Raw genomic sequence first — 53,424 nt, 5'->3', positions numbered from 1 at the left:
GCTGGTCACCGGGGCCAACGCGCATGACAGCACGATGCTCGCGCCGCTGCTGGACACCAACCCCGGAGTCCGTGAGCGCCGCGGACGGCCGGGACGTCCCCGACGCCGGCCGGGCAAGCTGCACGCCACAAGGGCTACGACTATCCGCGGTGCCGCCGCTACCTGACCCGGCGCGGGATCGGGGTGCGGATCGCTCGCCGCGGCATCGAGGACTCCACTCGGCTCGGGCGAGTGCGGTGGGTCATCGAGCGCACGATGTCGTGGCTGCTCGACTTCCGCCGCCTGGCCCTGCCGCTACGACCGCTCCGAAACCACCATCACGGCCCTGTTGTCGCTGGCCTGCGCCCTGATCTGCCATCGCCGCCTCGCCCAGCACCAGCCACCGCCGTCGTGACGGCGCTCTCGGCGGCGCTCTACGAGACGGGTGTGAGCGGCCGCCAGGCCAGCCACTGCAGGGCTCGGTCGGCTTCGGCGAGGTCGAAGCGATGCGGGTCGAACGGCCCGCCCACCCACTCCAGGCGCTCGTCATGTTCGGGATGCGACGGGTCGGCCAGCACCGCCTGGAACTCCTCGTAACCCCACGGACCGCCCACGTCCTCCGGCGGACACGCCCCTTGCCCGGACACACACCGCGGGTAACGCACACCCGGTTTTGGAGCGACGATCTTCTCCACGGTGAGCCGGTGGGCCCAGTTGTCGCCGAAGTCGTACAGGTAGCCGAACCAGTCACCCTCGCTGACCAGGCGGAACAGCTTGACCTTGGCTTCGTCGGTGACCTGCTGGCCGTCCCAGTCCGGGTCCACAATCCCGTAGCGGCGCCCGTCGATGGCGAACTCGTGCAGGTGCGAGCTGGTCCAGCCTGTCGCCGACTGCACCACCTCATGCAGCACCGCCAGGCTGACCTCGCCCGGAACCTGCACACGGCGCTGGACCGGGGGCTCAACATCTTCCAACACGATCTCGAGCTCGAAGATCTTCGTCTTCGCAGTCACGCGAGGGACGGGCATGCCCCGATGCTGTCAGCCCCGCCAGAAGCAGCAGGAGCGGGCCCACCACTTCTGAAACGACGTCTTATGTCACCATCACGCAACGGAAGGTCTCATGTGGGCCGCTACGGTGGCAACGCCTCGGGGCTCGAAAGGCTGGGCCGACGTAACAAGATGTTACAAGACGTTACAAGACGGAAAGGGGCCGGGTGAAACTGCAGCGGCCGCAATCGGGCGACGACTGGCCCCCTCGCCAGAATCGAACGACGTCAGCGCGGACGGCCCCGATCACCTCCCAACGCTGCGGACCACGCGGCCCAACCACGCCGGAGGCTCGTCGATGACATCCCTCCCCGTCGCCCGCCCGCGAGATTGCCCGTGACGGCCCCGGTGACGGTGCTGTCCGGCGGCACGGTGGTGACGATGGACCCACGCCGCCGGGTGATCGAGGACGGCGCGGTGGCGTTCTCGCCGGCCTCCGGGTACCTGCTCGCCGTCGGGCCCGCGATGCAGCTGCGAGCGGACTACCCGACGGCGGAGCTCGTGGACTGCACCGGCCGGATCGTCCTGCCCGGCTTCGTGAACACCCACACCCACCTGTTCCAGACCTTGCTGAAGGGACTCGGCGACGACCGGGTGCTCGCGGACTGGTTCACGGCCATGACCGGACCCTCCGCGGTAGAGCTCACCGAGGAGGACTGCTACGCCGCGGCGCTGCACGGCTGCGCCGAAGCGTTGACCACCGGGACCACGACGCTGGTCGATTTCATGTACGTGCACCCGCGCCCCGGTCTGGGCGACGCGGTGGCGGCGGCGATGGACGAGGTGGGCATCCGGGCCGTCATGGCGCGCGGCTACGTCACGGCCGGAGCCGACGTGGGCGTGCCGGTCGCGCTGGTGCAGACGCTGGACGCCGCGCTCGCCGACGCGCAGCGGCTGATCGACCGCTGGAACCGACCCGGCTCACGCGTGCAGGTCGGCCTCGCGCCGTGCATGAGCTGGACAGTCGACGCGGCGACGCTCCGCGAGACCCGAGCGCTCGCCGACGCGACCGGAGCGCTGGTCACGATGCATCTCGCCGAGTCGCCGTTCGACGTCACCGAGTCGCAGCGCCGATTCGGGATGCGTGACGTCCCCTTCGCCGCCGCCACCGGACTGCTGGGCCCCGACTTGCTCGCGGTGCACTGCGTGCAGTGCGACGAGCATGACATCGACCTGCTCGCCGCACACGACGCCAAGGTCTCGCACAATCCGTGCAGCAATCTCTACCTGGGCTCGGGAATCGCCCCGATCCCGCGGATGCAGCGCCGCGGTATCACCGTCGGCCTGGCCACCGACGGGCCGGCGTCGAGCTCGAACCACTCGATGCTGCAGGCGATGAAGTTCGCCGCGCTGATCCACAAGGGCGCGTTGCGCGACGCCGAGATCATGACGGCAGAGAAGGCGCTGGAAATGGCGACCATCGACGGGGCCGCGGCGCTGGGCATGCAGGACGTGATCGGCTCGCTCGAACCGGGAAAACGGGCCGATGTCGTCGTGGCCGAGCTGTCGAGCCTGTGCCTCACGCCACTGCACCAGCCGGTGTCGGCGCTGGTCTACAGCGCACGCGGAGACGAGGTGGACCGCGTGTACGTCGACGGGCGGCTGGTGGTGCGCGGCGGCGCGCCGGTCCTGGTGAACCCCTCGGAGGTCAGGCGGCGCTCCGCGGCCGCGGCGAGCGCGCTGACCGACCGGGCGGGAACCGCCGCGCTGGCCAGACGGGCCTGGCGCTCGATGATCGTCTCTTGACCGGGAACTATCCGCAGACCAGCACAGCGAAGGCCTTCGGGCGAGACGCACATGGAGGTTCTGAGTGTGAAGCCGGCACCGTACGACTACTACGACCCGACGACCGTTCAGGAAGCGATCGGGCTGCTCAACGAGTTCGGCGACGAAGCAAAGCTGCTGGCCGGCGGCCAGAGTCTCGTGCCCATGCTGAACTTCCGGCTGGCCAGACCGAGCCAGCTGGTCGACATCAACAACGTGACCGAGCTGGACTACGTCCGTCGCGACGACGGCGTACTCGTCATCGGTGCGCTGACCCGCCATCGCAGCCTCGAGCTGTCCGAACTCGCCGACGGCGCGTGGGCGCTGCTGCCCGAGGCGCTGCACAACGTCGGGCACGTGCACATCCGCAACCGCGGCACCGTCGGCGGGAGCCTCGCCCACGCCGATCCCGCCGCCGAGCTCCCCGCGGCGGTCAGCGCGCTCGGCGGGCGCATGGTGCTGCGCGGCAAGGACGGCGAGCGCGAGGTCACCGCGGACACGTTCTTCGAGGGCTTCTTCACCACGGCGCTCGCGCCCAACGAGATCCTGACCGAGATCCGGATCCCCGCGTGGCCGGCCAGGAGCGGATCAGCGTTCCTCGAGGTCAGCCGGCGGCACGGTGACTTCGCCCAGGTTGGCGTCGCCGCGGCGATCGCTCTCGGTGACGACGGGCGAGTGATCCAGGGCGGGCTCGTCCTCGCCGGCGTCGGCAGCGAGCCGGTTTGCGCGTCCGCCGTGATTGACGGGCTCGTCGGCGAGCAGCCGACCTCGCAGCTGATCGGGGAACTCACCGAGGAGTTCGTCGCCGCGCTCACACCCCCGTCCGACCTCCACGGTTCGGCGGGCTACCGCCGGCAGCTCGCCCGGCACCTCGTTCCCCGTGCCCTCGACGAGTCCGTACGCCGAGCCCTGGCCTGACCTGAGTCCCGACGGCGTGACCACATCCATCCGGTCACACCTTGATCCAGACGTGGAGACAACATGAGCAGGAAAGCAGACGAAACAGCGGTCGTCGCTGGCGCGGACTCGACGACTGAAAGATCGATCACCGTGACGGTGAACGGTGAGCGTTTCGAGCGCACCGTTTCCGTCCGCAAGTCGCTGGTCGACTTCGTGCGGGAGGACCTCCGCCTCACCGGTTCGCACGTCGGTTGCGAGCACGGCGTGTGTGGGGCGTGCACCGTCCTGGTGGACGACGAGCCGGTTCGGGCATGCCTGATGCTCGCGGTCCAGGCCAACGGCAAGGTCCTGATGACCGTCGAGGGCATCGCCGGCGAGGACGACGAGCTGCACCCCGTCCAGCAGGCGTTCTGGGAGAACCACGGCCTGCAGTGCGGGTTCTGTACCCCGGGCATCCTGCTGACGACATACGACTTCCTGCAGGAGAAGAAGAACCCCACGAGCGGCGAGATCCGCGAAGCGCTATCAGGCAACGTCTGCCGGTGCACCGGCTACCAGAACATCGTGCGATCGGTCCAGGCAGCCGACAAGCAGTGGGAGCGCTGACATGGGTGTGAAGATGGTGGGCGCTCGCGTCAAGAGGGTCGAGGACCCCCGTCTGCTGCGAGGTGAGGGAGCGTTCGTCGACGACATCGACCTCCCCGGAGTCCTGCACATGGCGGTCCTGCGCAGCCCGCACGCGCACGCCCGCGTGCTGTCTGTCGACGTCGGCCCTGCGCGCGAGCTCCGCGGTGTCGTCGACGCGTTCTCGGCAGCCGACCTGGGTCCGGACCCTGCCGCGATCCCCGTGCTGTTCCCGGTGGAAACGTCCCGCGACATGCCGCAGTACGCGCTCGCCCGCGACGCCGTCCGGTACGTCGGTGAGGGCGTCGCGGTCGTCGTCGCGGAGAGCAGGCACGTCGCCGAAGACGCGCTGGAGCTGATCGAGGTCGAGTACGAGGTGCTCGACGCCGTGGTCGACTCCGCCGCGGCGATCAAGCCCGGTGCGCCCGTGCTGCACGCAGCCGCGCCGGACAACATGGGCGCCCGCCTCGTCTACTCGGTCGGCGACGTCCACTCGGCGTTCGAGAAGGCGGATCGGGTGGTCAAGGACCGCCTCGACATGCAGCGCTACACCGGGATCCCGCTCGAGACCCGCGGCGTGGCGGCGACCCGCGACGCCGTCACGGGTGAGATGACGATCTGGGCGTCCAACCAGTGGCCGCACATCCTGCGCGGGATCGTGGCCGGCATCCTGGGCATGCCCGAACGCTCGGTGCGGGTGATCACTCCGGACGTGGGCGGCGGCTTCGGGACGAAGGCCGAGGTCTATCCCGAGGACGTCCTGGTCCCGTTCGCCGCGAGCAGGCTCGACCGGCCGGTGAAGTGGATTGAGGACCGGAACGAGCACTTCCTGACGCTCGTGCACTCCCGCGAGCAGACCCATGAACTGGAGTTCGCGTTCGACGCCGACCGGCGCATCACCGGCCTGCGCGCCACGCTGATCACCGACATCGGCGCCTACCAACGCACCCTCGCCGTGATCAACTCATCGTTGGCCGGCACCAGCATCGCCGGCGTCTACGACATCCCGAACGTGCACGTCGAGGTCATCTGCGCGGCGACCAACAAGAGCCCGGCATCGCCTTATCGCGGCGCCGGTGCTCCCGAGTCGGCGTTCGCCCGGGAACGCCTGATGGACATCGCCGCGCGGGAGCTGGACATCGACCGCGCCGAACTGCGCCGTCGCAACCTGATCAAGCCCGAGCAGATGCCCTACGACACGGGCATGGCCTCGGTCGAGGCCGCGGTGATCCTCGACAGCGGTGACTTCCCGGCCGCGCTCGACGCGGCGCTGAAGATGGTCGATTACGACGGTTTCGCCGAGAAGCAGCGCACAGCGCGCGCGGACGGCCGGCTGATCGGGCTCGGGATCTGCGTCTACCACCAGCTGTCGGGCACGGGGCCGTTCGAGGGCGCCAGCGTCAGGGTCGATCCCTCGGGCCAGGTGACCGTGAATTCCGGTGCGGCGCCGCAGGGCCAGGGCACGGGCACCATGCTCGCCCAGATCGTCGCGGACGAACTCCAGGTCGACTACGAGTCGATCAAGGTCGTCTTCGGGGACACCGGCCGGATCGGCTTCGGCATCGGCACGTTCGCCAGCCGCAACGCCGTGATGTCCGGGACTTCCGTGCTGATGGCGTCGAAGAAGGTGCGCGAGAAGGCGATGGAACTCGCGGCGCACATGCTGGAGGCCAACGTCAACGACCTCGTGCTCGAGGAGGGCTACGTCCAGGTCAAGGGCAGCCCGCAGTCCAGGCTGAGCCTCACCGAGATCGCCGCGGGGGCCGCGCCGGGCGGCAGCCGGCCGCCGGGCATGGAGCCGGACCTGGAGTCTGTGCAGTACTTCGAGAACCACGCGGCGCCTTACTCCTTCGGCATTCATATCGCTGAGGCCGAGGTCGACCGCAACACGGGGCTGGTCGAGATCTCTCGATACGTCGTCGTCAATGACGCCGGCGTGATCATCAACCCGATGGTTGCCGAGGGGCAGATCGCCGGCGGTGTCGCGCAGGGTCTTGGTGGCGCGCTGATGGAGGAGCTCGTCTACGACGCGGAAGGGCAGCCGCAGTCGGCGTCCTTCATGGACTACATCCTTCCAGGAAGCCTCGACGTCCCGGAGATCGAGGTCGGGCACTTGCACAGCCCGTCGCCGCTGAACCCGCTGGGAGTCAAAGGAATGGGCGAGGGCGGTGCAATCGGCGGTCACAGCGCCGTCGCCAATGCCGTGGCGGACGCGATCGAGCACCTCGGCGTACGGGTCACGAAGACCCCGCTCAAGCCGTCCGTCGTCTGGGAGCTAATGGAATCGGCTGGCCAGCAGGGACAGTGAGCGTGGCGCTCCGGACACGCCGGTTCAATGCTCACCGTCGGGCCGCCTGAGTCGACCAGGTGCCAGCCACGCCACAATCACCTCGTTGCTTCATCGACGAGAACAGGTTGGTGCGGCCAAGGCACTGCAGTACGGTCAAAGCGATATCACCTGGCCAGACGCCCAAGGCTGATCCAGCCCCGGCTGGAGCGGCGGACACGGCCTGGCTGCCGATCGTTGACGGCCGCCGTACTCGAGTGGCGTCGCCAAGCTGGTGTGCGACCGGTCCGGTGACGGGCGTGGCGTCGACGTAAAGGGCGGCCACCGCGTGATCTTCTTGAAGACCTCTCACCGTACTTCAGGAGCCCACGCGATGACCGCACCGTCCAGTATCGACAGTGAGGATGGTCCCGGCATCACCGGTCGGGCCTGACTCAAGTATCGACAGACGCCGTTGGGCTGTCTTGGCATGGGATCCGTCGGTCCGGGCCCCAGGCCCGCCCCGACCGGCCCGCGGACCGAACGGCGTCTTCGGCAATCCCACGGCCGGTGGGAGCACAGCCATCGTTCGACACGGAACCGGACGGTCATCGCGTCAAAGCGCAGGCCGGTCAAATCGAAGCCGTAGACCGGCTGCGGAGCGTTACGCTCCCCGCCCTATGCGCGACGACTACCACCGACAGCTCGACGGCCTCGCTGGCCCACATGTGCGGCGAGGTGGCGGTTGCCGTGCAGAAGGCCACCCGCGCGCTGCTCGACTGCGATCTCCGGGCCTGTCCGCGGCCGGCGAGGAGCGCCACGAGGTAGGCGGTGTCGAGGATCGGGAACCGGGGTGGAGAGTCGCTCCCGTTCCGCCCGGCCGACGACGAGTGGCGGGAGCATCTCGACTGGTCCCCGCCGGAGTTCCAGCCGCACCGCCACCAAGCAGAGGCGTGGATCCGACGGGACCCTTATCCCACCGCAGGAGTACGTGGAGGCCGTACTAAAGGCAAAGGTCGATCGGTCGCGTTGAGTTCAGCGGGCGGGCACTACTTGTCGAGGATCTTCTGTAGGCGTGCCTCAACGAAATGTTCGGCCTCGGCCCAGATGCTCTTGCGGTTCCAGCCCAGGCCCGGCATCACCACGAGCGATCCACTGTCGGGGTCGGTAGGCCGCCGGTGAAGTTCGAGCACCTGGTAAGCCCACGTGTGCGACCCGGTGTAGGAGCGGTACCGAGCCTTGCGGTCGGCGAGTTCTGGATCAGGTTCGGCACCCTCCACGGCCACTTCAGGTAGCAGCAGCCAGGGCTCCGCATGGGGCTTCAGTTCCACCTCCAGCGTCGCGAGCACCTCGATCAGGATGTTGTCGAGGTCCTTGGCGCCGGCGCGCTTGGGCGGGGTGACGAGCACCGTCACCCGCAGCGGGACGAGTAGCGGTTGCAAGTCTGGCCGGTCCTGGACGAACTTCTGCAGGGCGGTGCGAACTCTCTGGTCGAACGCGACACCTTCACCGGCTTGTGTAGGCAGCGGGGGAAGATCGATGTGGATGGCCAAGGAGAGCAAGTCTCGATCCGCAGTGCTTGCTTCGCGAATCATCCTCATGATCTCTTCCACCGCCGAGGGTTCTGTCCGCCCGAGCCGGGCCAGCCGGTTGGCATCGGCGTGGACCCCCGTGAGGAGCCATCGAGCATTGCGGAAGAAGACTGACCGCAGCAGCCGGTCGTTGGCACCGAACTGCATCGCCTGGTATCTGGATTTGCCCTCTGCGTGCAACCATGCTTCGAGATCCGCTGGCAGGAGACGGGCCGGCTCATCGACGTCCTGGTTGGGATCGGCCTCAGCCCAAGTGGTGTTGTCCTCAAGGTCCGAGCCGTCATCAAGCAGCTCACCGGCGAGCTCCATGTCGTTGATGGCGGACGTTCGGGTTCGTGCTTCCAGATAGATGCTTCCTGCGCTGGCCGGCGTACGAGACGTTGCGAGCGAGGCGTACAGCAGCTTCACCTGCGCGTCGTCTCGGTAGAGAACTGCACCGGGATCGTTCGCCGGAGCGGAAGTAGCGCCGAGGAGATCGAGGTAGTTCTTGGGCAGCCGCCACAGCGACGGTGGCTGCGGCTCGGTCGCATGGAAATGGAAGTCGACGGCGAGCGCAGCATGGGGTCGAGGCCACTGCGGACGATGCACAAGGGCTTCACGCACCGCCCCTCGGAACGCTGGCGCCTGGCGCCTACCCGCACGACCCTTCTGGCGCGGCTCGTCCTCCAACGATGCCCTGACCGTCTCCAGCCAGCGGTAGATCCGCTTGCGCTCCGTGGCCTCGTACGAGCCCCAGTAGTCGTTCACGAGGCAAGTCTGGACCAGGTGACCACGGACTTACCGATCAACACGACGTCAGTAGCGCCTAGGTATCCAGGAAATCCCACTCCGACCCGAGCACCCACCGCAGGACGGACAGTTTGCCGTTCCACATGCCCCACTCGAAGTCGCTCTCGACCACTCGTACGTCACGACCGTGGGTTCGGCTCGTGGCAAGGGCCGAAGCAATAAGTTCGTCGCGTTCCTCTTCCGTCAATCCTCGGTCCATCTTCTTCTCCTGCTCCTTGATGGAATGCACGAGGTGACGGTCGAACGAGATCAGATCGAAGTGTTCCTGTTCCGCCTGGAGAATCTCGTCGAGACGACGGGGTTCCTCGGTGAAGTCTGACTCCTCCACCAGCTCGTCGAACTCTTCGGCGAAGTGGCTCTGGAGGACGGCGACGAGGCCCTCGACGCCAAGGTGGTAGCTCGATCCGTCACTGTCGAACAGGTCGGCAATGTCCGCGTGGGGTTGTCGGTGGTCACCCGTAGACACGGAGAAGTCCAGATAGTTGGACGTGACGAAGGCATACGAGTCGACACCCAGGTCACCGGCGGCAACAGCCGTCCCGTACAGCTCAATCAGTAGAGCATCGGCGACGCTGTTCTTGTTCTTGTGAAGGGGCGCCAGCTTCTCCAAGCCCCGGCGTACCACGCCGGCGTGCTCTGTAGTTCCGGCTTCAAGCCGGTGGCCGTTGCCGAACAACTCGAGGATCTCTTCGAAGTTGCGGGTCGTCAACGCTCCGATGAGCGGCACTTGGTGAGCAAGGGCATCGATCCACCCGAGAGCCTCACCCCGGTCCACGCCGCCGTAGTCGACGATGTCCCGACGAAGTGCCTTGAAACGCTCCGCAACGCCACTGCTCATCGCTGATTCGATGCGGGTCCGGTTTCGCTGTACTCCGCGACTAGGACGTCAGGCACCAGGAGCTCGACGTCCCCGCTGAGTACCAAGAGTCTCAACGCCACGATCCACTTCTGGGCATCCCGCCTCCGGGCCAGATCGAGCCATGTGGAGGTATCGACGAGCAGCCGCAGCACGCGCGCACCGTACCAACCTGATTTCATGATCATCGCGGTCTAGGCTCGTGACTAATGGGTGCTACTCCCAACATCGTGACCCGTCAGCAGTGGGGTGCTCGACCTGCGACGTCGACGAGCCCCCTGGTAGCCAAGAGCGGGTTCGCGTGCCACTGGGAGGGCCCGCATCTCGGTCTCACGTCGCCGGCCCAAGCACAGGCCACGGTGAGGCAGATCCAGGCCGACCACATGGACGGCCGCAACTCGGACCACAAGCCGTGGGCGGACATCGCCTACAGCTGGCTTATCGACCCGTGGGGCAACGTCTACGAGGGCCGAGGGTGGGACAGCCGCAGCGCGGCCAACGGGAGCACGGAGGCCAACGCGAGCTGGGGAGCCATCTGCTACCTCGGCGGTGAACGTGATCCCTTCACCGACACAGCCAAGCAAGCGTTCGTCGAGCTGATCGGCCTCGGACGCTCGCAGCACGGTTACGGATCCGATGTCTTCCCGCACTCGCACTTCTGCGCCACGCAGTGCCCTGGCGACGACATCCGCAACTGGGTCACCGCCGGGCTACCGCTCCCGTCGCAATCCCCAACACCGTCAGGAGATGACGACGTGGCTGACGCCCTCACCATCACGTACCCCACCGGTAACAAGACGATCTTCGCGCCCGACGGCGCAGTGCTCAACGCCGGCACCACGTCGTACGGGTCGTTCAAGTCGCTTCGAGATGACGAGAAGCTGGATCTGGTGCTGCCCCCGTACGCGGCATCCCCGGTCGACATCAACAACGAGGCAGCCGGAGCGATCGGCTGGACCCTCGGCAAGGACGGTAAGACCGTGCACCAGTGGAAGTTCGACGCCGCCTTCCTGGCGTCCCACAAGTAGCGAGCTGATTGATGGCAAGTGGGGATCCCACCTACACGGTGAAGCGCTCGAAGCATGCAACAGCGTTCTGGGCAAGGTCGCCGCGATCCTCGACGCGTTCGGCCCGGACGAGGACTCCGTCCCGCTCGCGACGATCGCCCGGCGGGCCCGGGTCACCAAGCCGAGCACGCATCGGCTGCTCGCCGACCTCGTCGCCACCCGGCTGGTGGAGAGAACCGACGACGGTTACCGGCTCGGCCGCAAGCTGTTCACCCTCGGGATGGCCGCGCCCGAGCCGCGGTTGCTGCGCCGGGCTGCGCGGCCGGCGATGCGGGACCTCGTCCGGCAGACAGGGGGCTGGGCCCAGGTCGCGGTCCTCGACCAGGACGCGGTGTTGTGCGTCGACGTCGTCGGTGATCCCGCGACCGGTTCCTCCGTGCCCTCCGCGGGACGCCGACGCAGGATCCGCGCGCGGCGCAGCGGCTGGCCCGCGAGCTGGACCGGGTCGCGATCGAGGGCGTGGCCGGCGACGCACACGACCCCCGTTCCGGGGTGACGACCACTGCCGCCCCGGTCCGCGACCTGCGGGGCGCCGTGGTCGCGGCCGTGGCACTGTCGACGCCGGCGGGCCGGACCCCGGCGACGAACACCGCAGGCCTCGTCGCCATCACCGCCGAGGTCATCTCGCGCACCCTCGCCGGGGCGGACGGCAGCGCCCCGGGGCGACCGGGCCGGCGTCTGCAGTCACGCTCGGCCCGGCCGCTGCGCCGGATCCGGGTGGCCGCCATGCCCTACGTCGACATCGCGCCGCTGTGGGTGGCCGCGCAGGAGGGGATCTTCGCCCGCAACGGCCTGCAGATCACCGTGGTGCCGGTCAGCGGTCCCGGTCAGACCCCTCGGCTGCTCGCCGGTCGGCAGGCCGAGCTCGGCGTCACCACCACCCCGGACCTCGTCACCGCCGTCGACCACGGGTTCGCCCTCCGGGTCGTCGCCGGCCTGTCACTGAACACCTTCGACAACCGCGTCTGTTCCTGGTCGCCGGCGGTGGCACCGGGATCACCGGCCCGGCCGGACTGGCCGGCCGCAGGATCGGCGTGTCCACCCGTCGCGGCTACCTCCAGGTCGGCTCGGACGCGCTGCTGCGCCGCCTCGGGGTGGACACCGACGGGATCGAGTGGGTGCCCATGGAGCCCGGACGGATGCGCGGCAACCTGTCGGCCGGTGTCGTCGATGCGGTCGCAGCCCCGCTGCCGCTCCCGCTGCTGCTCGAGCGCGACGGTGCCCGCGTCGTGCTCAACCTCGCCGAGCTGAGGGCGTCCACACTGGACGTCTTCGTGGCCGGTCGGGCCGACTGGATCGCCGACAACCGTGGCCTCACCGAGTCGTTCAGGGCGGCACTGCACGACGGCATCCGGCTGCTGGGCAGGGAACCGGAGCTCGCCGTGCGTGCTCAGGAACGCTTCGCCCGGCTCTCGCCGGAGCTGAGCGCCGCCGTCACCGTCGGCACCTATATCGAAACCCCCGCACCGGACCAACTCGACTTCTGGATCGAGCTGATGGGCAGCGCCCACCTCATCGACCACCCCATCGCCGCGGAGAGCCTGCTCGTCGCGCGATGACCTGTGCCGTCCACCGGCGGACACCGCTGGGCGAGCGTGATCAGGGCATCCGAGAAGTCGGCCCGGGTCTTGCGCGACGGCCGCGCCACCGGCCCCGACGGTCTCGTGGGGTTGCGCCGCGCAGAGCTGGAACTGGGAGCCTGACCCGGTTGCCGATCGTGGTGATCGGCTCGCGATGAGGACCGCTCAAGACCCGCGGAGAATCTCGACGGCGCCATCGAGGCGATCGCGCGCCTGCGCCACGAACCACTCCTCGTCGGCGGTCGGGCCGCCGTGCAGGCGGTGGACGAGTCCGGACAGCAGCGTCCTCTCATACCCGTAGCCGCGAAGGCCGCCGCGTCCACCGTCGCCATCGGGTCCAGCCGGCTCCCACCCGCGGCCACATCGGCGGCGAGCACCATCGCGTGCGCCTCCACCAGCCCATGACCGTCGCGGCGAGGTGAAGCCAGTGGACCGGATCATCATGGCGTCGGGCGTGCTCCGCGAGACCTGCCATGCCGAATGCGTCGGCCGCGGCCGCGAGACTGCTGTGGTGTGCACGGTTCACGTCGTCATGCCCGTCCGGTCGGATCCGTCGGCGACAGCCGCGCCAGCTCGTGACGCCACGCGGTGGCGCTGTTGAAGGAGGCACCCAGGTCGGGCAGCTCGGCCATGTCCTGCTCCGGCAGATCGACCAGCGTCCCGCCGGCCGCGACGATCCGCAGCGAGAGGCCGGCGAGGGTGTCGATGCTGATCGCCCGCAGCACGGCGTCGGGCACCGACGGGCCCGTGCTGGTGAGTCCGTGGGCTCGCAGGACCACGACCGGCCGGTCGCCGAGAGCCGCTGCCATCTCGCGCCCGAGGATGGCGTCGCGGATCAACACTCCGCGGGGATAGACAGGTATGCCGCCGGCGGCCAGGCGGGCGCCCGGGATGTCGAAGGCGCCGATGATCGAGCGCAGGGCGATACCGGCCAGATCGGCGGCGACGACGGCCGGGGGATGGGCGTGCACGACGACGTCGACGTCGCGGCGCGCCCGCAGGACCTCGACATGCAGCGGCAGCTCGTTGGGCGGCCGGTATCCGCCGTCGAGCTCGCCGGGCGCCGCAGCCGCCCCGTCCGTGTCGACGAGCCGGACGTCCCCGGCTTCGGTGAAGGCCAACCCGCGCTCCCGCGGGCCACGGCAGCGGATGAGGAGGGTGTTCGCGCTGATCCGACGACTGATGTGGCCGAGGAAGCCGTCGGCGAGGCCGGGAGCGGCCAGCACCCGGCAGGCCTCGGCGATCTCGTGCCGTTCCTGCATCCATCCGGTGGTCATGCCGGCGTCCTCTCGACGAGCCTGCGGTGCATCTCCGCCAGTTCCGTGGCCACGTGCGCGACCGGGGTCCCTGTGCGCAGCCCGCGGCGGCACGCGACCTGTGCCCGCGGCCAGTTGACCGTCACCGCAGCGGCGAGCGTCTCGTCGCGGCTCGCGTAGAGCGCGGCGAACGGGCGTGCCCGACCGGGTTCTCCGACCACCACGGCGGGCTCGGCCCCGGCGGGGTGTCCACAGATCTGGATCTTCCAGTCGTACTGGTCGCTCCAGACGTACTCGACCGGTGCGTAGGGCCGGGGCGCGTCCCCGTGGGTGATGTTGTGCGCCACCACCGCGGCCTGCTCGACCGCATTGGTCCAGTGCTCCACGCGGCGGTGCTCGCCGTGGCGGGGGTGGTACCAGCGGGCGATGTCGCCGACGCCGTAGACGTCGTCGCGGTGCACCGCGCGACAGAACTCGTCGCACACGAGCCCGTCCCGCACCAGCAGGCCCGAGGAGCCCAGCCAGCCGTCGTTGGGCACGGCGCCGATCCCGACGACCACGCATCCTGCGTCGAGCACCGACCCGTCGGTGAGCCGTACCCGCAACCTGTTCCCGGCCGGTTCGACGGCCTCGACGCCGGTGCCGAAGCGGGTGGTGACACCGTGCTCGGCGTGCACGGCCGTGAGGTGCGTCCCGACCTCGTCGCCCACGATCCTCCCGATGGGCACCGGGAGCGGGTCCACGACGGTCACGTCCAGGCCGAGTCCGCGCGCCGTCGCCGCGACCTCCGCGCCGATGAAGCCCCCACCGACCACGACCAGGTGCGTGCCCGGCACGAGAGCGGCACGCAGCCGCAGACAGTCCTCCATGCCGCGGAGCAGGTGCAGGCCGGGCGGGTCACCCCACGGGGACGGGCGGGCAGCCACGCCGGTGGCGACGACCAGCTGGTCGTAGCCGATGCGGGCGCCGTCGGCGAGCGTGACGACGCGGGCGGCGGGGTCGAGCGCCACAGCGGCCGACCCGAGCCGCAGCTCGATGCCTGCTGCCACCGCGTCCGGCGCAGTGAGCAGCCGGACGCGATCGACGTCGGTGCTGCCGGCCAGCAGCGTCTTCGACAGCGGCGGCTTGTCGTAGGGCAGCTCGGGCTCGGCGCCGACGAGCACCACTCCGTCGTCGTAGCCGGCCGCGCACAGTGCCTGCGCGGTGCGGACCCCGGCGACCGACGCCCCGACGACGACGGCGGTCACGATGTCGCCTCCGCGGGACGACGTGCGTCGGCGGTCACGACGGATCCTCGTCCACGACGACCAGCGCGTTCACCGGGCAGCTGCGCGCGGCCTCCTCGACGCGGCCGTGGTGTTCGTCCGGGACGGTCGACCTCAGCACGACGACGACGCCGTCGTCGTCGATGTCGAAGTAGTCCGCGGCGTCGGTCATGCAGTTCGCGTAGCCCTGGCAGGCGCCGAGATCGGCCCTGACGACGGCCATGTTCTCTCCTTCGGGATGTCGGGTCCTCACGCCTTCACACCCATGCCCCCGTCGGGATGCACGACCCCGCCGGTGATACCGCGGGCACGGTCGGACGCCAGGTACACGTAGCTCCAGGCGTGGTCGGTGCCGTCCAGCGCGACCTGCAGCGGCACCCGGGCGGCGAGGGCGGCTGCGCGGTCGGGGGTGTCGTCGAGCCGCTGCGCGTCCATCCCGAGGCTGGACAGGCCGCGCAGGTCGGTGTGCAGCGTGCCGCCGGGGGCGACCCCGTTGACGCGGATGTGCGGCGCCAGCTCGTGCGCCAGCGCGGTGACGAGCCCGCGCACCGCGAACTTGGAGCCGACGTAGAGCACCCCGCCGCGGCCCGGGTAGTAGGCCGACGTCGACTCGGTGAGCACGACGTTGCCCCCGGACTCCCGCAGCGCGGGCAGCGCCGCCTTCACCGCGTGCAGGTGCGACTTGACGTTGACCGCGAACATCTCGTCGAACGCGTCGTCGATGCGGTCGGCGTCGAGGTCGGCGATGCCCCGGTAGAAGTCGAAGACGCCCACGCAGTTGACCAGTACGTCCAGCCCGCCGAACGCGTCGACGGCGGCGGCCACGGCCTCGTCGTTGGCGCCGCGGGTGGTGGCGTCGCCGGTCACCACGGGCACCTCGGGCCGCGCCGCGGCCAGCGCGGCGCACTTGGCGGCGTCGCGCTCCAGGACGGCCACCTGCGCGCCCTCGGACCGGAACGCGTCCACCACCGCCCGCCCGATGCCCGAGCCCGCCCCGACGACCAGCGCCCGCTTCCCCTCGAGCCAGCCCGTCACGGTTCCTCGTCCGTCACCAGCGGGCCGAACGGGTTGCCGATCATCGCCGAGAACGTGGCCGTGTTCTGCCAGGTCAGGGCCTCCAGCTCCAGCGGGCACAGCGAGACCCACTGCCCGGACCTCGGCGACTCGATGAGGAGCCGCGAGCCGTTGCGCGTCTCCACCCGCGACACCCGGATCTCGGCGAACTCGTTGCCGAGCTGGATCGCCTCGCCGGTGCGGTGCTCCACCAGCGCGCGGTACTGCTCGGCGGCGTCCCCGCTCACAGGAAGATCGCCAGGTTCTGGCTGCGGACCACCGAGTCGTCGAGCAGGATCGTGCGCCGCGCGAGCCGCCAACCGTCGCCGGTGCGCCGCAGCAGATCCTCCCGGCCCGCCGAGAGCACCGCGGCCTCGCGGACGTCGCCGCGGCTGCGGTAGAGCATCACCCCGGAGTCGACGACGACGTGGTCCGGGTCGTCGGTGGCGAAGGTGCGGACGTTGGCCACGTAGTGCCGCAGCCGCGAGGGCGGGTCCTCGGTCCATGCGTGCTCGGTGAGGAAGCGTGCCACCCGCCGGCCCAGTGAGTAGCGGTTCTCGTCGAAGTGGGCCATGCCCGGCGAGGTGTCGTAGCCGGCGCCGAGCGCCGTGGTCACCCGCACCGGCATGAGGTAGTGGATGTCGTCGGTGAGCAGGTCGAGCCACTCGTCGTAGGCCTGGGAGTCCAGGATGTAGGCCTCGTCGACCAGCCACTGGTGGGCCTGCAGGTGGCGCTCGTCGGAGAAGGGCAGCGTGCGCCCGGTCCGCTGGGTCGTCGGCGCGTGCGCGCCCAGCACCGAGCGAGACGAGTGCGTGCTCACCCGGTCACCTGCCCGCCGACCTCGACCTGCGCGACGTCGGCCGGCGGTTTCTCCAGGTGGTCGGCCCAGCGGTTGAGCAGGTGGCGCTGGTTGTACTCGCCGTAGCCGACGTAGGCCTCGCCCGGCCCGGCGAACTGAGTGCCGTCCAGCCGGGGCACGACGTGCGAGCCGTCCTCGAGCAGCCCCATGCGGCTGTTGAGCAGCAGCCGCCGCGCCATCGACCCGGCCGCGGTGTTGGTGAGCGACACCCAGTTCTCGACGTCGTCCTGCTCGAACATGCCGGTGCTGCCGAAGCACATCAGGTAGGCCTTGTAGGACAGCGCCTTGAACTCCTCGGGCGCCTGAGCGTCCACGGCGAACCAGCTCAGCACCTCGGTCTCGTCTGCGCTGACGGGCTGCCAGGTGCGGATGGAGATGAACGGCAGCACGGCGTCCCCGTGCTCCTCCACCTTGGGCCAATTGTGCACGAAGCTCATGTTCGGGAACACCGACGCCGCGGAGATCATGAAGGCGTTGTCCTCGACCACCGCCTGCTGCTCGACCGACCAGTTCTCCCGCATGTTCGCGATCATGGAGTCCGGGTAGCCGACGTAGCGCAGCTTCTCCTCGAACGTGCCCACCGGCAGCTTGTAGGTGGTGCCGCCGCCGTTGCCGGCCCAGTAGGTGCAGCCGTCCTTGCGCTTCTCGGCCTTGGGCTCGCGGAACAGCCCGATCTCCACGACGGAGGTGTGGGTCTGCGGCGTGTGGTACATGTCGCCCGCGAAGTTCTCCGCGCCGATCTTCCAGTTCGCCTTGATCCGCCACCGCTGCGGTCCGCGCAGCTCGATGCCGGCCGCCGACTGCTTGGTGTAGAAGTCCAGGTAGAACGCGAAGTCGCCGAGGTACTCCCGCAGCGGGGGAGCGGCGGGATCCAGGCTGATGAAGATCAGCCCGTTGTAGGTGTCCAGCGACGGGGCGGGCAGGAGCGTCTGGCCCTTGCGCCGGAAACCGGCCTCGCCGCCGTACGCCTCCTGGTGGAAGGGCAGGCCGACGATGCGGCCGTCGTTGCGGTAGGACCAGCCGTGGTACGGGCACCGGAAGTGCGAGGCGTTGCCGGCCTCGGCACGGCACACCTGCATCCCGCGGTGCAGACACATGTTGAACAGCGCGCGAACCGCGCCGTCCTCGCCGCGCGAGACGATGAACGAGTCCTCCAGCACCCGGCGTACCACGTAGTCGCCGGGCTGCGGCACCTCCGACTCGTGGCCGACGAAGATCCAGGCCCGGCTGAACAGCCGCTCCCTCTCCAGCCGGAAGATCTCCTCGTCGTTGTAGATGTGTGCCGGGATCATCCCGCGCCGCACCTCGTCGAGGACGGACGATCGATCGGTCATTGCGGCTCCCGGCAGGTCTGGACGTGGTCATGTCGTCTCTGCTCAACAGAGAAGCAATCCGTTCTGAAGAGGCTCTCAAAGCGGCCGCGTCTAGTCAAGCGAACCGGTCGGCACGGCTGGTCGATCCGGCGGTGGGGCCGGGGTCATTTGACAGACCGAGCTGCCGGCCTTACACATGCGCCAGAGAACACCTCTGTCATGCGGAGAGTGATGAGCGGTCGACAGGGCACACGCCACCGGTACCGTGATGCGGAGCCGTTGTCCGCCCACGCCATCGTGCACAGCTCGGCGCTCGACGAGGTGCGCGAGGTCGTACCACGGGTCTACGCGCCGCACCAGACGATCGTCCTCGAGCGAGGCCAACCGCTGCGGGCCGTGCTGAACGCGGCTGCGGTCGGTGACACGACCGTGGGTTACCTGCGCTACGGCACGGAGATCCGGATGATCCCGGCGCCGCTCGTGTCCTGCTACCACATCAACCTGCCGCGGCAGGGCTTCACCGAGTCGACCAGCGGCAAGGACTCGATCATCAGTTCTCCCGCCCGTGCCGCGGTGTTCAGCCCCGGACGGCCGATGACCATCCGCTGGTCGGCCGACTGCGCCCAACTGGCGGTCAAGCTCGATCGGGCCGCGTTGCAGACCGAGCTCGAAGCCATCCTGGGGCGGCCGGCGGCGCCGGTCCAGTTCGACCTGGGAATGGACGTGGCCGGCGGAGCGGGCGGTAGCTGGCTGGCCACACTGCACCTCGTGCTCGCCGAGATGGAGCGGCCCGAGAGCGTGATCCACCAGCCGCTGGCCGGTGCGTACTTCTCCCGGCTGCTCGTGACCACGCTGCTGTTCGCCCACTCCCACACCCACTCCGAGGCTCTCCACCGGCCCGCGGAGGTCGTCCGCTCGCGCGCGGTACGGCAGGTCGTGGACCTCGTGCAGGCGAGCCCGGAGGAGCCGTACTCGGCGGGCGACCTGGCGGCCCACGCGGGTGTGAGCCTCCGTGCCCTGCAGGCGGGCTTCGGCCGGGAGCTGGGCATGTCGCCGATGACCTACCTGCAGGACGTGCGGATGGCGCGGGCGCACGGGGATCTCGTCGATGCGGATCCGGACCGGACGACGACCACCGCGATCGCCCATCGCTGGGGGTTCGGTCACCTGGGCCGGTTCGCCGCAGCCTACCGGCGCCGGTACGGCATCGCCCCGTCGGAAACCCTGCGCCGCACGCGCTGACCGGCGGTGTGGCGCATTCCGGTGCGCGCGCGACGCGAACCGCATAGCTGCCCCCGGCTCGCGTTTATAGCGTCGCGTCATCGGCCCGGTGGCCGGACTCACAAGAGGAGCGATCATGCGGATCGGCATGTTCATGCCCACCATGAACAAGAACTGGGTGTTCTCCAACACCTCGCCCGCCTCCGTGCCCGAGTGGTTCCTGGCCTCACAGGCCGCGACCAAGGCGGAGCACTACGGGTTCGACTTCCTCCTGTCGGCGGTGAAGTTCCGCGGGTTCGACGGCGACACCAGCCCGTGGAACCACGCCCTCGACTCGCTCTCGGTGATGGCGGGCCTCGCCGTCACGACCCGGCGCATCAAGCTCTTCGGATCGATCGCCACGCTGCTCACGCCGCCGGTTCTCGCGGCCAAGCAGGCAGCCACCATCTCCGACATGTCGGGTGGGCGCTTCGGGCTCAACATCGTCACCGGATGGGAGAAGCCCGAGTACACGCAGATGGGTCTGTGGCCCGGAGACCAGCACTTCCGGACCCGCTACGACCACGCGGACGAGTACGTCCGGGTCATGCGCGAGCTCTGGTCGAAGGGACAGAGTGATTTCGAGGGCCAGTACTTCCGGATGGACGACTGCCGCCTCGGCCCCCTTCCGGAGGCTCCGATCGAGCTGGTGTGCGCCGGGCAGTCCGACCGCGGCATGCAGTTCTGCGCCGAGGTGGGCGACTACCAGTTCGTGGTGGGCAAGCCCGACGTCGAGAGCCTGGCGGCGCAGAACGCCCGGCTCCAGGCCCAGGCCGACCGGGCCGGCCGCGAGGTGGGCACCTTCCCGCTGTTCCAGGTCGTGCTGCGCGACAGCGTCGCCGAGGCCGAGGACGTCGTGGCGAACTGGCGAGCGAACATGGACTTCCCCGCGGTCACGAACCTCATGGGGATCGCACAGGAGGACCTCACGGAGAACGAGGAGTCCACCAAGAACCTGATGCTGGGGTCCGACGCGTTCATGATCTCGTTCCCGCTCGTACTCGGCGACGCGGCGACGGTCGCCGAGAAGCTGCGTTCCTTCGGTGCGGTGGCGGGAACGGCGGGTGTCATGCTGTCGTTCCAGGACTACCTGACCGACGTCGACCGCTTCGGCCGCGAGGTCATGCCGCTCCTGGCCGGCAGCTGACCGGGATGGAGCCGTTCCGTGTGCTGACCGTCGTCGGCAACCCCAGAGCCGGGTCCCGGACCAGTGCGGCGGCCGACGAGGTCGCGCGCCAGGTCGTCGCGCTTCTCGGCTGGCCGGAGGGCGCAGAACCGGACTCGGTCGAGCTGGGGACGCTCGGCGGCGAGCTGTTCGACCGTTCCTCGGCCCGGGTGGCCGAGCTGGTGGGCCGGGTCTCGAGCGCGTCGGTCGTGGTGGTCGCCTCCCCGGTCTTCAAGGCCACCTACACAGCGCTGCTCAAGGCGTTCCTCGAGTGGTTCGACCGCACGAGCCTGCGGGGTGTGGTGGTCGCGCCGGTGATGGTGGGCGCGGCCGCGCACCACGCGCTCGCGGTCGAGACGTACCTGAGGCCATTGCTCGTCGAGCTCGGTGGTGTCCTTCCGACCCGGGGCCTGTACGTCCTGGAAGACGAGCTCGACGACCTCGGCCCGACCGTCGCCCGGTGGGTGGCCGAGTCGGGCGATGCCATCCGCCGCACCGTATTGAGAGGCAGCTCGTCGTGAGCGAACCGCTGAACCCCGATCACGTCCGACACATCACGGTCTCCGGGGTGAGGACCCGCTATCTGGACACCGGTGTACCGGATGCCGGGCCCGGGCATCCCATCGTGCTCGTGCACGGCGGCCATTTCGGGATCTTCGTGCCGATGGGCATCGAGGTCTGGAGCGAGACCGTCGACGCCCTGTCCGCGCACGGGCGGGTGGTGGCCTTCGACAAGCTCGGGCAGGGCTTCACCGACATCCCGGCCTCGGACGAGCAGTGGACGTTCGAGAGCGTCCTGGACCACGCCGTCGGGTTCCTCGAGCAGCTGGACCTGACCGACATGACCCTGGTCGGTCACTCCCGCGGCGGCCTGCTCGCCACCCGGCTGGCGATGGAGCTGCCGGGCCGGGTCAGCCGGCTCGTCGTCGTGTCGAGTGCCTCGACCGCTCCCGCTCCGCCGGGTCGGTCCGACATGGGCTTCTACGACGAGGTCGAGCGCACGGCGCCGAAGAACGCCGGAGCGGAGGGTGTGATCAGCCATTACCACGCCGCCCAGGCGGTGACCGAGGGGCCGCTGAGCCCCGAGTACCTCCGCATCGCCGCGGAGATGATGAACGGTGCGCACCACAAGGAGTCGGTCGAGGTCTACGCCCGTAGCAGCGCCCGGCACTGGATCCCCAGCCTGGGACGCGCCCGGAAACGGGTTCTCGACCACCTGCAGGGTCCGGGTCTCGACGTCCCGGTGCTCGTCGTGTGGGGCAAGGACGACCGCTCCGCGCCCGTCGAGCTCGGCCACCAGTTCTTCGACGTCCTGGCGGGTCGGACGGCGAACTGCACGATGTGCGTGATCAATCGCGCGGGCCACCAGGTCTTCCGCGATCGTCCGGAGGTGTTCAACAACCTGGTGATCGGGTTCCTGGGCGCCTGAGCCCCGCCTGGCGGTGGCCTCGCCGGACCCGGGAGCGTCGTCGGCGCCCGGGTCCGGCGTCACCTCCTGGCTGGTCGTGAGGTGACTGCGTCGTCAGGGATCGCGGCGTCGGGACCGCATTCGCCGCACGCCGGGGCGGCCCGGGTCCGCACAGGGCCCGGGCCGCCTGCGGCTCACACCCGCGGCACGACCTCGGTGCGGAAGGCCGTGTAGCAGCCGGGGCAGTAGTACTGGCGGAAGACGATCTCGACGTCGATGAACTCGGCAGTGTCCGCGCAGACCTGCGGTCCGGCGTCGGTGACGGGCCCCTCGTAGTGGGGCAGGAGCGTCAGGTAGTTCTCCGCGGTGCCCTCGAGCTCCTGACGGCAGTGCGCGCAGGACAGGACCCCGGCCGCGCTGCGGGCGACGTTCGCGTTGACCCGTCTCGTGTCCAGTGTCATCGTCCTGCTCCCTTCACGGCCAGCTCGCGTCGGCGGTCCCGCAGCGTCGCGCGCAGCTCCTCGGTCGCGAGGGTGTCCACCTCGGACCCGTCGAGCACCACTCCGTAGATCGAGCGGGCACTCTGATCGGTGACCCGGAACTCGGCGACGTCGTAGGCGACCCGACCCGGCTCGCGCAGCAGCGGATCGCCGTAGCCTCCGCCCGACTGCCAGCACATGTAGTGCACGTCGCCCGGGGAGAGCAGCACCTCGTCCTCGCAGGCCAGCACCACGTGCTCGCCATCGATCTCGGCCAGCGTGGAGGGGATGGCCCCGCGGGCGAAGAGGTCCGCGATGTTCGAGCCGCGGACGGCCAGGTCGGCCTGGCTGTTGCCCGGGTAGCCGCCGGCCAGGCCCACGTTCTGCGGCACGGCCTTGCCCGCGCCGGACACGATCTGCGCCAGCGGTGTCGAGGTGTCGTGGGGCACGAAGCACAGCGACCCGGTGACGCCCCCGCGGAACTGGCCCGGGCCACCGCTGTCGGTCTCCTCGCGGCGCCAGAGGTAGAGCATCGGCAGCATGAACTCGTTCATCTCGACGTCGGGCATCTTGCCCATCGGGATGAGCAGCAGCCCCCCGGTGTCGACACCGTCGTGGTCGTTGCCCGCGCCGAACCCGCCGCCCATGGAGTCGGTGATCATGGTGGCGAACGGCTGACCGCGCTGGTCCAGCCCGGCCATGACGCACAGGTCCCAGGTTCCGCAGCACACGGACTGGACCTGGCCGTGCAGCTCGACGGAGGTGTCGAGCATCGTGGACAGGCACTCGGTGGCGGCGTTCATCGTGGCCCACGACGAGGCCACCGAGCCCTTGCCCACGCCGGCCGGGAAGGTGGCGTTGTTGAGCGTGCCCTCCTCGGTGACGAAGCTGATGCACCGGCGCAGGCCGCCCGCGGCCCACGGGATGTCGCCGCAGAGCACCGGCAGCACCGCCGACATCACGCCGCCGTACATGCCGGAGAACGGACAGTTGATCATGCCGGACTGCGGCGAGGTGCCGGTGAAGTCGAAGACCAGCTCGCTGCCGGTCTTGCGCAGCGTGCAGACGACCTTGTGCAGGCCGCGGTCGTCCTTCATGGACTGTTCCTGGTAGCTCGTCGCGGTCCAGGCCCCGTCGCCGATCTGCTCCAGCTTGGCGCGCAGGCGCTGCTCGGCGTCGTCGAGCTGGCGGGCCATCGCGGCCTTCACCGTCTCGGCGCTGTACTTGTCGATGAGCTGGGTGATGCGCTCGTGACCCACCCGGTTGGCGCCGATCTTGGCGCGCAGGTCCAGGCCGACCATCTTCGGCACGCGTGAGCGCCGCAGGTAGACGTCCTCCACGTCACGTTGGATCTCGAAGTTCCGCACGATCTTGACCGGCGGGGTGGGCAGGGACTCCCAGAACACGTCCTCCGCGCGCGGAGTCCAGCTGCCCGGCGAGACGCCCCCGAGGTCGGCCTGGTGGGCGATCGCGGCGGTCCAGGCGAACAGCCTGCCCTCGTGGAACAGCGGGGCGAACACCGCGACGTCGTTCTGGTGCAGCCCGCCACCGACCCAGGGGTCGTTGCAGAGGAACATGTCGCCCTCGCAGATCCCGGGGTTCACCGAGCGGTTCGCGAGGATCCACTTGATCGCCAGGTCGACGGCGGCGGCCAGCTCGGTGTTGTACGGGCCGATCTGGACGATGTCGCCGATCTCGTCGGTGACCGCGACGTCGAAGTCGTTGCAGTCGGTCACCACCAGCGAGCCCGACATCTGCTTGAGGGCCTGTCCCATGAGGTCGGTGATCGCCCACAGGCGGTGGCGGATCACCTCGTAGGTCAGCGCGTCGATCTTCTCGACGGTGTCGGGAGTGGCGCGGTGCAGGGGCAGCTCCGCGGGGATCGAGGCCAGCACCTCCTCCGACGAGCGGACCCTGCTGGAGAAGAACTCGGAGCCGGGAACGGGCATGAACGGCATGGTCAGCTCCTACTGGTAGCGGATGCGGAGGTTGCCCAGCCCGTCGACGACGGCCGAGGTACCGGGGGGGACGACGACGGTGGTGGTCGGGGCCTCCACGATCGCCGGGCCGGTCAGCGCGCTGCCGAGGCCGAGGCGGGAGTAGTCGTAGACGTCCACCTCCTGCCAGCCGGCGCGGATGTCGAGCAGCGCCCGGCGCCGCTCCTTGACCGGGGGAGTGCTGCCGCCGTCGGCCGTCACCGCCTTCGGGAGCTCGGGCTTGAACGGCATGCGTCCGGTGCCGAAGACGCGGTAGGTGATGAACTGGATGCCGGCCTCGCGGAAGCCGGTGCCCTTGCCGTAGAGCGAGGCGTAGCGCTCCTCGAAGTCGTCGGCGATCTGCTTGACGGCCGTGTCGTCGACCGTGCCCTGCGCCACCGGTGTGGGCACCTCGAAGATCTGCATCGTGTAGCGGGCGTCGACCTCGCGGGTGACCGTGATGTCGGCGTACTCCACGCCCTGGGCGGCGAGCCGGCGGCGGACCTCCTCCTCCAGTTCGGTGAAGTTGCGGTCCACCACGGCGGGGTCCACGGGGAAGTTCGACGGGTCCGAGAGCTCCACCGACAGCACGACGTCGGACGACGCCAGGCCGTAGGCGGAGAACGTGGCCGCGGTCTGGCCCAGCGGCACGAGGATCTCCTGTACGCCCAGCTCCGCGCCGTAGGCCGCGCAGTGCACCGGGCCGGCGCCGCCGAAGGCGTACATGACGAAGTCGCGGGGGTCGTGCCCGGCGCCGACGACGACCGTGCGCACGAGGTCGGCGGTCTGGGAGTTCTGGATCTCGTAGACCGCGGCGGCGGCCTCCTCGGCGGTGAGGCCGAGCGGGTCGCCGATGTTCTTGCGCAGCGCCTCGCGGGCCAGCTCGACGTCGAGCTTCTTGGTGCCACCCAGGAAGAAGCCCGGGTTGAGGATGCCCAACACGAGGTTGGCGTCGGTGACGGTCGGCTCGGTGCCGCCCTGCCCGTAGCAGGCCGGCCCGGGGGAGGCCCCGGCGCTGCGCGGGCCGACGCGCAGGTTCTTGCCGTCGTCGAGCCAGGCGATCGCGCCGCCGCCGCTGCCGATCGTGGCGACCTTCATCATCGCCACGTTGAGCTGGTACTGGTTGAGCGTGGTCATCGAGCTGAACACCGGCTCGCCGCCGACGATCATGCCGACGAGGAACGTGGTGCCGCCGACGTCGGTAGAGATGATGTTCTCGTGGCCGAGCTGCCGGCCGAGGTTGCGGGCGCCGATCACGCCGCCGGTGAGCACCGAGCCGATCGTGGTGATCGCGTTGGCCGGGGCCTCCTGCGCGGAGACGGTGCCGCCGGAGCCCTGCATGACCAGCAGCGGCCCGCGCAGGCCGCGTTCGGTGAGGTCGCGCGAGAGCGGCTCGAGGTAGTCGCGCAGCGCCGGGCCGATCTGGGTGCTCATCAGCGTGGTGACGTTGCGGGGGTACTCCCGGATCCGCGGGCTGACCTCGCACGACAGCGCCACGTAGGTGTCCGGGGCGATCTCGTGCACGAGCTCGCGGATCCGCTTCTCGTGCACCGGGTTGCGGAAGGACCACAACAGCGAGACGGCGATGGCCGTGGCGCCGTCGTCGAGGAGCTCGCGGATCGACCGCCGGGTGGCGTCCTCGTCGAGCGCGACGATCACCGAGCCCTTGTGGTCGATCCGCTCGACGGCCTCCTTGACCCGCCGCTTGGGCAGCAGCGGCGGCGGCTTGCGCGTGGCCGTGATGTCCTGGATCTCCTCGGGACCCAGGCCGGCGTAGCGGCCCTCCAGGTTCATGATGTAGATCGAGTCGCGGTGGCCCTGCGTGGTGATGAAGCCGACCTCGGCCACGTTGCCCGTGACCAGCGCGTTGAGCGCCGACGTCGTGCCGTGCGAGATGTAGGCGGTGTCGGCGAGCAGCTCCCCGACGTCGCAGCCGATGTTCTCGGCGAGCGCGTCGACGGAGCTGAGCACGCCGCGGGAGAAGTCGGGCGGGGTGGACGGAACCTTCGCGGAGTGGACGCGGCCGCTGTCGTCGGCAGCGAACGCATCGGTGAAGGTCCCTCCGACATCGATACCGATGACGTAGGGCACGGGGGTTCCTCCAGGTGAGGTGGTGGGGGTGGCGTCAGGCGTTCGGGAGGATCACGGGCTTGATCTCGCGCATCTGCTCCATGCCGAGCAGCGCGTCCCCGACCTGGTCGAGGGAGAACCGGTTGCCGAGCAGGTCGCCGAAGGAGAAGCGGTCCTGGTGGTCGTCGAGGAAGCGCAGGGCCCGGTAGTAGTGCGAGATGTCGCCGCTCATGGTTCCGGCGACGGTGAGCTGCCGGAGGTTCAGGTAGGTGGCGCGCATCTCCACCGGCTTCGGCTCGGACGCGCCCAGCACCAGGTATCGCCCGCCGCGGCGGACCAGGTCCATGCCCTCGACGAACGCGGCGTTGCGCCCGCTGCACTCGACGACGAGGTCGGCGCCCCGGCCGTCGGTGAGGTCCCGGACGCGCTCGCGGCGCTCCTCGACCGAGGTGCTCGTGACGTCGAGCTGAACGTCGGCGCCCCAGCGCTTGGCGATGTCCAGGCGCGCGGTGGGCGCGCCGATCATCACCGTGCGGCTCGCCCCGGACTGGACGGCGTAGGCCAGTGCGTAGAGGCCCACCGGGCCGCTGCCCTGGATCACCACGGTGTCGGTGGTCTCGATCCGGCCGATCTTCTCGTAGCCGTGGATGATCGTGCGGAACGCGCAGGTGGCCGACGCGGCGACCGCCGGGTCGAGCCCCTCGGGCACCTTGACCATGCTGCACGCCGGCATCACGTAGGCGTACTCGGAGAAGCCGCCGGTGATGTAGGGCGACCGGTCGGCCGGGCCCCAGCCGTACATCCGGGCGCTCTCGCACTGGGTCGGCTGCTTGGCGACGGTGCACCAGTAGCAGTGCCCGCACCAGGCGTAGGACCAGGCGACCAGGTCGCCCTCGGCGAGCGGCCGGTTGAGCGCGTCGACCCGGCGCTCGCTGCCCAGCGCCACGACGCGGCCGACGATCTCGTGGCCGGGCACCAGCGGCAGCTTGGACAGGCCGGCGGCCTCGTACTCGCCGCGCCAGATGTGCACGTCGGTGCCGCACATGGTGCTGGCCTCGACCTTGACCAGCGCCGCGCCGGGTTCGAGATCGGGCACCGGCAGCGTCCGGACCTCGGGCGGGGCGTTGTAGTCCACCAGGACGGCGGCCTGGGTGTGGGTGGGTAGTGACATCGACTGGGTCATCGACGGGCCTCCGGGGTTCTGCTCGATCACCGGACGGTGATGTTGACCGTCTTCGTCTGCGTGTAGCTGATGAGCTCCTCGATGCCCTCCTCGGAGTCCGTGCCGCTGTCCTTGTGGCCGGAGAAGGGGGCGCCGAGGAAGTGGCTGCCGGATCCGTTGATCCAGACGTAGCCGGTGTCGAGGCGGTCGGCGACCGACAGCCCGGTCTGGATGTCGCGCGTCCACACCGCGCCGGTGAGGCCGTAGGGCAGCGAGTTGGCCTGCGCGACGACGTCGTCGAGGTCGTTCCAGCGCAGTACGGACAGCACCGGGCCGAAGATCTCCTCCTTCGCGATGCGCATGCCCATGTCGACGTCGGCGAACACGGTGGGCGCCACGAAGAACCCGTCGGCGAACTCGGCCCCCTCGGGCCGGCCGCCGCCGGTGACCAGCCGCGCGCCGTCCTCGTGCCCGGCCGCGATGTAGGAGGTGACCTTGTCGAACTGGGCCTCCGACACCAGGCAGCCCATCTCGGTGGCCGGGTCGAGCGGGTCGCCGATCCGGATGGTGCGCAGCCGCTCGAGGAGGCGCTCCAGCACCTCGTCGTGGATGTCGTCGTGCAGGAACAGCCGGGTGGTGGACCCGCAGGACTGGCCCTGGCACCAGTGGCAGTTCATCCCGAACGCCGCGCCCTCGACGACGGCGTCCAGATCGGCGTCCGGGCAGACGATCATGGCGTTCTTGCCGCCGAGCTCCAGGCTGACGTGCTTGACGGCCACCTCGGCCGCGGCGGCCTGCACGCGTTGCCCGGTCGGGACGCTGCCGATGAGCGCGATCCGCTTGACCTCGGGGTGGCGCACCAGGGCGTCGCCGGTGACGGCGCCGGTCCCGGTGATCACGTTGAGCACGCCGGGCGGGAAGACCTCGGCCGCGAGCTCGGCCAGCAGCAGGCCCGAGAGCGGGGCCTGGTCGGGCAGCTTCAGCACGAGTGTGTTGCCCATGACCACCGGTGCGCCGATCTTGCCGGCGGCGAAGAGGATCGGGTGGTTGTAGGGGATGATCCGGCCGACGACGCCGTAGGGCTCGCGGCGCGTCAGCAGCCAGCTGCGCGACAGCGACGGCAGCGTCGAGCCCTTGACCTCGAACGCCACGCCGGTCTGGTACTCCATCCAGCGGGTGGCCATGGCGACGTCGCCGATCATCGCGGTGACCGGGTTGCCGCAGTCGGCGGCGTCGAGCAGCCCGAGCTCACGGGCGTGCTCCTGCAGTACGCCGGCGAACCGGCGCAGCAGCGCCACGCGCTCGGTCAACGGGGTGTCGCGCCAGGCCGGGAACGCCCCCTGCGCCGCCCGCACCGCACGCTCCACATCGGACGGACCGGCGAGCGGGACCGTGCCCAGGACGCTGCCGTCCGACGGCGACGACGTCGTCATCGTCTCGCCGGAACCGGCGGGCACCAGCTCCCCTCCGATGAGCATGCGCCAGTCCCGCTTGAGCAGGACCTGGAGCTCGGTGCGCAACTCGGCGCTCGTGGGTTGCATGACGTCTCCCATGACGGTGCGGGGTGGGGACCGGTCGGCGTCCGGTGGAGCGGGACGCTACATCTACGAAACTCGGAAAGTCCATGCTCAATATAGTTTGGATTCATTAGCACCTACGGGGTGCGGACGGAGCCTTGACGATGGGCGGGGCCGTGGCTACGTTTTGTCAGAGGCTATTTCTGGTGAGCAGAGAAAGCTCCAGCGGTACCGAATGGAGGACTGCGGAGATGACCATGATCGACCCGCGACCGACGACGACGTCGCCGCGAGATCCGGCCGACCTCGTGCGCCCCGACGACGGTGTGATCAGCCGGGAGATCTTCCGGGATCCCGCCGTCTACGACCGGGAGCTGCAGAGGATCTTCACCAGGACCTGGCTCTACATCGGCCACGAGTCCCAGCTGCGCAACCCGGGCGACTACATCACCAACCTCATGGGCGAGGACCCCGTGATCGCCACCCGGGACGCGGCCGGCGAGCTGCACGTCCTGCTCAACTCCTGCCGGCACCGCGGCATGACCGTGTGCGCGTCCGACCAGGGGAACGCGAAGTTCTTCCGGTGCCCCTACCACGGCTGGACCTACAGCTCCACCGGCGATCTGGTGGGCGTTCCGCGCACCGAGGCCGCCTACCGCGGCGAGCTCGACAAGTCCCGGCTCGGTCTCGTCGAGGTGCCCCGGGTCGAGTCCTACAAGGGCTTCATCTTCGCCAACTGGGACGCGGGCGCGGTGTCCCTCGTGGACTACCTCGGCCGCGACCAGCTCTGGTACCTCGACATGCCCATCGAGGGGGCGTTGGGCGGGTTGGAGGTGCTCGGCCCGGTGATGAAGTACCGGATCTCGGCCAACTGGAAGCTCGCGTCGGAGAACTTCGCCGGCGACGACTACCACGTGCTCTACACGCACGGCTCGGCGTTCCAGATCGGGTTCCTGCCCGACTACGACACGCTCGCGGACTACATCGCCTACTTCCCCCACGGGCACGGCATGGGCGACATCCCCAAGCCGGGCCGCGGCCTGCAGAACGACCTGATGATGGCCGAGCACTTCGGACCCGAGGCGGTCGAGTACGTGCAGGCCTACAACGCCCGCCTCGCCGAGCGGCTCAGCCCGGAGCAGGCCGCGGTGCACGGCCTCGGCGAGGGCAACATCTTCCCGAACCTCTCGTGGATCAAGTTCGGCTGCTTCCACGTGCTCGGGCTCTACCAGTGGCATCCCAAGGGGCCCGGCGAGCTCGAGGTCTGGCAGACCACCTTCTACGACACCGGCGCGCCCCAGCACGTGAAGGACTTCGCGCGCTCGCAGATGTCGCAGGAGAACGCCGCCGCCGGGATCTTCGGGCAGGACGACGGCGAGAACTTCGAGAAGATCACCGAGTCGGCCCGCGGCGCGGTCTCCCGCACCCTGGACTTCAACTACACCATGGGCATGGGCCACGAGGGCGAGATCGACGAGCCCACCCTGCCCGGGCAGCTGGGACCGCACTACTCCGAGCAGAACCACCGCAACTTCTACCGCTACTGGGCGGAACTGATGACGGAGGCAGGATCATGACCTCCACGGTCCGCGACACCCAGCGCGAGGTCGAGCAGTTCCTCTACCGCGAGGCGAAGCTGCTCGACGAGTTCCGGTACGAGGAATGGCTCGACCTGTTCACCGACGACGCCAAGTACTGGATGCCGATCACGGAGTCCCGGGAGGTCGGCCAGGAGCGGAGCCCGGTGGCGGGGGAGTGGGCGTTGTTCGAGGAGGACAAGCGCTTCCTGATCAAGCGGCACGAACGCCTGAGCGGCGGGCTGGCCCACGCCGAGCAGCCGCGCTCGCGGACGCGCCGGATGATCAGCAACGTGATCGTCACGGAGTTCGACGACGGCGCCGTCGGGGTCGAGTCGAACCTGCTGGTCTTCCAGTCCCGCCGGGGTGCTTCGGAACAGTTCTTCGTCGGTTGCCGGCAGGACCGGCTCGTCCGCGTCGGGGACGGGTTCCGGATCACCGAGCGGGCGATCCGTCTCGACCACAGGGTGCTGCCGCGTGCCATCTCGATCTACTTCTGACGGCGACGGGCACCGCAGCGGCGAGGTGCTCGTCCTCGGCAACGAGTTCGCGCGGGTCGTGGTCACGCACGACACGTCCGCCAACGGCAGCCGTCTCATGATCCGGAGCGCACGCACCGGTCGCACCGTGTACCTCGACCCGCTGCAGGTGGAGAGCCTGACCTGGCTGGCGGACGAGGACTACGCCCGGCTGCTCAGTGATCCGTTCGGCCCGGCGGAGGACAGCGGGTGAGCCGCAGCCGCTCGTCGCGAAGGAGATGGTCATGAAGGTCCTGGTCGACCTCGACAGGTGTGAGGGGTTCGCGTCCTGCGTTCTCAGTGCTCCCGACGTGTTCGATCTCGACGAACGATCGGGCGTCGCAGTGCTGCTCGTCGAGGAGCCCCCGGATGCCGTGCTCGCCGATGTGCAGGACGCCGTGCGGTCCTGCCCCGTCCGCGCCATCTCGCTGGCGTAGCGCCGGCCGTCGGCCCTCAGCCGTGGAGCAGGTGGGCCGCGTCCGTCACGGTCCGGCGCAGGGACGCACCGATCTCTCGCTGGTCAGCGGCCGACATCCGGCTCGTGGGCACGGCCACGTTGAACGCGATCCGTGCGGGAGTGCTCCGGAACGGAAATGCCACCGCCACCGATGACACCCCGCTCTCGCTCTCCTCGTTGCTGGTGGCGTACCCGCGCCTGCGGATGGTCGCGAGCTGCTTCTCCAGCTCGCTGCGGACCCGGATGCTCCGCGCGGTGAGCCCCTCGAGGTCCTCGTCGGGGTAGAGCGCGTGCAGCTCGGTCGTGGAGAGGTTGGCCAACATCGCCTTGCCCGTCGAGGTCGAGCTCGCGGGCATCGACCGCCCCAGCCGGGAGGCGACCCGGACGGCGCGGGGGCTCTCGATGGCATCGATGAAGCGAACTGTGGTGCCATCCAGCAGGCCGAGGTGGACGGTCTCGCCCAGCGTGGCGTTGAGGTGCTCCAGATAGGGGCGCAGGACGGCCCTGAAGTCGAAGCGCTGCAGAATGGCGAAGGCCACGCCGGTGAGGGCGGTGCCCGCTCCGTACGATTTTGTACTCTCGTTCTGGCGGACGAAACCGCGGTACTGCAGCATCGCCAGCAGGCGGTGCGCGGTGGAGGACGCGACTCCGAGGTATTCGCTGACCTCGGTGAGGCGCAGCTCGGTGCGCTCGCCCAGAAGCAGCAACACCTTGAGGGCGTTGTCCACCGATTCGATCGGATACTGCGGTTTCGGCCGGTGGGGACCTTCGTGCGCGGGCGCGGCTTTCTTCACAGCAGAAGTCTAGTCCGGCCCCGCAGATGTCGGCCACCGCGCGGACGGCGGGGTGAGTCCCGGCGGCAGGCCGTAGAGCTGGTCCTGGACGACGTCGATGATCGCCGGACGGCCCTGGGCCAGCGCCTCGTCCACGGCCACCTCCAGGTCGGCGTCGGTCTCCACCCGACGTCCGAAGCCTCCGAGCGAGCGGGCGAAGTCCGCGAAGTCCGGGTTGCCGTAGAACACGCCGAGATAGCGGCCGCCGTGGGTGGTCCGCTGGCGGTCGCGGGTGTTGCCGTAGGAGAAGTTGTTCATCACGATGTTGACCAGGCCGATCTTCTCCCGGACACAGGTCTCGAAGTCCTGGGCGACCATCCAGAAGCTTCCGTCACCGTTGACGGTGACGACCCGCTGGTCCGGGCGGGCCAGTGCGATGCCCATCCCGGCCGGCAGCCCCCACGCCATGGCGCCGCCCGCGGAGGCGTACAGGCTCCCCGGGCGCGGCAGGCGCAGGTACCGGTGGGTCCACGGGGCGAAGCTGGGCGCGTCCTGCAGCAGGAGCACGCCGTCCCGGGTGGCCAGCCGTTGCAGGACGCGAACCGCGCTGAGGCTGCTCACGCCGGTGCCGGGGTCGTCCGCGACGAGATCGTCGGAGCCCGTCGAGGACACCCGCTCGAACTCGTCCCGCAGGGCGCGCAGCCGGGCCCGACGACGGGTGCGCTGCGCGTCGCCCGGCTCCGGTGCTGCAGTGGCCGGTGCTGCGGTGGCCAGTGCTGCGGCGGCGAGCCGCGCGTCGGACACCAGCCCCACGTCGGGCACGTAGACCCTGCCGAGCTCGGAGGCGTCGATGTCGACGTGGACGAGCCGCGTCGTGGCGGAGAGGAGCGTCCATCCGTTCGTGGTGAACTCGGAGAACCGGCAGCCCAGGGCCAGCAGGACGTCGGCGTCGCGCACGGCCCGCTCGGTCACGTCATGGGCGCCGTAGCCCAGGGCTCCCAGATAGGCCGGGTGGTGGTGCGGGACCGCGCTCTGACGCATCCACGTGGTCATGACCGGTGCGTCGAAGCGTTCCGCGAGCCGGAGGTAGGCGTCGGGATCGCCCGCTGCGCCGCCGCCCAACAGGATCGCCGGGCGTTCCGCGGTGGCGAGCAGCTCGACGGCCTCGCGCACGCCGTCGGCGGCGGGCGCGGGAGGGTGGCTCCGACGTCGGGGCGCGGGCCGGAGCTGCCCGGGGGCAGGCGCCTGCAGCACGTCGAGGGGCAGGGAGACGACGACGGGCCCCGGTCGGCCGGTGACGGCTGCGCGTACCCCACGCTGGAGCAGTTCCGGGATCCGCAGGACGTCCTGGATCTCCACCGTCCACTTCGTCATGGGCCGGAACGTGGCCACGATGTCCATCTCCTCGAACGCGCGGCGTCCGGCGATGCTGCCGGGAACCTGTCCGATCAGCACGAGCAGCGGGACGGACTCGTCGTACGCGTTCTGGACGGCGATGGCCAGGTTGGCCGCCCCGGGACCCCGCGAGGCCAGGCAGACTCCCGGTTGCCCGCCGGCACGGGACACGCCGTCAGCCAGGAATCCGGCGACCTGTTCGTGCCGGGTCGCGACGAAACGGATGGTGTCCTGGCGGGCGAGGCTGTCGATGACGTCCATCACCGTCGTGCCCGGGACGCCGGCAACGAGGCGGACTCCCTCCTGGGCGAGGCATTCCACGACCAGGTCGGCGCCGTTGCGCGGAGGTGGTTCACGGGTCGGCTCCGGCACGGAGCTCCTCTCTGGTGGGGACACGGTGCTCGGCCGGCGTCAGGCCGAGGGCTGCCAGCAGGCGAATCCGAGACCGGTGACCGCATGGTGGAGGGGCACGTAGTCGACGACGTGGGCAGGGAGACCGGCGAATGCTCCCGCCACCACGATCCACGACCGGATCTCGCCGGTGCCGCCCCGCAGGGCATCGGAGTCGACGCTGAACATGGTGGTCAGCTCCTCGCCCCGGCCCTCGGCGATGCGGTCGAGCACCCAGCGGTCGAGCCGCTGGTCGATCCAACCCGCGCGCGGCCCCATCGGGTCGTGCGAGAGGCCGCCGGAGCCCACGACGACGATCCGCTCCGGCCGCCCGTCGGCGATCTCCCGGATCGCCCTGCCCAGGTCGTAGCAGCGCTGACCGGAGGGCAGGGGATCGTGGTAGGCGTTGAGGAAGACGGGGATCACCGGGATGCCCGTCTCGGCCAGGCCGAGGAACTGCGCGGGCCGGGTGAAAGCGTGCCCGATGCCGTCCGGGCGGCTGAGCGGCCGGAGCTCGGTCATGACGGCAGGGTCGAACCCACGTCGCGTCAGGCCGGCGGCCAGGTGCGACGCCAGCTCGCTGTGGCAGGTGAGCTCCACGCGGCGGTCGAGTCCTGGCTGGTCGCGGAACCGGGGCAGGGTGCTCCCGCTCACCGCGCTGCCGCAGAAGACGGCGAGCGTCGGGTTGAACGCGGGTCCGAAGACCTCGTCCTGGTCGTCGCCGACGATGACCACCGCGTCGGGCCGTGCGGCCTCGATCGCCGCGCGCAGCGTGGCGACGCCGTGATCGATCCGCCCGCGGGCGACGGCGTTCGTCTCCGACGTCTCGGCCGCGGCGGCCCGCGGCTGGGGGACGTCGCCGACGAGCATCGCGTAGGCGGACGGCCACCGGTCGGCGGGCAGGAGCACGGCGGGGGCGTGCGACGAGGCCACTCCGAGGACCATCACGGCTTCGCACCCCCCTCGGGGAGGGTCACGTGGACGTCTCCGTCATGCACCGTGACCTCGTAGGTCCGGACCGGGAGCAGAGCGGGGAGCGAACGCGGCCTGCCGGTGACGAGATCGAACCGGGCGAAGTGCATCGGGCACTCCACCTGGCAGTCCGTCACCTCGCCGTCGGCGAGCGAGGCGTCGGCGTGGCTGCACATGTCGCTCAGCGCGAACAGCCGGCCCCCGTCGTTGAACACCGCGATGGGCTCGGGCAGCTCGGGACGCTCGATCCGAATTCCCTCGCCGGCGGGAACGTCCCGCACCGCGCACACCCGGACCTGGACGCTGGACGACATCGCCGTCACCGATTTCTCCCCACCGGTTCAGGCGTCCACGCGGCGACGGCCATCCCCATCATTGCCCGATAGAAGGTCTGGTACTCGACGAAGTCCGCCGGCAGGTCGCCGAGCGCACCGATGAGGGCGATCCAGGCGCGCAGCTCCACCTGGCCGTGTTCCAGGAGGTCGGTGTCGGTCAGCTCGCCGAGCCTGCCCCCGTCGCCTTCTTCCACCAGCTCCCGCACGACGTGGTCGAAGGCGGCGTCGATGGCGCCGTGCGTGTGCGGCCCGCGATAGGCGTCCCACGGATATCCGGCGGTGAAGTGCGACCAGCCGCCGGAGGCGTAGACCGCCACCCGCTCGCCCTCGGGCCGGTCCCTGACGACGCGGGCCAGGAGCTGCCCGAACTGCGCGCATCGCCACGGCGGCACCGCCGGGTGGTGGATGGCGTTGAGGAAGACGAGCACGACCGGTATGTCGGCACGCGGCAGCATGTCCGCGAGCACCTGCGTGTGCGCGTGCGACCTGAGCTCGCCGTTCGGGAACGAGCCCAGTCTCGCGATGTCGAAGCCCTCACGCACGCCCTGCTCGAGCAGCGCCGTGGCGAGCCCGCGGTGCACCCGGTGCGTCGCCGCACCGGTCGCCAGCGGGCCGGCGAGGGTGAACTCCTCGCCGACGTGGACCGCGAGTTGGGGGACGTTGCTCGCGTCGAAGTTCTCGTCCTGGTCGTCGCCGATGACGACAAGCGCGTCCGGCCGCTGCTGGGTCAGCAAGGACCGCAGCCGGTCGAGGCCACCGCGGATGCGGGCGTACCCCCGCAGGTTCGCGGCAAGCGTCTCGACACGGACGCCGTCCTGCACCGGTGCTGCCACCCCCCGGCGCTCGTACAGCAGCCGGCGGTTCTGCTCCCGGAACTCGTCCCAGCGCTCGGGCGGCATGAACGCGAACGCGTGCGAGGACGCCAGGCCCGCAACGATCTCTCCCACTGCTCTGCTCTCCCGTGCTTCGGGCAGCTCACGCGGCCGGTGCGGATGACCGCTCGAACAAGGTCATGAGCAGCTCGTGGACCCGCTGGGGCTGGTCGGTCTGCACCTGGTGGCCCGCGCCGTCGACCACGTGGAAGGGCACCTCCGGGTGGAGCTGACGCATGCCGGTCCCCAGCGATCCCAGTGGCGCGGTGCGGTCGTCGGCACCCCAGATCATCGACCAGGGGACCGCGAGCCCGGCCAGCCGTTCCCGTACCTCGAAGACCTGCCGCTGGTCGGGGTCCTCGGTGACGACCGTGCGGTAGCGCCCGAGGGAGTCGAGCATCTCGCGGTGCCCGGGCAGCGACGCGACCGCGAACCGGGCCTCGATCAGGTCGTCATCGAGCTGCGCCCGATCGTGGACGATCGTCTCGAGGAACGCGACCAGTGACGCCCGCGAGCCGTCGAACCGTGGCAGCGCCACGGCGCGGCCGTCGTCGAGCAGGCCGACCGCGGAGGCCAGGGTGGCGGTGCCGATCGTGCCGACACCCCGGACGCGGGCGGGGTGATCGAGCGCGTACTTCATCGCGACGTAGGCCCCCTGGGAGTTGCCGACCAGGCGCACCCGCGGAAGGCCGAGAACGTCGACGAAGCCCGCGAGGTGGTCGACGAGGGTCTGGAACGAGTAGTCGACCAGCGGCTTGTCCGTGTGGCCGGAGCCGATGAGGTCGATCGCCAGTACCTGGAAGTGCCGGGCCAGCAGGGGGAGGAGCCGGGCCCAGCCGCTCGCGCCGGAGGCTCCGGGGCCGCCGCCGTGCACGAGGACGAGCGGGTCGCCCCCGCCTGCGTCGACGTAGTGCGTCCGGACGCCGTACACCGTCTCCCTCATGGCCCTGACCTGCGGCACCACGACGAATCGGGACTGGGCCGTGATGCCGGTTCCGTCCGTCACGCCGCGGCCAGGAACTCGAGGGCGACCCGGTTGAACTCGGTCTCGTGCTCGATCTGCGCCCAGTGCCCGCAGTCGCGGAACACGTGCAGGCGGGAGTCCGGGATGTCGCGCAACAGCAGGAGACCGATCTCCAGCGGGTTCACGCGGTCCTCCCGGCCCCACACGATGAGGGTCCTCGCCGCGATACGGGAGAACTCGTCGGCCTGGTCGCGCCACGGAGCCGTGGAGCGGGCCGCCGCATCCCGGTGCGCGGGGTTGCGCGCCGCCTGCACCCTGCTCTCGAGAGCCGCTGCGGACATGAGTCCAGGGTCGAACAGCATCGTGTCGACCAGGGCCCGCATCGTCGTCACGCTCGGATCGGCACCGGCCTCGGCGAGCCGCCGATGGCCGTCGGTCGGCTGCGGCGCGATCACCGTGCGGGTCTTGCCCGCCGCCCCGACGAGGACCAGCCGCTCCGTCCGCTCGGGGTGGTCCACCGCGAAGGCCATCGCGGTGCTCGCCCCCATGGAGTTGCCGACGAAGCTGGCCTTCTCGATGCCGAGGGTGTCGAGCAGGTCGCGCAACGCCCGCGCCCGCACCGTCGTCGCCGGCTCGCTGTCGAACACGACGGAGTCCGACCCACCGAATCCCAGCATGTCGACGAGCAGCGTCCGGTGCTGCTGAGCGAAGGGCCCGATGTTGCCGCCGAAGTTCGACCACGCCGTCGCTCCGGGCCCGCCGCCGTGGAGCATGACGACGGCCGCGCCCTGGCCGGCTTCGTGGTAGTGGAGCCGGTGGGGCCCCGCCTGCGCGTAGCGGCTGGTGCCCTCCTCGCTCGGGGCGACCACAGTCTGAGTCATGAAGTTCCCTTGTCCGAATCGTTCCGGTGGAGGATCAGAAGAAGATGGCGATGCCGCGGGGCAGCACCGTCGAGTCGAGGTGCACCTCGCGACGCGCGATCTTCCATCCGCCGTCGACGCGGCGCAGGCGGTCGTGTCGCCGCCCGGCCCACCATGCCTCGTCGCGCAGCTTGCGGGCCTGACGAACGGTGAACGCGCTGCGCACCTCGACCTCGTCGGCCGTGGGGCCTTCGTCCACCACGACATTGCTGATCAGATGGCACGTCATCGAGACCGGGGTCTCCACGTGCGAGAAGCCCGTGGCGTCCTTGTGCACGCGCACCGTGAGCATGGCCTTGTCGTCCCTGATGACGGGATGGCCGGCCGGCGCGACGTCACCCTGCACGTACTCGCGCAGGGGGACCAGGTACTCGGCGTCCTCGGTGAACAGGTCCAGCCAGTCCTCCAGCCGGTGTTCGTCGAGGATGTGCGCCTCCCGGTAGAGGAAGTCCTCGAGCTCCTGCTTCAGCTCCCAGTTGCCCGTCATCGTCAGCTCCGCTCCATCATCTCGAGCCAGAACCGGTAGAACTGACGCTGGTTGAACTCGCTCGGGTTGGGGCCGAGGCTCCCCGGCAGGCCCGTGGGCCCCTCCGTCTCGTGACCGAACTGCAGGCCGTAGTGCAGCGGGCGCCGCCAGTTGCGGGGGGCGCGCCCGGCCTCCACCATGCGCTCGAAGTTCTCGACGTCGTCGGGGGCGATGATGCCGGCCATGTGCTGGCCCTGGTACACCCGCTGGACCGCCAGGTCCTTGACCACCTGCGGGGCGTCCCGCTCGACCATCGTCCACTGCCAGCACTCGTGCTCGACGGGCCCGCGCGGATGGAACAGCTGGAAATGTCGACCCAGCATCGGCGAGAAGAAGCCCATCAGGCCCATGTTGGGGAACAACAGCCCGTTCATGAAGCCGTACGGCTTGACCGGCCGGTCCGCGACGACCTCGAGGAGCCGCCGCTGCCGGTACTCCACCCACTCGACCGCCTCCGGGCCCAGCTCCTGGGCCTCGAGGAGGTCGCGCTTGTAGAGCGAGTCGTTGTCGGCCACGACCATCCCCATGCCGAAGGGCGCGCTCCGCCCGGAGCCGGCGCTGCCCTCGTACAACGGTGGGTCCGTGGTGCCCGGATAGGTGATGATGGGGATCCTGATCCCCTTCTCCATGAACTCGGCCACCATGGCGAGCCACGAGACGTGGGTCGCGGAGTAGACGTGGTAGTCGTCGCCGATGAAGTTCTCGGAGACGAGCTTCCAGTTCCCGGGCGAGCGGTACCGGTGCCAGCCGGGCAGCGACTCCAGGCCGCCCAGCGGCGTGCCGAGGACGAAGTTCTCCAGCCACCAGCGCACGTCCTCGCCGAGCCACTCCTCGATCGCCGGAGCGGCGGGGTCGAACGACGCGAGCAGCAGCCCGTGGAAGTTCGCGACCTTGGCGACCTCCTCCAGCCCCCAGGCGGCCTTGTCCAGCTCGCCGCGGTAGAGCATCTGCTCCATGGGGGCGCCGGTGAGCGTGCCGTCGAGGCCGAAGCTCCACCCGTGGTAGGAGCAGGTGAAGCCCTTGACGTTTCCACGGTCGAACAGGCACACCTGGTTGCCGCGGTGGGAGCACTTGTTCACCAGCACGCGAATCTGTCCGCCGGCGTCCCGCACCACGATGACGGGCACCTCGCCCATGTAGTTCGTGATGTAGTCCCCGGGCTTGCGGACCATGTCCTCGTGGCCGACGACCAGCCAGGACCGGTCGAAGACGCGTTCCGCCTCGGCCCGGTACACGTCCTCGTCGAAGTGGATCATGGGCGCGACGAGACCGTTCTGCCAGTCGACGATGTCTCGCAGCTCACCGACATCCGTCATGGTTTTCCTCCGTTGAGAGCCCTGGGCACCCGTCCTGTGACGTGGGGCAGGACGCTATGGCGGCGGTCACTATGGTGTCTATTGCATAATTCGGATTGAAGTAATGCCGCCCGTGAATCAATGGCCGCCGGTGACCTCGCGGGCGAAGGCTCGCACCGGCGGAGCCAGCTGTCGGTGGCGAGCCCAGTAGATCCAGATGGGGGCGGTCATCGGATAGCGCTCGTCGACCAGCACCGGCCAGCCGGCGGCCTCGGCGGTCCCGGACAGGTTGTCGTCGGCGAGGACGGCGACCCCCAGCCCCGCGCGGGCCATCGCCACCAGCGTGGTGGTGTTGCCCGACTCGAGCGCGACGTCGAGGACGAGGCCGCCCTCGCGCAGCGCCGGTTCGAGGAGGCGGCGGGTCAGGCTGTCGGGTCCACCGGTGAGCACCGGCACGCCCGCCAGGTCCGACACGGGAACCTCGCGGCGGTCCCGCCACGGGTGGTCCTCGTGGGTGATCACGACGACGCGGGCGTCCCCCAGTCGGTGCCCCGCCAGCCTCTCGTCGCTGCGGGGAAGTGCGGTGACGAAGTCGACGTCGCCGGTGAGTACCTGCTCCACCGGCGGCAGTCCGGACGACTCGTGCAGCGCGACGTGGATGAGCGGGTGGGCGCGGTGCAGCCGGCCGATCACCGGTGCGAGGAAGTGCGACACGTGCGGATGCGCGCAGGCGATCGTCACCACGCCGGCGCGGCCACGCGCCAGCTCGGTGCTCAGGGTTCGGATCCCCTCGGCCTGGGCGAGCAGCTGCTCGGCTCGCGGAAGCAGCTGGGACCCTGCGCTGGTGATCACCACGCCGCGGCCGGAGCGCTCGAACAGCGCCACGCCCAGCTCGGCCTCCAGCGCCTTGACCTGGCGCCACAGCGAGGGCTGGGCCACCTCCAGGCGCTCGGCGGCGCCGAGGAAGGACCCCACGCGGACGACCTCGACGAAATAGCGCAGCTGGCGCAGCTCCATTGATACTCCAGTTGAATAGCTTGTATTCGAACTATTCTATGGACGCAGATACGGGCGCGCCATAGCGTTGCGCTCCTCAGCGCCCGAGCGGGCAGATCCGTCGTCGACGGGCCGCTCGTGCTCGGCGCGGACCCCTGGACAGCGAGGAGCGCGAGATGTCGGTCGACGAGCCTTCCGGTGCGGACAGGCCGGACACAGCGTCCGTCACGGCCCGGCAGAAGCAGATGGTGGAGCGCAGCCTCCGCGAGTGGCGCGGCGATCTCGACGGACGGGTCGTCGTGGTCACCGGCGGCGCCCGCGGCATCGGCCGGTCCCTGTGCGAGGGGCTGATCCGCGCCGGCGCGCGGGTCGTCGCCGCTGACCGGAGCTGGGACGGCGCCGAGGACTTCCGCAAGCAGCTGGACGCCGAGCAGGGACTGGCCGTCGATGTGGACATCACCGACGACGCGCAGCTCGACGCCGCCTACGAGGCGGTCACGGACCGGTTCGGAACCGTCGACGTCCTGGTGAACAACGCGGCCCTGGTCTCGGAGACGCTCTTCGCGCCGACCGGTCACCGCAACACCCTGGACACGACCGACCAGGACTGGGAGGCGATGTTCGGCGTCAACGTCTTCGGCACGCTCAAGGTCATCCGCCGGTTCATCAAGCCCATGCAGGAGAAGAAGCGCGGCAGCATCATCAACGTCGTGAGCAGCGGCGTCCTGCCCGTCGCCGCCGGAGGCGGGTACCACGGGCTGCGACCGTGGACGGTCGAGATGCCCTACCAGGCCACCAAGGCGGCCGTCACCGCGCTGACGTTCTACCTCGCCGAGGAGGTGCGCGGCGACGGGGTCGCGGTCAACGCGATCATGCCCGGACACACCCGGGCGTCGTGGTTCGACACCACCGCCCGCGCGTTCAACGACATGGGGGTCGTCTACTTCATGCGGCCGGCGATCTCCGAGCACCTGCTGCCGATCACCCTGTTCCTCTCGGCCCAGGACGCCCGCGGGGCGGCCGGGCGGCTCTACTACGTGCCGGAGTGGAACTACGACCACGGTTTCGGCGACTACGCCGCGTGGCTCGACCACGAGCTGCCGGCGGACATGGAGGAGATGTACAGGCGACTCGAGGCCGCGATGCCCACGTACGAGCGGTCCGGGGTGCCCCACCTGCCCTTCGACGCGCAGGGGGCGCTGTACACAGCGGCGCTGGCCAACCTCGGCTCTCAGGAGAACTGGGCCGGCGGCAGCAACCAGTGAGCTGATAGCGCCGTCCGAGATCCACGTGAAGGGAAGGGAACCCATGACCGTCGAGGACGCCCCGGGGGCGGTGACGCGCTCGTTCTGGCTGGACCTGCTCGGGGCCGAGGTCCGGTTCCGGGACGCGAACGGTCACCGCACGCGCAGCATCGAGGCCGGAACCGGCGAGCCGGTGGTGCTGTTGCACGGCATCAGCGGGCACGCTGAGACGTGGGTGCGCAACGTGGGGCCGCTGGCACAGGACTTCCGGGTGCACTCCCTGGACATGCTCGGGCACGGCTTCACCGCCAAGCCGGCCATCGACTACTCGATCCAGGTGCTCGCGGATCACGTGCTCGGGTTCCTCGATGCGATCGGCGCCCGCCGCGCCCACCTGGTCGGCCAGTCCCTGGGCGGGTGGGTGGCCGCCTGGCTCGCTGTGCACCATCCCGACCGGGTCGCGTCGTTCGTCAGCGTCACCGGTGCCGGTCTGGAGCTGACCGAGGACGGTGCCGACCTCACGGCCCGGGTCGGCCGGAAGGTCGGTGACGCCACGCGGCGGGCGCTGGACGAGCCGACCCGGGAGAAGGTGCGGACCCGGCTCGAATGGCTGGTGCACGACCCGGCCGTCGTGACCGACGAGCTGGTCGAGACCCGGTTCCGGATCCAGACCCAGGCCGACTTCGCCGCGGTCGCCGGCCGGCTCGTGGACGCGTTCACCGCTGCCCCGCGGCTCCAGGAGGTGCTCACGGCCGACCTGCTGCGGCAGATCTCGAGCCCGACGCTGGTCCTCTGGACCCGGCAGAACCCCACGATGCCGTGGGAGGTCGGGAGGAAGGCGGCAGAGATCATCCCCGGGGCGGCCTGGTACCTGATGGAGGACGCCGGGCACTGGCCGCAGTTCGAGAAACCGGACGAGTTCCTCGACGTCGTCGGCGGGTTCCTGTGCTCGGTGTCGGGCCGGGCCGGTCAACCGGACGGAACCCGCTGATGGGGGTCCTCGTCGCGGGATACGGCGTCTCGCACACGGCCATGATGATCCGGAAGTACCGGCCGGAGGACCCGGCCCAGCTCCGGGTGCACCAGGCCTTCGGTCGGCTCCGCGACGAGATCGCCCGCCTGGCGCCCGATCTCATCGTGGTGGTCGGGAGCGAGCACCTCAACTCGTTCGGCTACGACGCCTTCCCCCAGATCTGCGTGGGCATCGGAGACGCCTGTACCGGCTGGGGCGACGGTGGGGTGGCGGCCGCCCGGCTGCCCCTCGCCGGCGGGTTCGCCGCGCAGCTGCTCGAGGACGGCCTGGAGGCGGGCTTCGACCTCGCCTTCTCCGCCAACCCCCGGATCGACCACGCGTTCATGGCCCCGTTGACGTTGATCCGGCCGCAGATGGACATCCCGGTGGTGCCGGTCTTCCAGAACTCCAGCACCGAGCCGCTTCCGCCGCTGTGGCGTTCCGCGGAGCTCGGCGAGCTCGTCCGGGACGTCGTCCACCGGCGGCCGAGCGCCGAACGCGTAGTGCTGCTGGGCACCGGCGGCCTGTCGCACTGGGTCGCCACCCCGAAGATGGGTGCCGTCAACACCGACTTCGACCGGCGCTTCCTCGGTCTCGTCCAGGCCGGGGACCTCGACAGCCTCGTGACGATGAAGACCGCCGATGTCGTTGCCGAAGCCGGGAACGGCGCTCCCGAGATCCGCAACTGGATCACGGTCATGGCGGCGCAGCGGAGCCTGGCCCACGTCTTCGCCTACGAGTCCGTGCCCGACTGGGCCACTGGGATCGCGCTCGCGCGGTTGTTCCCGCGCGACCAGCCGTGAACATCGTCCTCGACGAGCTGCTCCGCAGGGCCGTCGCCGACGCCGACTTCCGGGAAGAGGCACGGCGGGCGCCCCACGACGCTGCGGACTGTGCGGGCGTCTCCCTCACCGATCTGACCGCCGTCATCGAGGGCGACGTCGTCGCGCTGCACGATCGTGGCGCGCACCCCCTGCTCATCATGCAGCTGGCCGGTTCGCTGGGCATCGACCCCATGGAACGCTTCGGCCAGGCGTAGCCGCTGGCCGCGAGGTAGGCGAGCACGTGCGCCGCGTCCGGGAGGTGATCGGTCGCGGCCATCATGTTGATGAACTCGACGGCGGCGTCGCCGGCGAGGTCCGGGTAGCCCTCACTGAGCGCCAACACGGTCGGCTGACTGTTCGCCCCAGCCGGCCGGTACGCGGTCGACGGGCCACACTGAGGGTGTTATGGACGATGATCTGGTCGAGGTGCTGAGTTCGCGGGCGGTGCCCTGCCGGCTGTGGCCCGAGCAGACCCAGGGCCCCTATCACCGCGACGTGCATCCCGAACGGCGCGACATCACCGAGGACCGCGAGGGCTTGCCGCTGCGGGTGGGGTTGCGGCTGCTCGAGGCCGACACCGGGGACCCGCTGACCGGGGCGGTGGTCGAGGTGTGGCAGGCCGATCACGAGGGCCGCTACTCGGGCTTCGCACCGTTCCAGGCCCGCCCGGGCCAGGTCGTGACGTCCGCGTCGGTGCCCCGAGACGTGATGGCTCCGGCGGAGACGATCCTGCGCGGCAGCCAGCGCACCGACGACAGCGGCATGTGTAAGTTCCACACGATCTACCCGGGCTGGTACTCCAGCCGGACCGTGCACCTCCACCTCACCGTTCATCTCGGGGACCGCCGGATGATCACCCAGCTGTACTTCCCTCGACGAGGTCACCGACGAGGTCTTCACCCACACGCCCTATGCGGGTCGCCCGGGGCGCGACACCACCAACACCACCGACAGCATCTTCGTCGACGGTGGTGCGAAGACGGTGCTGTACCTGACTGGCGACGCCGCGACCGCGCTCACCGGCGTGATCTGCCTGGCGACCGACCCCGCGCCGACACCACCCACGCCGTCGGGTCCTACGGACAACGGCGGCTGAGATGGCCACGGCGCAGCAGATCCACGACGCCGTCGAGGCGCACGTGCGCGCCGTCGGAGCCGCCGACGCGTCCGCGGTGGCGGCGCTCTACGCGCCGCACGCTCGGCTGCACGACCCGGCCGGTGGCGTCGCGGTGGTGGGCCCCGCCGCGGTCGCCGCGCATTTCGCCGGTGTGCTGACCGAGCCTCGGGAGATGCAGATCGTGATGATCGCGGTCACCGGGCACGACGCCGCGGTGCATTTCCGCGCCACCCCGCCCGGGGGTCCGGCCCGCGACGTCATCGACACCATGACCTTCGACAACCAGGCGAGGATCACCTCGATGCGCGCCTACGCCGGCTGAGTTCGGCCTCCGCGGTCGCACAGGCCGCGACGACGGCGCCATTCCAGAGCAGTGGGGGCTCAGCTCATTCGGATGCAGCGTGGCGGGGTCAGGTGATGCCGGACGGACCCCCGGGCCGCATCAGCCGGCCGGCAACGCCACCTGCCGCGTGAGGCGCACCTCCGACCGAGTGTGCGACGACTGCACCAGGGCCAAGCAGACCTCCAGGTTGGCCGTGCCCCACCGCCCGTCGTGGGGCGGGGTCACCCCGGTCCGGACCGCGTCGGCGAGCTCGGTGAGCATCGCGGCGCGGCCCGTCGGCGCGCCGGCCAGTGCCACCTCCTCGATGCGCTCGTCGCCGTACACGCGCAGACCGTCGGGGGAGATGCGCACGTCACCGCGTTCGCAGCTCAGGACCACGAGCCCGAAGAACGGCTGGCCCGTACCGCCCCGCAGCAGCTCGCGCTGCCGGCCGGGTGCCGCTTCGCGGCCGTGCCCGCCCGCCTGCCTTCCGACGCCCGTGGCCCCGGCCAGCAGGCGCCGGGCCACCGCGTAGCCACGCATCTCCTGCCCGGTCTCGCCGAGCCCGAAGGTCAGCTCCGTGGTGGGGAAGTGGTCGTATCCGCTGTAGGCCACGGTGGCCGGCGTGCCGTCGTCGAACTCGAGGTAGGCGCTGTATGCGCCGTCGCCGGGACGGTGGGGGTCCCACTGCCCCACCCGACCGCGGACGCTGCGCAGCAGGCCGCCGCCGAGGTACCGGACGATGTCGACGTGGTGCGCCCCCTGGCGCATCGGCACGCCGCCGCCCTTCGCCGGGTCCAGCTCGTCCGCGGCGCGTGGGCGGAACATCCAGTCGGTGAAGTACCACGCGTTGATCGCGCGGAGCGGCCCGAGCTTGCCGGAGGCGACGATGCGGCGCATCGCCCGCACCGGGGCCTCGAAGCTCTGCGAGTGCCCGACGAGCAGCACCCGGTCCGCGTCCCGCGCCGCGGCCACCATCGCCTCGGCGGACCCGACCGACACCGCCATCGGCTTCTCGACGATCACGTGGTGGCCGCTGCGCAGCGCGGTGACCGCATGCTCGGCGTGCAGGTGCGTCGGCGTGGCGACGTAGACGACGTCCACCGCGCCCGAGGCGCACATCTGCTCGACGCTCGAGAACACCGACCGCCCGGGCCCGGCGAACGCCTCCCGCGCCGCGGCCGCGGGATCGGCTCCTGCGGCCACGACGAACTCGGGATGCCGCTCGACGAACGGCACCAGCACGTCGCCGGCCACGCCGAGGCCGGCGACCCCCAGCCGCAACGGATGGGGGCGCAACGGCTCCATCAGTGCGCCGGCTCGTGGCCGAGCATCCGCTCGACCGGCACGACGTCCGCGGTGAACCGGCAGCCGCGACACCACACGTGGAACACCCGCGACTGCGCCGTCCAGTACTCCTGGACGAACGCCCCGACGTCGAGCGGTCGGCCGCAGTGCGGGCAGAACCCGACCGGAGGCCGCTCGCCGGTCATACCTGGGCTTCCTGCTGCTCGACCCGTTCGAACAGGTCCAGCACCTCCTCGGCGATGGGGCTGTAGCGGCCCTGGCCCATCGTGAGGAACTCCTGGCGGAACGCCCCGCCCGCGCCGAACTTCTTGCGCTCCTGCGGCAGCAGGATGCACGTGTTCGTGGCCTCGTCGCGCACGACGCCCAGGGGGTCCCCGCCGTCCTCGACCAGGTCGAGCTGCTCCTGGAAGAGCCGGCGCAGCATGACCACGCCGATGTCGGACTTGCCCAGGTGCTCGCGGCTGCGGTCGGCGATCGGGCCCTGGCTCGACCACGCCATGATGTCCTGGCCGTCCACGAAGTCGACCAGGAAGTTCCCCTCGTCGTCGGTGAAAGGGACCGTGAACAGCGGGATCGACTCCTGCGGCTCCACCGTGTAGTCGCCGTCGGGCTTGTACACCGAATACCAGAAGTGCGAGGTGTGGGTGTCGTCGATCGGCACCCGGATCTGGAACTGGTAGTGGCCGCCGCCGCCCACCCGCAGCATCGCCGGGAACACGAGCGGGTGGCCGATCTTCCAGTCGTCGTCGTCCTCGCTCATGCCGTGCAGGACGCGGCGCTTGATGATGCCGTACTCGAACGGGTCGAACGCGACCTTCTCGTGCTTGCGGGCGAGGATCTTCGCCCGTGGGTCGCCGGAGAGCTCGCGCACGAAGTTCATGTAGTGCCCGTGCAGCCACTCGACGTGGTGCGGGTCCACCGAGTTCTCCATGACCTGCAGCCAGCTCATCGGCAGCGTGGCGTGCCCGATGTCGCGCAGGCAGTTGTCCCACACGAACAGGTCGAAGCGGGGCAGCAGCGGCGCAGGGTCCGGACCCATGTAGACGAAGATCAGCCCGCCCAGCTCCTGGACCCGGTAGGTGACCGCGCGCACCCGGTCCTTGAACGTGCTGTCGGCCGGCTCGGCGGGCTGGTCGAGGCAGCGGCCGTCGCGGCCGAAGTGCCAGCCGTGGTAACCGCACCGCAGGCCCTCCTGCTCGACCACGGCGTACTGCAGCGACGCCCGGCGGTGCGGGCACTGCGCTTCGATGCAGCCCAGCTCCCCGGTGCCGTCGCGGTAGATCACGATGTCCTCGCCGAGCAGCCGCCGGGCGATCGGGGTGCGTCCCAGCTCGGACACGGCCGCCACCGGGTACCAGTAGCGGCGCAGCAGCGTTCCCATCGGGGTGCCAGGACCCACGCGGGTCAGGCGCTCGTTCAACGCGGGCGACAGCATGTCGGCCTTCCCATCATCGGTGTGTGTCGGTGAAGAATGCGGTGACCTCGTGGACGAAGTCGTCGGCGCGCTCGATCTGCGTCCAGTGTCCGCACCGGCCGAACACGACGAGGTCCGCATCGGGCAGCAGCCGGACGAGCCGCAGGCTGGTGGCCTCCAGCGGGATGACCCGGTCCTCGGCGCCGTGCAGCAGCCGGATCGGGGTGGTGATCGCTCGGAGCTGGTCCTCGGTCAGCGCCATGGCGTCGACGTGGCGCTGGCGCGGCGCGGCGAACGCGGCGGCGTACTGCTCGTGGACGCCGGGCGCGATGCTCGACTCGTAGCGCAGAGCGACGAGATCGGGACCCAGCAGGTCCTGGTCGTGGGCGAACAGCCCCACCAGCTCGGCCATTGCGTCGGGCGAGGGCTCGTAGCCCCACACCCGGTCCAGGCCCTCGGGGAGTGGGAAGGCGATGCCGATGGTGCCCATGAGCACCATCCGGCGCACTCGCTCCGGGTGACGGTGGGCCAGGGCGAGCGCCAGCGCGCCGCCCATCGAGTTGCCGACCACGTCCACGTGGTCGAGCCCCAGCGCGTCGAGGAAGCCGACGAGGTGGCGCACGCGGGTGTCGTGGGTGAGCTCGTGGTCGGTGCGGGTCTGCCCGAAGCCCGCGATGTCCGGCGCGATCAGCCGGTGGTCGCGGGCCAGCGGGGAGGCCAGGATGCCGCGCCAGTTGGCCGCCGCGGACACCCCCGGCCCGGAGCCGTGGATCAGCAGGACCGGCGGGCCCTCCCCGACGTCGTGGTACAACGTGGTGAAGCCGTCGTGCTCGATTTGGGCGAGCTCCTTCGCCAGGGTCACGGCTCGAAGGTCGCGAAGACCTTGTTGGAGTTGAACACGTCGGTCTGGATAAACTCCGACCACGTCGGTGTGGTGCGTCCGAGGTGGCGCATCGCGCCCAGCAGCGGGAACCAGTTGAGCAGCTCCTGCTGCCCGGACTCCTCGATCTCCGTCAACCCCACCGAGCGCCAGTCGTCGATGTCGCCGCGCACGAGGCTGTCGTAGAGCCGGCGGTCGCCCTCGGTGTCGGGCCGCAGCCGCCACGTCTTGTCGCAGATGAACGCGTGCGACCAGCTCGACGAGGCCACCAGCGCCACCCGGTAGGGGGACTCGGCGAAGATCTCGGCCACGGTGGCGCCGATGTCGAACAGCCGGGTCGGCGCCGGCGAGGGCGGGTCGAGCTCGCGCACGTCCCCGAACGCGCTCATGAAGCCCTTGTAGCTGACCACGCGGCGCCCGTAGCAGTTGATGGGGAACGGCAACACGGGGTAGTCGAAGCCCTCGCGGTGGTAGTCCAGGTAGAGGATCGCGTTGAGGAACGCGTGCGGCAGGCTCGGGTGGTGCAGGCGCTTGTAGGCGTAGGGCACGTCGACGCCGCGTTCGAGCAGCTGCGTGGCCAGATAGCGCCCGACGGCAGGCGCACCGCGCACCGTGAAGGACCGCTCGGGCCCCTCGCCCCACACGTTGACCCGGCCCTTCATGTCCGAGGAGTCCGCCGCGTGCGCCCACGGCCGCACGTCCATGTCGTCGTACGCGAGCACCGCGTAGGGAGGGATGAGGTCCTCGCGGAAGTTCTCGTACTGGTCGTCGCCCCACACGACCACCACGTCGGGGCCGAAGTCGTCCAGGGCCTGGCGGGTGCGCTCGAAGCCCTTGACCAGCGCTGCGCGGTGCTGCGCCGCCGCCGACCGGCCCTCGTCACCACCCCACTCCCGGCGCATGAGCTCCGGCCAGTTCGCGGGGTCCTTCTCGGACGCGGGGATGTCCGGGTCCTGCAGGGTCCGGCGGAGGATGCCGGCCATGTCGTCGTCGGTGCCGCTGAACGGCGGGTAGTGCGACAAGCCGATCCCGAGCAGCTCTGCCATGGGTCCTCCTCCGGCGGCCGGCCGTCGGTCGCTATGTTCGGAGATTGTCATGACTAGTAACTATCGTCAAGGTTCAGTATCAGTCATCCGAAAATTCAGCTCTACTGCTGATAGGATCCGGGCCGGGCACCACGAGCGCCGGTGGCGCGGGGGAGGAACTCATGCGGACGGTCGGAGATGCCGGGATGTCGATCGATGATCAGGTGACACGCACGGCGGCCCAGTTCGGGCCGGAATTCGACCCGACCGTGCTCACGCTCGCCATGACGCTGTACCGCACCATGGCCGTCTTCGATCGCGCCCACGCCGCGGAGCTCGCGCCCCATGACATCAACCTCGTGCAGTTCAACGTGATCAGCGTGCTGAACCGGGCGGCGACACCGATGACCATGGGCGATCTGGCCCAGGCCGTGTCGGTGCGTCCGGGCAATCTCACCAGCGTCGTCGACGGGCTGGTCAAGCGGGGCCTGGTGGAACGCGAGCTGAACCCGAACGACCGCCGCTCCTTCCTGGTGCGGGTCAGCCGCGCGGGCGAGAAGTTCCTCGCCGCGTTCCTGCCCGGCCACTGGCGCTACCTGGACGGCCTGGCCGGCGGGCTCAGCGCCCGCCAGCGCGGCCAGCTCACCACGCTGCTCAACCGCCTCGCGCAGTCCGTTCAGGACGCCGAGGCGCGCACGGCCGCGGCCGCAGACGGCGAGGCCCCCCTCGTCGCCGCGGGGGCGGGCCCCGCCTGACGCGCGTCAGACCTTCGCGTCGGTCAGCGTGCTGGGCAGGAACACCTCCTCGAGCGCGAGCGGGCGCGAGGTGAAGCCCTGCTCCGCGGCGTAGCGCAGCACGGCGTCCAGCGTCGCGCGGTTGGCGCTCACGCCGTAGGCGAACGGGTCGCCCAGCAGCGCCGCCTCCTGCTCCGCGTAGGCCGACTCCCACACCAGTGACGACGAGCAGACCGCGGTGTCGCGCAGCTGCGGCGCGGCGGGTCGGCGGGCCTCCTCGAAGGCACGGCGCAGGTTGTTGGCGACCCAGGGGTGGCGCGCCAGCACGTCGCGCTTGATGACGACGACGTGCATGATCGGCACGATGCCGGTGGCCCGGTGGTAGTCCAGCTCCGCCGCGCGGAAGTCCGGGAACAGCCGCCGGATCCGCAGGTCGCCGTCGAGGAACGCCCGGGGCGGGCGCGCGGTCAGGACGGCGTCCAGCGTGCCGTCGAGGAGCAGCCCGGTGAGCGTGGACTCCTCGGGGATCGGGCCGACGTCGAACCGGTCGGGCGCGACGACCCGCGACTTCTCCTGCCGGCCGGGCTCCTCCAGCCCGCCCGTGCGCCACCGCACCGACGTGAGGTCGACGCCGTAGTGCTCGCCGAGGATGCCGCGCATCCACAGCGAGGCCGTCATGCTCCACTCCGGGGTGCCCACGGCCCGCCCGCCGAGGTGCTCGGGCTTCTCGATCTCCGAGTCGGCGCGGACGTAGAGCGCGGAGTGGCGGAACGCGCGCGAGGGGAACACCGGGATCGCGTCGAAGGGCCGGTCGGGCTGTTCCGCGGCGGCCAGGTAGGCGCCGAAGGAGAACTCGGCGGCGTCGAACTCGTGGTAGCGGCCCTGCCGCCAGAACAGCTCCTCGATGTCGGTCTGCAGGTAGCGCAGGTCGATCCCCTCGGCGCGGACCGTCCCGTCGTAGAGGGGGCGGGTCCGGTCGTACACCGCGCCGGCATAGGTCAGTGGGATGGTCTGGGACACGGTTTCCTCCGAAGGGTCAGGTGAGCACGAGCCCGGCCACGCCGCCGAGGATCAGCAGGGCGCCGGCGACGGTACGGGCGGTGACGGCCTCGCTGTTGCGGAACAGCAGGAGGCCGGCGGGGATGACGAGCACGGGGATGGCCGCGGCGACCACCACGCCGACGGCCACCGGGATGAAGCGGGTGGAGGCGATGAGCGAGATCTGGGCCGAGATCGTCAGCACGCCTGACATGCCCCACATCGCGACCCCGAGGCGGTCGGCGCGCTGTACCCGCCCGGCCAGCGTGCGGATGTCGGTGTGCAGGGCCAGGTAGACCAGCGTCGCCGCTCCCGCGCCGATGAACCCGCCGAAGATCGCCTCGTCCCAGTCGCGGACGGCGGTGCTGCGGATGACGTTGCCCACCGCGTAGGACACGGCGCCGACCAAGCCCAGGACGATCTCGCGGCGGGGCAGCCGGGCGTGCCGCGGCTCCGGGCCCGTCGCAAGCTCGCCGGACGCGACGGGAACGGGGGCCTTCGCGGGGACCTGGGACGTGAGGTACAGGCCGACGATGACGAGCACGACGAACCCGATCGCCGCCGGGCCCAGCGCCTCGCCCAGGAACAGCCAGCTGATGACCGCCGCGAACACCGGGTTGGTGATCTGCAGGGCGCTCGCCCGCGACGGCCCGATGCTCTGCACCGTCCGGAAGAACAGCCGCCGGCCCAGGTAGGCGGTGAACAGCCCGCCGACGACGAACATCGCGAACGGCCCCCACTCGATGTGGAACGCCGAGGTGCGCAGCATGCTCTGCCCGAGCAGCAGCAGCCCGGCGAACACCACGTTGGCAGCCAACCCGATGAGGAAGCCGACGTCCTGACCCAGGCGCGGCGAGGCGACCTTGACCAGCAGGACGTTGCTGCTGAACAGGGCCAGGGCCAGCAGCGCCAGCGCCTCACCCACGGGAGGCGCCCGCGGCCAGCAGTCCGGACCCCGGCTCGGCGGCGGCCGGGCCCGGTCCCGCGAACAGCAGGGACTTGATCACCAGCGGCACGACGCCCGCCAGGACGATGACCTCGCCGATGTCGACGTAGTCGAACTCCTGCAGCGACAGCCCGTCCAGGCAGACCACGGGACCGCGCACCCCGAGCTCGCGGGTCAGCACGTCGCCGAGGGACTGCGCGAGGTCGCGGTCGAGCAGCACCACCAGCGGGTGCCCGCGGTCCAGGTGCACCGCGAGGCCCGTGACGATGCCCTCGGCCAGCGCGCGCAGGCGCGCGTAGTCGGGGTCGCCCCGCCAGCGGA

Annotated in this window: 54 protein-coding genes and 3 pseudogenes; 24 read left to right on the top strand and 33 right to left on the bottom strand. The window is 70.3% G+C overall.

Annotated features, from left to right (window positions below):
• Window positions 1-394 (top strand): annotated as a pseudogene (locus JWR81_RS31550) (transposase); the annotation flags it as partial.
• A gap of 19 nt (window positions 395-413) precedes the next feature.
• Here the strand turns inward: JWR81_RS31550 and JWR81_RS31545 are convergent.
• Window positions 414-1,007 carry a plasmid pRiA4b ORF-3 family protein gene (locus JWR81_RS31545; RefSeq protein ID WP_297661206.1) on the bottom strand — a complete coding sequence of 198 codons (594 nt, stop codon included), beginning with the start codon at window positions 1,005-1,007 and terminating at the stop codon, window positions 414-416.
• 357 nt (window positions 1,008-1,364) lie between these two features.
• Here JWR81_RS31545 and JWR81_RS31540 point away from each other — a divergent pair, with 357 nt between their 5' ends.
• From JWR81_RS31540 to JWR81_RS31525, 4 genes are all read left to right on the top strand, one after another.
• A complete protein-coding gene (locus tag JWR81_RS31540) occupies window positions 1,365-2,774 on the top strand; it encodes an amidohydrolase (protein ID WP_297661199.1) in 1,410 nt (469 codons plus the stop codon).
• A 66-nt stretch (window positions 2,775-2,840) separates the two neighbouring features.
• A complete protein-coding gene (locus tag JWR81_RS31535) occupies window positions 2,841-3,710 on the top strand; it encodes a xanthine dehydrogenase family protein subunit M (RefSeq protein ID WP_297661197.1) in 870 nt (289 codons plus the stop codon).
• A gap of 132 nt (window positions 3,711-3,842) precedes the next feature.
• Complete coding sequence (locus JWR81_RS31530) at window positions 3,843-4,298, top strand: (2Fe-2S)-binding protein (RefSeq protein WP_297661195.1); 456 nt, start codon at window positions 3,843-3,845, stop codon at window positions 4,296-4,298.
• A 1-nt stretch (window position 4,299) separates the two neighbouring features.
• Complete coding sequence (locus JWR81_RS31525; protein ID WP_297661193.1) at window positions 4,300-6,624, top strand: xanthine dehydrogenase family protein molybdopterin-binding subunit; 2,325 nt, start codon at window positions 4,300-4,302, stop codon at window positions 6,622-6,624.
• A 1,007-nt stretch (window positions 6,625-7,631) separates the two neighbouring features.
• Here the strand turns inward: JWR81_RS31525 and JWR81_RS31520 are convergent.
• Complete coding sequence (locus JWR81_RS31520; RefSeq protein WP_297661191.1) at window positions 7,632-8,921, bottom strand: hypothetical protein; 1,290 nt, start codon at window positions 8,919-8,921, stop codon at window positions 7,632-7,634.
• 58 nt (window positions 8,922-8,979) lie between these two features.
• Entirely contained in the window at window positions 8,980-9,801 is an 822-nt protein-coding gene (locus JWR81_RS31515) for a hypothetical protein (RefSeq protein ID WP_297661189.1), read from the bottom strand.
• A gap of 377 nt (window positions 9,802-10,178) precedes the next feature.
• Here JWR81_RS31515 and JWR81_RS31510 point away from each other — a divergent pair, with 377 nt between their 5' ends.
• The 4 genes and pseudogenes from JWR81_RS31510 (at window position 10,179) to JWR81_RS31495 (ending at window position 12,445) form a co-directional block, all read left to right on the top strand.
• Entirely contained in the window at window positions 10,179-10,847 is a 669-nt protein-coding gene (locus JWR81_RS31510; protein ID WP_297661187.1) for a peptidoglycan recognition family protein, read from the top strand.
• A 4-nt stretch (window positions 10,848-10,851) separates the two neighbouring features.
• Window positions 10,852-11,382, top strand: a complete 531-nt coding sequence (locus tag JWR81_RS31505) for a helix-turn-helix domain-containing protein (RefSeq protein WP_297661212.1) — start codon at window positions 10,852-10,854, stop codon at window positions 11,380-11,382.
• Window positions 11,346-11,813 (top strand): annotated as a pseudogene (locus tag JWR81_RS34610) (ABC transporter substrate-binding protein); the annotation flags it as partial. The gene JWR81_RS31505 and the pseudogene JWR81_RS34610, both read left to right, overlap by 37 nt.
• 38 nt (window positions 11,814-11,851) lie before the next feature.
• Window positions 11,852-12,445 (top strand): ABC transporter substrate-binding protein, encoded by a 594-nt coding sequence (locus JWR81_RS31495; protein WP_367278890.1) that lies wholly within the window; start codon window positions 11,852-11,854, stop codon window positions 12,443-12,445.
• Window positions 12,446-12,996: 551 nt separating this feature from the next.
• Here the strand turns inward: JWR81_RS31495 and JWR81_RS31490 are convergent.
• The 7 genes from JWR81_RS31490 to JWR81_RS31460 are packed head-to-tail and all read right to left on the bottom strand — an operon-like array spanning window position 12,997 to window position 18,233.
• On the bottom strand, window positions 12,997-13,743 hold the full coding sequence (locus JWR81_RS31490; protein ID WP_297661183.1) for a class II aldolase/adducin family protein: 747 nt from the start codon (window positions 13,741-13,743) through the stop codon (window positions 12,997-12,999).
• Complete coding sequence (locus JWR81_RS31485) at window positions 13,740-14,969, bottom strand: FAD-dependent oxidoreductase (protein ID WP_297661181.1); 1,230 nt, start codon at window positions 14,967-14,969, stop codon at window positions 13,740-13,742. The genes JWR81_RS31490 and JWR81_RS31485 overlap by 4 nt, the downstream gene beginning before the upstream one ends.
• Before the next feature lie 34 nt (window positions 14,970-15,003).
• Window positions 15,004-15,210, bottom strand: a complete 207-nt coding sequence (locus JWR81_RS31480; RefSeq protein ID WP_297661179.1) for a ferredoxin — start codon at window positions 15,208-15,210, stop codon at window positions 15,004-15,006.
• A gap of 26 nt (window positions 15,211-15,236) precedes the next feature.
• Window positions 15,237-16,022, bottom strand: a complete 786-nt coding sequence (gene hcaB / locus JWR81_RS31475) for a 3-(cis-5,6-dihydroxycyclohexa-1,3-dien-1-yl)propanoate dehydrogenase (RefSeq protein ID WP_297661177.1) — start codon at window positions 16,020-16,022, stop codon at window positions 15,237-15,239.
• Window positions 16,019-16,288 carry a hypothetical protein gene (locus tag JWR81_RS31470; protein ID WP_297661175.1) on the bottom strand — a complete coding sequence of 90 codons (270 nt, stop codon included), beginning with the start codon at window positions 16,286-16,288 and terminating at the stop codon, window positions 16,019-16,021. Before JWR81_RS31470 ends, hcaB begins: the two co-directional genes overlap by 4 nt.
• Window positions 16,285-16,860 carry a 3-phenylpropionate/cinnamic acid dioxygenase subunit beta gene (locus JWR81_RS31465; RefSeq protein WP_297661173.1) on the bottom strand — a complete coding sequence of 192 codons (576 nt, stop codon included), beginning with the start codon at window positions 16,858-16,860 and terminating at the stop codon, window positions 16,285-16,287. The genes JWR81_RS31470 and JWR81_RS31465 overlap by 4 nt, the downstream gene beginning before the upstream one ends.
• Entirely contained in the window at window positions 16,857-18,233 is a 1,377-nt protein-coding gene (locus JWR81_RS31460) for a Rieske 2Fe-2S domain-containing protein (protein WP_297661171.1), read from the bottom strand. The genes JWR81_RS31465 and JWR81_RS31460 overlap by 4 nt, the downstream gene beginning before the upstream one ends.
• Before the next feature lie 258 nt (window positions 18,234-18,491).
• On the opposite strand from JWR81_RS31460, the gene JWR81_RS31455 reads away from it, so the two are divergent.
• The 4 genes from JWR81_RS31455 (at window position 18,492) to JWR81_RS31440 (ending at window position 22,066) form a co-directional block, all read left to right on the top strand.
• Complete coding sequence (locus JWR81_RS31455; protein ID WP_297661169.1) at window positions 18,492-19,454, top strand: AraC family transcriptional regulator; 963 nt, start codon at window positions 18,492-18,494, stop codon at window positions 19,452-19,454.
• A 115-nt stretch (window positions 19,455-19,569) separates the two neighbouring features.
• Window positions 19,570-20,619 carry an LLM class flavin-dependent oxidoreductase gene (locus JWR81_RS31450; RefSeq protein ID WP_297661167.1) on the top strand — a complete coding sequence of 350 codons (1,050 nt, stop codon included), beginning with the start codon at window positions 19,570-19,572 and terminating at the stop codon, window positions 20,617-20,619.
• A gap of 5 nt (window positions 20,620-20,624) precedes the next feature.
• On the top strand, window positions 20,625-21,158 hold the full coding sequence (locus JWR81_RS31445) for an NADPH-dependent FMN reductase (RefSeq protein ID WP_297661165.1): 534 nt from the start codon (window positions 20,625-20,627) through the stop codon (window positions 21,156-21,158).
• Window positions 21,155-22,066 (top strand): alpha/beta hydrolase, encoded by a 912-nt coding sequence (locus tag JWR81_RS31440; protein ID WP_297661162.1) that lies wholly within the window; start codon window positions 21,155-21,157, stop codon window positions 22,064-22,066. The genes JWR81_RS31445 and JWR81_RS31440 overlap by 4 nt, the downstream gene beginning before the upstream one ends.
• Window positions 22,067-22,239: 173 nt before the next feature.
• Here the strand turns inward: JWR81_RS31440 and JWR81_RS31435 are convergent, their stop codons facing one another.
• The 5 genes from JWR81_RS31435 to JWR81_RS31415 are packed head-to-tail and all read right to left on the bottom strand — an operon-like array spanning window position 22,240 to window position 29,273.
• Window positions 22,240-22,506, bottom strand: a complete 267-nt coding sequence (locus JWR81_RS31435; RefSeq protein ID WP_297661160.1) for a hypothetical protein — start codon at window positions 22,504-22,506, stop codon at window positions 22,240-22,242.
• Window positions 22,503-24,482 carry a hydantoinase B/oxoprolinase family protein gene (locus tag JWR81_RS31430; RefSeq protein ID WP_297661158.1) on the bottom strand — a complete coding sequence of 660 codons (1,980 nt, stop codon included), beginning with the start codon at window positions 24,480-24,482 and terminating at the stop codon, window positions 22,503-22,505. The genes JWR81_RS31435 and JWR81_RS31430 overlap by 4 nt, the downstream gene beginning before the upstream one ends.
• Window positions 24,483-24,491: 9 nt before the next feature.
• Window positions 24,492-26,591: a hydantoinase/oxoprolinase family protein gene (locus tag JWR81_RS31425; RefSeq protein ID WP_297661157.1), complete on the bottom strand. Its 2,100-nt coding sequence runs from the start codon at window positions 26,589-26,591 to the stop codon at window positions 24,492-24,494.
• 34 nt (window positions 26,592-26,625) lie between these two features.
• Complete coding sequence (locus JWR81_RS31420; RefSeq protein ID WP_297661155.1) at window positions 26,626-27,783, bottom strand: zinc-binding dehydrogenase; 1,158 nt, start codon at window positions 27,781-27,783, stop codon at window positions 26,626-26,628.
• A complete protein-coding gene (locus tag JWR81_RS31415) occupies window positions 27,780-29,273 on the bottom strand; it encodes an aldehyde dehydrogenase family protein (protein ID WP_297661153.1) in 1,494 nt (497 codons plus the stop codon). Before JWR81_RS31415 ends, JWR81_RS31420 begins: the two co-directional genes overlap by 4 nt.
• A 233-nt stretch (window positions 29,274-29,506) precedes the next feature.
• Between JWR81_RS31415 and JWR81_RS31410 the strand changes: the two genes are divergently transcribed.
• From JWR81_RS31410 to JWR81_RS31395, 4 genes are read left to right on the top strand one after another with little or no spacing between them, the layout of a single operon-like run.
• Window positions 29,507-30,826, top strand: a complete 1,320-nt coding sequence (locus JWR81_RS31410; protein ID WP_297661151.1) for an aromatic ring-hydroxylating dioxygenase subunit alpha — start codon at window positions 29,507-29,509, stop codon at window positions 30,824-30,826.
• On the top strand, window positions 30,823-31,326 hold the full coding sequence (locus JWR81_RS31405) for an aromatic-ring-hydroxylating dioxygenase subunit beta (protein ID WP_297661149.1): 504 nt from the start codon (window positions 30,823-30,825) through the stop codon (window positions 31,324-31,326). The genes JWR81_RS31410 and JWR81_RS31405 overlap by 4 nt, the downstream gene beginning before the upstream one ends.
• Window positions 31,304-31,558, top strand: a complete 255-nt coding sequence (locus JWR81_RS31400; protein WP_297661147.1) for a hypothetical protein — start codon at window positions 31,304-31,306, stop codon at window positions 31,556-31,558. Before JWR81_RS31405 ends, JWR81_RS31400 begins: the two co-directional genes overlap by 23 nt.
• Window positions 31,559-31,589: 31 nt before the next feature.
• Entirely contained in the window at window positions 31,590-31,781 is a 192-nt protein-coding gene (locus JWR81_RS31395) for a ferredoxin (RefSeq protein ID WP_297661145.1), read from the top strand.
• 16 nt (window positions 31,782-31,797) lie between these two features.
• On the opposite strand, the gene JWR81_RS31390 is transcribed toward JWR81_RS31395, so the two are convergent.
• The 10 genes from JWR81_RS31390 to JWR81_RS31345 form a co-directional block, all read right to left on the bottom strand.
• The gene (locus tag JWR81_RS31390; RefSeq protein ID WP_297661143.1) at window positions 31,798-32,529 is read right to left on the bottom strand and encodes an IclR family transcriptional regulator; all 732 of its coding nucleotides are present in this window, start codon (window positions 32,527-32,529) and stop codon (window positions 31,798-31,800) included.
• Window positions 32,530-32,604: 75 nt separating this feature from the next.
• Window positions 32,605-34,341 (bottom strand): thiamine pyrophosphate-binding protein, encoded by a 1,737-nt coding sequence (locus JWR81_RS31385; protein WP_297661142.1) that lies wholly within the window; start codon window positions 34,339-34,341, stop codon window positions 32,605-32,607.
• Window positions 34,342-34,380: 39 nt separating this feature from the next.
• A complete protein-coding gene (locus tag JWR81_RS31380) occupies window positions 34,381-35,304 on the bottom strand; it encodes a hypothetical protein (protein WP_297661210.1) in 924 nt (307 codons plus the stop codon).
• Window positions 35,304-35,645, bottom strand: coding sequence for a bifunctional 3-phenylpropionate/cinnamic acid dioxygenase ferredoxin subunit (locus JWR81_RS31375; protein WP_297661208.1), 342 nt, complete (start codon window positions 35,643-35,645; stop codon window positions 35,304-35,306). Before JWR81_RS31375 ends, JWR81_RS31380 begins: the two co-directional genes overlap by 1 nt.
• Before the next feature lie 5 nt (window positions 35,646-35,650).
• The gene (locus tag JWR81_RS31370) at window positions 35,651-36,613 is read right to left on the bottom strand and encodes a hypothetical protein (RefSeq protein ID WP_297661141.1); all 963 of its coding nucleotides are present in this window, start codon (window positions 36,611-36,613) and stop codon (window positions 35,651-35,653) included.
• A 28-nt stretch (window positions 36,614-36,641) separates the two neighbouring features.
• Window positions 36,642-37,481, bottom strand: coding sequence for an alpha/beta fold hydrolase (locus JWR81_RS31365; protein ID WP_297661140.1), 840 nt, complete (start codon window positions 37,479-37,481; stop codon window positions 36,642-36,644).
• 59 nt (window positions 37,482-37,540) lie between these two features.
• Window positions 37,541-38,383 carry an alpha/beta fold hydrolase gene (locus JWR81_RS31360; protein ID WP_297661138.1) on the bottom strand — a complete coding sequence of 281 codons (843 nt, stop codon included), beginning with the start codon at window positions 38,381-38,383 and terminating at the stop codon, window positions 37,541-37,543.
• Window positions 38,384-38,417: 34 nt separating this feature from the next.
• Window positions 38,418-38,909 carry an aromatic-ring-hydroxylating dioxygenase subunit beta gene (locus JWR81_RS31355; RefSeq protein ID WP_297661137.1) on the bottom strand — a complete coding sequence of 164 codons (492 nt, stop codon included), beginning with the start codon at window positions 38,907-38,909 and terminating at the stop codon, window positions 38,418-38,420.
• Window positions 38,910-38,911: 2 nt separating this feature from the next.
• Window positions 38,912-40,264 carry a Rieske 2Fe-2S domain-containing protein gene (locus tag JWR81_RS31350; RefSeq protein ID WP_297661136.1) on the bottom strand — a complete coding sequence of 451 codons (1,353 nt, stop codon included), beginning with the start codon at window positions 40,262-40,264 and terminating at the stop codon, window positions 38,912-38,914.
• 117 nt (window positions 40,265-40,381) lie between these two features.
• Complete coding sequence (locus tag JWR81_RS31345) at window positions 40,382-41,260, bottom strand: LysR family transcriptional regulator (RefSeq protein ID WP_297661135.1); 879 nt, start codon at window positions 41,258-41,260, stop codon at window positions 40,382-40,384.
• 155 nt (window positions 41,261-41,415) lie between these two features.
• Between JWR81_RS31345 and JWR81_RS31340 the strand changes: the two genes are divergently transcribed.
• The 6 genes and pseudogenes from JWR81_RS31340 to JWR81_RS31320 all read left to right on the top strand — a co-directional run bounded on the left by JWR81_RS31340 (window position 41,416) and on the right by JWR81_RS31320 (window position 45,758).
• Entirely contained in the window at window positions 41,416-42,504 is a 1,089-nt protein-coding gene (locus JWR81_RS31340; protein WP_297661133.1) for an SDR family oxidoreductase, read from the top strand.
• 43 nt (window positions 42,505-42,547) lie between these two features.
• Window positions 42,548-43,474: an alpha/beta fold hydrolase gene (locus tag JWR81_RS31335; protein ID WP_297661132.1), complete on the top strand. Its 927-nt coding sequence runs from the start codon at window positions 42,548-42,550 to the stop codon at window positions 43,472-43,474.
• Window positions 43,474-44,298, top strand: coding sequence for a hypothetical protein (locus JWR81_RS31330; RefSeq protein WP_297661131.1), 825 nt, complete (start codon window positions 43,474-43,476; stop codon window positions 44,296-44,298). Before JWR81_RS31335 ends, JWR81_RS31330 begins: the two co-directional genes overlap by 1 nt.
• Window positions 44,295-44,534 (top strand): hypothetical protein, encoded by a 240-nt coding sequence (locus tag JWR81_RS31325; protein WP_297661130.1) that lies wholly within the window; start codon window positions 44,295-44,297, stop codon window positions 44,532-44,534. The genes JWR81_RS31330 and JWR81_RS31325 overlap by 4 nt, the downstream gene beginning before the upstream one ends.
• 190 nt (window positions 44,535-44,724) lie before the next feature.
• Window positions 44,725-45,180, top strand: a pseudogene (locus JWR81_RS34605) (hypothetical protein); the annotation flags it as partial.
• Window positions 45,181-45,416: 236 nt separating this feature from the next.
• On the top strand, window positions 45,417-45,758 hold the full coding sequence (locus JWR81_RS31320) for a nuclear transport factor 2 family protein (RefSeq protein ID WP_297661129.1): 342 nt from the start codon (window positions 45,417-45,419) through the stop codon (window positions 45,756-45,758).
• Between the two features lie 120 nt (window positions 45,759-45,878).
• Here JWR81_RS31320 and JWR81_RS31315 read toward each other — a convergent pair whose 3' ends face one another.
• The 5 genes from JWR81_RS31315 to JWR81_RS31295 are packed head-to-tail and all read right to left on the bottom strand — an operon-like array spanning window position 45,879 to window position 50,406.
• Complete coding sequence (locus JWR81_RS31315) at window positions 45,879-47,066, bottom strand: Gfo/Idh/MocA family oxidoreductase (RefSeq protein ID WP_297661127.1); 1,188 nt, start codon at window positions 47,064-47,066, stop codon at window positions 45,879-45,881.
• The gene (locus tag JWR81_RS31310; protein WP_297661126.1) at window positions 47,066-47,251 is read right to left on the bottom strand and encodes a hypothetical protein; all 186 of its coding nucleotides are present in this window, start codon (window positions 47,249-47,251) and stop codon (window positions 47,066-47,068) included. The genes JWR81_RS31315 and JWR81_RS31310 overlap by 1 nt, the downstream gene beginning before the upstream one ends.
• The gene (locus tag JWR81_RS31305; RefSeq protein ID WP_297661125.1) at window positions 47,248-48,501 is read right to left on the bottom strand and encodes an aromatic ring-hydroxylating dioxygenase subunit alpha; all 1,254 of its coding nucleotides are present in this window, start codon (window positions 48,499-48,501) and stop codon (window positions 47,248-47,250) included. Before JWR81_RS31305 ends, JWR81_RS31310 begins: the two co-directional genes overlap by 4 nt.
• Window positions 48,502-48,514: 13 nt before the next feature.
• On the bottom strand, window positions 48,515-49,342 hold the full coding sequence (locus tag JWR81_RS31300; RefSeq protein WP_297661124.1) for an alpha/beta fold hydrolase: 828 nt from the start codon (window positions 49,340-49,342) through the stop codon (window positions 48,515-48,517).
• On the bottom strand, window positions 49,339-50,406 hold the full coding sequence (locus JWR81_RS31295) for an extradiol ring-cleavage dioxygenase (RefSeq protein ID WP_297661122.1): 1,068 nt from the start codon (window positions 50,404-50,406) through the stop codon (window positions 49,339-49,341). The genes JWR81_RS31300 and JWR81_RS31295 overlap by 4 nt, the downstream gene beginning before the upstream one ends.
• Before the next feature lie 185 nt (window positions 50,407-50,591).
• Between JWR81_RS31295 and JWR81_RS31290 the strand changes: the two genes are divergently transcribed.
• On the top strand, window positions 50,592-51,140 hold the full coding sequence (locus JWR81_RS31290) for a MarR family winged helix-turn-helix transcriptional regulator (protein WP_297661121.1): 549 nt from the start codon (window positions 50,592-50,594) through the stop codon (window positions 51,138-51,140).
• Between the two features lie 6 nt (window positions 51,141-51,146).
• Here the strand turns inward: JWR81_RS31290 and JWR81_RS31285 are convergent, their stop codons facing one another.
• From JWR81_RS31285 to JWR81_RS31275, 3 genes are all read right to left on the bottom strand, one after another.
• Window positions 51,147-52,139, bottom strand: coding sequence for an ABC transporter substrate-binding protein (locus JWR81_RS31285; protein WP_297661120.1), 993 nt, complete (start codon window positions 52,137-52,139; stop codon window positions 51,147-51,149).
• Between the two features lie 16 nt (window positions 52,140-52,155).
• Window positions 52,156-53,082 (bottom strand): DMT family transporter, encoded by a 927-nt coding sequence (locus JWR81_RS31280; protein ID WP_297661119.1) that lies wholly within the window; start codon window positions 53,080-53,082, stop codon window positions 52,156-52,158.
• Window positions 53,075-53,424, bottom strand: a 350-nt coding sequence (locus JWR81_RS31275) for an ethanolamine ammonia-lyase reactivating factor EutA (protein WP_297661118.1), incomplete at its 5' end; no start/stop codon positions are given. The genes JWR81_RS31280 and JWR81_RS31275, both read right to left, overlap by 8 nt.

The organism is Pseudonocardia sp., from assembly GCF_025965585.1.
Taxonomy (GTDB): domain Bacteria; phylum Actinomycetota; class Actinomycetes; order Mycobacteriales; family Pseudonocardiaceae; genus Pseudonocardia.
This window is presented reverse-complemented; position numbering and strand designations above follow the sequence as displayed.

Coding starts and splice junctions, on each gene's coding strand:
- JWR81_RS31545 (WP_297661206.1), bottom strand. CDS start 1,007: ATGCCCGTCCCTCGCGTGACTGCGAAGACGAAGATCTTCGAGCTCGAG.
- JWR81_RS31525 (WP_297661193.1), top strand. CDS start 4,300: ATGGGTGTGAAGATGGTGGGCGCTCGCGTCAAGAGGGTCGAGGACCCC.
- JWR81_RS31515 (WP_297661189.1), bottom strand. CDS start 9,801: ATGAGCAGTGGCGTTGCGGAGCGTTTCAAGGCACTTCGTCGGGACATC.
- JWR81_RS31490 (WP_297661183.1), bottom strand. CDS start 13,743: ATGACCACCGGATGGATGCAGGAACGGCACGAGATCGCCGAGGCCTGC.
- JWR81_RS31480 (WP_297661179.1), bottom strand. CDS start 15,210: ATGGCCGTCGTCAGGGCCGATCTCGGCGCCTGCCAGGGCTACGCGAAC.
- JWR81_RS31460 (WP_297661171.1), bottom strand. CDS start 18,233: ATGACCGATCGATCGTCCGTCCTCGACGAGGTGCGGCGCGGGATGATC.
- JWR81_RS31450 (WP_297661167.1), top strand. CDS start 19,570: ATGCGGATCGGCATGTTCATGCCCACCATGAACAAGAACTGGGTGTTC.
- JWR81_RS31445 (WP_297661165.1), top strand. CDS start 20,625: ATGGAGCCGTTCCGTGTGCTGACCGTCGTCGGCAACCCCAGAGCCGGG.
- JWR81_RS31435 (WP_297661160.1), bottom strand. CDS start 22,506: ATGACACTGGACACGAGACGGGTCAACGCGAACGTCGCCCGCAGCGCG.
- JWR81_RS31430 (WP_297661158.1), bottom strand. CDS start 24,482: ATGCCGTTCATGCCCGTTCCCGGCTCCGAGTTCTTCTCCAGCAGGGTC.
- JWR81_RS31415 (WP_297661153.1), bottom strand. CDS start 29,273: ATGCAACCCACGAGCGCCGAGTTGCGCACCGAGCTCCAGGTCCTGCTC.
- JWR81_RS31410 (WP_297661151.1), top strand. CDS start 29,507: ATGATCGACCCGCGACCGACGACGACGTCGCCGCGAGATCCGGCCGAC.
- JWR81_RS31405 (WP_297661149.1), top strand. CDS start 30,823: ATGACCTCCACGGTCCGCGACACCCAGCGCGAGGTCGAGCAGTTCCTC.
- JWR81_RS31395 (WP_297661145.1), top strand. CDS start 31,590: ATGAAGGTCCTGGTCGACCTCGACAGGTGTGAGGGGTTCGCGTCCTGC.
- JWR81_RS31380 (WP_297661210.1), bottom strand. CDS start 35,304: ATGGTCCTCGGAGTGGCCTCGTCGCACGCCCCCGCCGTGCTCCTGCCC.
- JWR81_RS31375 (WP_297661208.1), bottom strand. CDS start 35,645: ATGTCGTCCAGCGTCCAGGTCCGGGTGTGCGCGGTGCGGGACGTTCCC.
- JWR81_RS31365 (WP_297661140.1), bottom strand. CDS start 37,481: ATGAGGGAGACGGTGTACGGCGTCCGGACGCACTACGTCGACGCAGGC.
- JWR81_RS31360 (WP_297661138.1), bottom strand. CDS start 38,383: ATGACTCAGACTGTGGTCGCCCCGAGCGAGGAGGGCACCAGCCGCTAC.
- JWR81_RS31355 (WP_297661137.1), bottom strand. CDS start 38,909: ATGACGGGCAACTGGGAGCTGAAGCAGGAGCTCGAGGACTTCCTCTAC.
- JWR81_RS31350 (WP_297661136.1), bottom strand. CDS start 40,264: ATGACGGATGTCGGTGAGCTGCGAGACATCGTCGACTGGCAGAACGGT.
- JWR81_RS31345 (WP_297661135.1), bottom strand. CDS start 41,260: ATGGAGCTGCGCCAGCTGCGCTATTTCGTCGAGGTCGTCCGCGTGGGG.
- JWR81_RS31340 (WP_297661133.1), top strand. CDS start 41,416: ATGTCGGTCGACGAGCCTTCCGGTGCGGACAGGCCGGACACAGCGTCC.
- JWR81_RS31335 (WP_297661132.1), top strand. CDS start 42,548: ATGACCGTCGAGGACGCCCCGGGGGCGGTGACGCGCTCGTTCTGGCTG.
- JWR81_RS31330 (WP_297661131.1), top strand. CDS start 43,474: ATGGGGGTCCTCGTCGCGGGATACGGCGTCTCGCACACGGCCATGATG.
- JWR81_RS31320 (WP_297661129.1), top strand. CDS start 45,417: ATGGCCACGGCGCAGCAGATCCACGACGCCGTCGAGGCGCACGTGCGC.
- JWR81_RS31315 (WP_297661127.1), bottom strand. CDS start 47,066: ATGGAGCCGTTGCGCCCCCATCCGTTGCGGCTGGGGGTCGCCGGCCTC.
- JWR81_RS31310 (WP_297661126.1), bottom strand. CDS start 47,251: ATGACCGGCGAGCGGCCTCCGGTCGGGTTCTGCCCGCACTGCGGCCGA.
- JWR81_RS31305 (WP_297661125.1), bottom strand. CDS start 48,501: ATGCTGTCGCCCGCGTTGAACGAGCGCCTGACCCGCGTGGGTCCTGGC.
- JWR81_RS31295 (WP_297661122.1), bottom strand. CDS start 50,406: ATGGCAGAGCTGCTCGGGATCGGCTTGTCGCACTACCCGCCGTTCAGC.
- JWR81_RS31290 (WP_297661121.1), top strand. CDS start 50,592: ATGTCGATCGATGATCAGGTGACACGCACGGCGGCCCAGTTCGGGCCG.